Here is a 42595-nt window from a genome sequence, read left to right on the forward strand (position 1 = left end):
GCCCGGGTCTGCTGATCGAGGCGCGCACCCATGGCGGTGAGATCGCGCTCGGCGGCGTCGACGAGGTCGTGATGCTCGTCCGCCGGGATGCGTGCGGCGAGCTGTTCCTCGACGCTGTCACGCTGCGCGCGCACCACGTCCAGCTGCTGCTGCAGGGCCCGGGTCTGCTGATCGAGGCGCGCACCCATGGCGGTGAGATCGCGCTCGGCGGCGTCGACGAGGTCGTGATGCTCATCCGCCGGGATGCGCGTGGCGAGCTGTTCCTTGGCAATGTCTCGTTGCTCGCGCACCACCGCCAACTGTTGCTGCAGCGCCTCGGTACGTTGCGCCAGGCGGGCACCCATGGCGACGAGGTCGCGATCGGCGGCGTCGAGGGCATCGTAATGGGTATCCGCCGGGATATGCGCGGCGAGCTGCGCCTTGGCGGTGTCACGCTGGGCCCGGACGACCTCCAGCTGTTGCTGCAGGGCCTGCGTCTGCTGCGCCAGACGGGCATCCATGGCAGTCAGGTCATGCTCGGCGGCGTCGAGGGCGTCGTAGTACGCATCCGCGGGCACGCGCGAGACCAGCTCGTCTTCGGCGGTGTTGCGCTGGGCCCGGACCACTGCCAGCTGCTGGTGCAGGGCCTGGGTCTGCTGGTGCAGACGCGCCCCCATGGCGGCGAGCTGTGTCTCGGCGGCGTCGAGTGCGGCGTAGTAGTCATCCTCGGGGATACCCATGACCACCGTCGGCTCTGCGGCGACGTCCGTGCCGCCTGCGGCCTGCGCCTGCGCGCTGGCCTGCGCCGCCTGTGCGGTGGCCTGCGCCGCCGCCAGCGACGCTGCGTCGCGCTGGGAGCGCACCACTGCCAGCTGCTGATGCAGGGCCTCGGTCTGCTGTTGCAGACGGGCACCCATGGCCGTCAGCTGACCCTCCACCGCGTCCAGCGCATCGTAGTGCTCGTGTACTGGCACGCTGCCGGCGAGGCGCGCCGCCAGCGCGTCGCGCTGGTCACGGACGACGTCCAGCTGCTGGCGCAGGGCTTCAGTCTGCTGGTCGAGGCGGGCGCCCATGGCAGAGAGCTGGCGCTCGGCGGCGTCGAGGGCCTCGTGGTGCTCATCGGCGGACACCTGGCCAAGGCTCATGGCCACCGCCTCGTCGCGCTGGCCGCGCACCACTTCCAGCTGCTCACCCAGGGCGTGGGTCTGCTGGCTCAGGCGCGCCTCGATGGCGTTGATCTGCCGTTCGGCGGCGGCGAGGGCAGCGGCGTGCTCGGCTTCGGCCACACGTCTCGCCGCCTCGGCGCGCGCAGCATCACGCTGCTGGCGTACCACGTCGAGCTGCTGATCCAGCGCCGTGCGCTGCTGATCGATACGCGCTTGCATGGCCGTGAGGCGGTCCGCAGCGGCATCCATGGCATCGGCATGCTCATCACGCAGTGCCACGGCCACGGCGTCACGCTGCTCGCGGACCACCTGTAACTGCTGCTCGAGCGCCGACGTTTCCTGATCGAGTCGCGCCTGCATGGCAACGATCTGTGCCTCCGCCTCGGCGAGGGCGTCGGCGGTGGTTTCGGCATCGGCCAGGGCCCGGGATTTGCTTGCGAGTTCGGCTCGGAGTGTCTCCACCTCGGCGGCGAGGGCCTCGGCGTGGGCTTCCAGCTCGTCGCTGCGCGCCGCCACGGCGGTGGTCTGCGCCGGCACGGCGGCGCCGTCGGCTGCGGCCGTGGCCGCCGACGCCTGTGGCTGCGTCTCGGTAGCGGCAGTCGTCTCTTGCTCTGCCTCGGCGGCGGGTGCCGCCGCGAGCGCGGTCTCAGCCGTGGCTTCGGTGCCGGCGGCCTCGGCGGCCTCATCGCCGGCGGCTGCTTCGCCACCGACCTCGGCGGCCGCGGTTGCCGTGGGCCCGTCGGTGGCAGGCGTATCGCCGGTGTCCTGCGCTGGTGCCTCCGCCGGGGCTGCAGCCGGTGCCGGGGTGGGCGCGGCCGATGGTCTCGGTGCCATGTCCGCGGGGGCCCTCACCTCCAGGGTCTGAGCCCGGGACTCGGTGGCGTCGAGCTCCACACGCAGGCTCTCGAGCCTGGTGCTCAGGTCGGCGAGCAGGGTCTGGATCTCGGCGACGGACATCGCCTCCAGCGCCAGGGCGTCCGCCGCGGGGCCGCCGTCCGGCTGTTCGCGGCCGGGCAGCAGCCGCCGCCAGCCCTGCCATCTGTCGGCAGCACCAGCGTCCCCGGCGGCACTGGGTGTGGCCGCCCCGGCAAAGACCGAGGCCAGGGCGCGATCCACCCCCAGGGTGGTGTCGATATCGGTGGCTTTGCCGCGTTGTTTGGCCTCCTCGACGCTCAGGCCCGCGGGCGGTTGCCACCAGCGCCACAAACCCTGCCACTTCGGCAGTGCTGTGGTCTCGGCCGTGGTGTCGCGGCTCGGCTGAGCCAGATGCTCCAGTGCTGCGACGACGGTGCCAGCGCGTGGTGCGGTGGTGGGTGCAGCGGCGGGCGCGCCGTCGGCGGCGACTGTCGGCTCGGTGGCATCGGTTGCGGCAGCCGTCTCGGCTGGCGGCGCCTCCGTCGTCGGCGCCGCCGCAGCGGTGGCCGCTTCTGCTTCGGTGGCCGCTTCTGCTTCGGCGGCCGCCGTGAGCATGGCGACGAATGCCTGGCGCTCTTCCATGGATGCGGGGCCGGTGTCCTCAGGGGCCCAGGCGACGTCGATGGTGCCGCCGGCGGTGGGGTCGGGCGACAGGCGCCCGGGCAGCACACCACTCAACGATGGGTAGTCGTCGAGCATGGTTTCGCCGTAGAGCGGCTTGTAGGTGCCCTTGTGGCAGGTGGCGCAGGCGGCCTTGGGGCCATCGCCGGTGTCGCCGAGTCGGTGTGGCGGAAACAGCGAGGCGATGGGACCGAGGTGCTCGCTGTTGATGTCGCGCACCATGCGGATGCCGTGCCAGGCGGTGACGCGCTGGGGCGTGCTCTCTTCCCAGCGTCCCATGGCGCGGGTCTGGTGGCAGTAGGTGCAGTTCACACCCAACGACCGCGACATGTACATCATGAGCGAATAGGTGTATTCCGCCTGCTTGTTGGACTGGCGGTTGCCATGGGGCAATGCCTTCGTGCCCTGCACGCGAATGTCGTTGTCGTCGCTCAGGAATGCGCTCAGCGGGTCGAACGGCAGCGAGGAGTAGCCATTGTTGGACACGCCGGCCAGGTTTTGGTCGCCTTTCCAGCCGCTGATGCCTGCGGAGGGCTGCGTCGGCTCAGGGTGCTCGAACCAGATCTCGGAGGGCACCGGTTGGCCGCGATGACAGGTCCAGCAGGTGACGCCGGTGTCGGCCACATGCGTTTGCCAGTTGGCGTTGATGTCGCGGGTCATTTTCAGCATCTGCCGCGCGACGAGCTTGGTGTACTTGCTGTCTTCGGCCAGGTTCTGCGGGTTGTGGCAGTAGGCACAGCCCTCCTCCGGCGCGATCCAGGTGGTCATGGCATTCATCAGACGCGCGAGCTCGAGTGCGTTGAGGTCGGTGAGGACCTGCACGTTCTCGTGTATCTCACTGGCCATCGGGAAGGTTGGATCGTAGGGATCGCTGGGCTCGGGCTCGGGAATCGCGTTGATGTCCTCGAGGGCAGCGACGTTGGCCGGGTTGTAGACCTGGATCATGGAGTTGCCGCGGTAACCCCATTGCACGCTCTCGGTGGGCTGCTTACAGCTGGTCAGCAGCACCATGCCGCAGGCGAGGCTGGCAAGGAGCAGGCGGTGGGCGATGCCGCGGCGCCGCCATCTGCCGGGGCTGGGTGCCGCGCGGCTGGCGGTCACCACGGGAAATTCGTTGAGGAATGCTGAACGGGCAGTCGGGCCTGCAGGACGCCGCATTGGGGAAGCCTCCGATGGTCATTCGCGCCGGGTGACGCGTGTTCGGCGGGTTGTGTTTCGGTATGGCCGTTGGGCGCCCGCCTACGCCCCAGGTGTCAGCGTATCCTGACATTGACAGATGTCAATCACTGCATGACAGAATGACGGGTGCCAACCTGTGATGCGCTCGTCGTCGCGGCGATGATCGGTGGGGCGGCGCTGGGTGCCGCATCTCACGTCAGGTTGTCGCCGGGTGTCGGTTGCTGAGCATGGGTGAGGGCAGCTGACGCGACGCGCCCGAGCGGGGCGGCCCGGGCGCGTTTGTCGATCAAGCCGCGGCTTTCGGCTTGAAGTTGCGGCACCAGCCGGTGGCCGGCACCTGACGGCCGCCAAAGAAGGAGCAGGGGCCCTTCTCAGCGCCGTCGGCGCCCTGGAACAACTGGCACTTGGAACAGGCCTGATCCGTGGTGTGGTTGGGGAACTTCGCCGAGTCGGCATCGGCGGTGTTGACCACGAAGCCCATGGCCTTGGCGTAGGCGTCGTTGGGATCCAGGTCCGGCTTGGCCTCCTCGGCGCCCACGAAGCGGGCCAGGGTCAGTGCTGAGGCGCCGGCGGCGGCCTGCATCAGGAACTTGCGGCGGTCGATGGGGTTCATGGCTATAGCTCCTCGCTTTGGCTTGTCGTTGGATGCAGCGTTGTCATTGGTTGAGCATCAGACATTGCTGGCGGTTGGTCGGATGTGCCGCCACGGTGGCGGCGCACCCGTTTGGCGCCCGGGACCGACGACGCGTTGCGCGATGGTCGGGCTCAGGCGAGAACTGCTGTCGCTGCTTGTGTTACGCCGCGGTTGTCGCGCCAGACGACGCGGATGGTTCCTCCCGCCGGCGCATTGTCCAGACGGAACTGCAGCAGGGGGTCCCTCGCGACGGCGATGCCGAGCTGCGCCTCCAGCACCACTCGAGCATCGACCGTAATCGTCGCATCGATGATGTAGTGGGCCGGCACCCGCCGACCCTGGTCGTCCGTGCGCAGGCCCGATTCCATCGGGTGCAGCATCAGCACGAGCACGTCGACGCCGTCGGCATGGCGTCTGCTGCGGATCCGGATGTCGTCGCTCGTGCTCATGTGGTCGATCGTGCGTGGCGTCAGCCACAGCCGCCGACGGTGACCTCGGCGTCGGCGGCGGTCCAGTAGAGCCCGCCGGCGGTCCTGACGGCGCCATAGACGCGGCCGCTGCCGGCGAGCTTGATGCGCACCGACAACCGTGGCGCTACGCCACGGCCGAGACGGCAGTGGGTGGCGATGGGCGCAGGATTCATGTCCGCGAGCACGTAGATGTCTTCGATATCCGGCAATGTGCTGGTGACCGTCACCGGCACGGAGGCGCCATCCTCGATGAAATCGGGCAGCGTCAATGTCACCGCATCGGGTGCTGCAACGGCTCCCGTGCGGGTGGCAGCGCCGATGGCTGCCAGGGCCGTGGTTACTGTTTGCCGCGTCAGCCCGTTGGCGTGCAGTCGATCAAAGCCGACGCCGGCGAGTGCGAGCCCGGCCGCAGCCTGAACGAAGGTGCGACGGTCCCGCCGGCGCGGCGGTTGTAAATTGGTGGTGGCGGCCCGGGTCATTGTGCGGTACGCACCAGCCGCAGATAGTGAGCGAGGTCTGGCGCGTGGGGCTCGACCCCCTCGGGTCCGAAGCTCAGTGCGTACATGCGCTGGTCAGCATCGTCGGCGCGTGCGGTGCTGGTCCAGAAGAAATCCGTCGGTGTACCGGGAAACACCGTCAGGTTGATGCGCGGGCTCACGCATCCCCGCTCGATGATCATGGCCAGATCGCGGAGACCGGGCACGCGCCAGTCACTGAAGAACTGCTCGCCGCTGGCATTGATGGCCTCGACCGCGTCCTGTGTGTCGGGCCAGGCATACGTCTGGGCCGTGCCATTGCAGGTGCCGTCTTGCCAATCCTGGCCGAGGGCGCAACGCATCCACATGAGTCCGGACGATTGGTCGGTCACGGTACCGTCACCGTTGTCGGTGAAGCGCTCTGTCGGGGCCGACAGCGGGCGTTGACTCGTGTCACAGCGTTGCTCGGCGAGGGCCGGAGACAGTGCGGCCGTCAGCGTGCTCAGCAACACCGTCAGTAGGGGAATACGCATGGCATCGATCGGAGCGGCGCCTTTCATGGGGGGCAGAGGATGCCGGCAGGTCGGGGTGTTGCCCCGGCCACCGGCGGTTCGAGCTCCCCGCGGGGAGCCTGTGGATCTGCGCTCAGCGACGCTCTGGCGTGTACTCGCGGGTGTCGACGCCGAGGCCAGTGGGCTCGCGCTTGAAGCCCGTGCCAAAGGCCACCGGCACGGCCGCGGTCTGCTCCGAGGCGAGACCCGGCTCGATGGGCAAGCCGCGGTGCAGGTACATGGCATAGGCCTTCATGGCCGTCATCTGGTCAGATTCCGGACTGAGCCGCTCACCGAGCTGCGGGTTTTCGATGCACCAGTTCACCATCTCCTGCCAGGGCACGACCTTGCCGTACATGGTCTGGTACTTGGGGAAGGTCTGTGGGTTGGAGGCGGCGGTGTCTGGGTGGCAGTTGGCGCAGGCGAGTCCATTGCTGGTCATGCTCGGCTCGCTGCCATGCCAGAGATCGTAGCCCGTCTGAATGACACCGTAGAGGGTGTCCATCTGCTGCTGCAGCTCTGCTTCGGTGAAGGGCGCGCGGGCAAAGACGGTGCCTGCAACGACGGTAGCGACGGCGATGCCGCCAATCCCCAGGGCGCGACGGATGGCGATGCGTGTTTTCATAGAGAGTGACTCCTCCAGGTTCGATAGGACTGGGCGCCGTAGGCTGCATGGATACGCTGCATCGGCGACCTCGTGCCAGGCGTATGTCCGTTGGCATTGCTGCACACGGCGTCGCCAGGGCTGTGCCGGCGGCGACGGGGCGCCGCCGGCTTCAGACGACGTGTGCGGCTTAGACCTTGAAGCCGTCCTGCATGAACGGCGTCAGGGAGTCCTCGAACGGCTTGTACTCCACCAGGCCCTCGAAGTTCTCGCTGAGGTTGATGAGCTGGACGCCCTGACCGTCGGTGGCGATGGACGGGTCAGCGCGGTTCATGCGCGTCTCCGGGTAGGCGAGCTCCACCGGCGGATAAGGCCAGGGCCAGGAGGTGCTCATGGCCGCGACCGACGACATGTTGCCGATGCGGTTGTAGAGCGTCTGGTGGACATGACCGTGATAGGACATGACATTGTCGAACTTCGACAGGATCTCGCGAATCTCAGGGGCGTCTGAGGTCTGGAAATTCCAGCGCGGGTAGTAATCCCACAGCGGTGAGTGGGTGAAGACGACGATCGGCGTGCTGGGTGGGAGGTCCTTCACGTCTTTCGCGAGCCACTCCAGCTGCTTCTCGTGGACGCCCCAGGGGCCGGGGATCGGGCTCTCCAGCATCTCCATGACGGTCATACGCTCCTTCGGCGAGAGACCGGCGGGAGTCCAGAAGTCCTCCACGAGGATGGAGTTGAGGCCGATGAAATGCACACCTTTATGGTTGAACGACCAGGTTTCGTCACCGAACAGACCGCGCCAGGCCTCGCCCATGTCGAGATACCAGTCGTGCTCGCCCGGGATGATCTTCATGGGCATTTCGAGCTTGGCCAGAATTTCAGCACCCTTCACCAGTTGGTCTTCGGTGCCGTTCTGGGCAACGTCGCCACCGAACAGCACGAAGTCGGGCTTAGGATTCATGCTGTTGACCTTGTTGACCGCGTCGATCAACTGCTGGTCAAACTTATGGTTATCCATGCTGTAGAGGTGTGCGTCGCTAATGATCGCGAAGCGGAAGGGATCGACTTTGCCGCCGGCCTCCGCTTTGACCACATCAACGATGCCGAGATTGATACCCGCGGCCTGTGCGACCAGCGTGGCCACGCCGGCTTTGCCGCTGAACGCGAGGAAGTCGCGCCTGCTCTTATTCACTTCGGACATTGGCTTCACTCCACCTTTGGTTTGGCTGATGGGCATGCGCAGGGCGCTGCCGTTTTGCGGGACCGCCGCGGGTACTGCCTCAGTGCGGCGCATTGGCGTCAACCGTGCGAGTTGGCACAGTCTCAGGTCGTTGCTGTCGGTTCCAGGCCACTCGGCCATGAGTCGTGGCGAGCGTTCATTGGAACCGTCGCATCCTACTCGGCGCTGGACGGTTGTTGCGTCCATCGGCCCGGTAGATGACAGGCCGGGGTGTCAGCGGGGCGGTAGGCCGACCGGCGGCATCCCCCAACACCGCGCCCTGAACCTCCATGGGCGGCTTGAACAGGTTTTGTCTACTCTGCGACGTCCATCGGATCATGCTGTGTGAGACCGTGGTTACTGGCCGTTGCCTGGGAAAACGGCTCATTGATCCGTGTCATTGTCAGTATTTGTCCAAGCGAGTAGGCCGAGAGAATATATCCGCCACATGGAGAGTCAAGCGAGACCCATGCATTTTTTCCTATCGAAATGATCACTGTTGTCTATCCAGTAAATCCATTAATTAAGTATCTTCTAATTTGCTTTCAGGCTCGTGCCGGGTGGGTCTTCGGCAAAGGCGCGGACGGCTACGCAGAAGCGATGGAGTGATGCGGGAATGTTGTATCAGGCATCCTGATAAACCATAACAATGGCTGGTAATACACCAGAATCTAATATGCTGCTTTAATGAAATGAGGCGTCCCCCGTCATCCGACGAACGGTAGCCTGAGCAGTGGACGGATCAGACGCGCAGCATGCCGCACGAGCGCACGCACAGCGCTGCTCCTCCCGATGGATGGTCGCAATCAGGCGCCGACGGCGACGGCATGGCCGACGGGTGTCAACGGCGGGCTTGTCTGCCCGGCGCACGCAATGATCCGGGCAAACGCCAGCGAGTCGGGCGACGGCCCGCAGGGATCTCTCCACGGCAGAGACGCCGCCGCGACATCAGCGGTGACGTCGGCACGCCATTCCACGCCGGCCACCCGGCCCGGCGCAAGCAGTATGCAAGCCGCCGCTCAGCCTGCGGTGACCACATGTGGTACGCCAAAGGGGTTGGTGAGCGGCTGGCGGGGGACGTGACAGCAGGAATGCTGTCGTGAAGCCTGTGGCGATGTATTCACGGCGTCCGCCCGCTGGCCGCCGGCCGACCCACGGCAACCGCCACAGCGCCAATCAGGCGAACCGGCGCTGCTCGCCGTCGCCGGTCACGTTGTCGACGCAGCGCCCGCACAGCTCGGGGTGCACGGCGTCAGCGCCCACGTCCGCCCGGTGGTGCCAGCAGCGCACGCACTTGGGATGCTCGCTCGCACTCACCGCCACCGCCAGGCCGTCGACGTCGGTGTCGGCGGCGCTCTGCGGGCGCGCCTCGAGGGGGTGCACCCGCGCCTCGGAGGTAATCAGCACGAAGCGCAGCTCATCGCCGAGCCGTGCCAGTGCCTGCGCAATCTCAGGCGCGCAGTAGAGGTCCACCTCGGCGTCCAGCGCGGCACCGATGAGACCCGCCTTGCGCGCCGTCTCCAGCTGCTTGCCGACGGCGGTGCGCGCGGCGAGCACCTGGGCCCAGAGCGCGCGGTCGTAGGGATCTTGCGCATCCAGCGCACACAGGCCCTCGTACCAGGTGGCGGTGAAGACGTGGGCATCGCGCGCACCGGGGATGTGCTGCCAGATCTCGTCGGCGGTGAAGCTCAGGATGGGCGCCAGCCAGCGGCTCATGGCCTCGATGATGTGGTACATGGCCGTCTGGCAGGAGCGCCGCGCGCGGCTGTTGGCCGGCGTGGTGTACTGCCGGTCTTTGATCACGTCCAGGTAGAAGCCGCCCATGTCCAACACGCAGAAGTTGTGCAGGCGGTGGTAGATCTGGTGGAACTGGTAGTCCTGATAGGCCGCCATGACCTGCTGCTGGAGCTGGTGGGCGCGGTCCACGGCCCAGCGGTCCAGCGCAATCATGTCCGCCGCTGCGACGAGATCCGTCGCCGGGTCGAAGCCGTGCAGGTTGGCCAGCAGGAAGCGCGCGGTGTTGCGGATGCGCCGATAGGCGTCGGCGGTGCGCTTGAGGATCTCATCGGAGACGGCCATCTCGGCGCGATAGTCCGTGGCGGCCACCCACAGGCGAATGATGTCCGCCCCCAAGGTCTTCATCACGTCCTGGGGACGCACGACGTTGCCCAACGACTTGGACATCTTGCGCCCCTGCTGATCCACGGTGAAGCCGTGGGTCAGCACTTGCGCGTAGGGCGCGCGCGCGTACATGGCCACCGAGGTGAGCAGGCTCGACTGGAACCAGCCGCGGTGTTGGTCCGAGCCTTCCAGATACAGGTCCGCCGGCGCCGCGAGGCCGGGCCAGCCGCCGTCGGCGTCGTTGCGCTCCAGCACGCAGGCGTGGGTGACACCGGAATCGAACCAGACATCGAGGGTGTCCTGGACCTTGTCGTACTCGGCGCCCTCCGCCTCGCCCAGCAGATCCGCCGGGTGCAGCTCGAACCAGGCGTCCACGCCTTTGTGCTCCATGCGCTCGGCGACGGCCTCCATCAGCGCGTGGCTGCGCGGGTGCGGCGCGCCGGTGTGCTTGTGCACGAGAAGCGGGATGGGCACGCCCCAGGTGCGCTGACGCGAGATGCACCAGTCCGGGCGGTTGCGCACCATGGCGTCGATGCGCGACTGGCCCCAGTCCGGCATCCAGCGCACCCCGGCGATCGCCGCCAGCGCGGCCGCGCGCAGGCCCTGCTGGTCCATGCCGATGAACCACTGGGCCGTGGCGCGGAAGATGATGGGCGTCTTGTGCCGCCAGCAGTGCGGATAGCTATGCCGGAAGCGGGCGCCGAGCAGCAGGGCGCCGCGGGCCTTGAGCGTCTCCACCACCTGCTCGTTGGCGTCCCAGACCGACTCGCCGGCGAACAGCGGCGTGTCCGGCAGGAACCGCCCGTCGCCGCCCACCGGGTTGTCGACGGCGAGGTGATAGCGGCCGCCGACGATGTAGTCATCCAGGCCATGGCCGGGCGCCGTGTGCACGGCCCCCGTGCCGGCCTCCAGTGTCACGTGCTCGCCCAGGATGATGGGCACCTCCCGGTCGTAGAAGGGGTGCTGGAGCTTGAGTCCCTCGAAGGCGTCGCCGCGCCCATAGGCGATGACGCGGTAGTGCTCGATGCCCCAGCGGTCCATGGTGTCGCGCAGCAGGCCTTCGGCCACCAGGAGCCGCTCGCGGCCGTGCTCCGTCGGGCCCTGGCCGTCGGTCTGCACCAGGGCGTATTCCAGCTCCGGGTTCAGCGCCACCGCCTGGTTGGCGGGCAAGGTCCAGGGCGTGGTGGTCCAGATGACCACGGACAGGGGCCCCTCGCCCTGTCCGTCCGGCACCGAGTGGCAGCGGGCGAACAGTGCCTCCTCGTCCAGCACCTGGAAGCGCACGTCGATGGCCATGGAGGTCTTGTCGGCGTACTCCACCTCGGCCTCGGCGAGCGCCGAGCCGCAGTCGATGCACCAGTGCACCGGCTTGCTGCCCTGGTGGATGTGGCCGCGCTCAAAGATGCGCGCGAGCGCGCGCACGATATCCGCCTCGAAGCGGTAATCCATGGTGAGATACGGGTGATCCCAGGCGCCGAGCACGCCCAGGCGCTTGAAGTCGGTGCGCTGGCCGTCCACCTGCCGGGCGGCGTAGTCGCGGCAGGCGTGGCGGAACTGGGTCGCGCTGATCTTCTGTCCGGGCTTGCCCTTTTTGCGCTCCACCTGCAGCTCGATGGGCAGGCCGTGGCAGTCCCAGCCCGGCACATAGGGCGCGTCCAGGCCGTCGAGGGTGCGCGCCTTGACGATGATGTCCTTCAGCACCTTATTGACGGCGTGACCGATGTGGATCTCGCCGTTGGCGTAGGGCGGGCCGTCGTGCAGCACGAAGCGCCCGGCGCCGGCGCGGGCGGCGCGCACCTGGCCGTAGACATCGTCCGCCTCCCAACGCTTGAGCATTTCCGGTTCTCGCTGGGCCAGGTTGGCCTTCATCGGGAAGCCGGTCTTCGGCAGGTTCAGGGTGTGTTTGTAGTCGGTCACGGCGATACTTCCTGCGGGGCCGCCGAGGCTCGGATCGGCCCCGGGGACAGGGTGCCGGCGACGCGCGCCGGGAAAACATCTAACGATAACAGACAAGGCCGCGGCGCTGACGCAACCGATCGTCATCAGCAACCGCAACCACGTCTGTGCTCCCCCGGTTGGAGCATCACCGAAGCCGCGAGAAGCCGGCCCTGGCGACGTCGACCGCCGGCCGTACCTGCGCGCGAGGCAGGCCTTCAGTGCCCACAGTACGCAGGAGGTCGGACGGCCCCGGCATATGCATGCTTGCAGCGCGCGCGGGGAGTGGATCAATACACGTCGACGCCTCGACCAAGCTTACCGGAGCCAGTCTGATGATCCCAGAGTGTCGCAATCCCTGTGGCCCGCGCGGGTGCGGACACTGTGCCGGACGGACAAGTCCGTTGCCATCGCTCATGGGCTGGAAAATCTCTGTGAAGGCTGAGTCTCGACCCCCTTGCTGCGGTGCGTGAAACTGCATCCCGCGGCCGAGACAGCCGGCCTCACCCCGCCGCCTCCGCCTCCGCCGCCGCGCCGCCCCCGGCATCCCCACCACGCCGCGCCCAGATGCGCAGCCCGATGAAGACCGCCACCAGCACCGCGAACATGCCGCCGAGCCACAAGGACGCCGCGATCGGGTCCCGCGAGAAGGTCGCAGCCTGGTAGAACGCCGTGGCGGTGATGAAGGCGATCCCGGTGGTCCAGGCGGCGACGAAGGTGGCCCAGGCGGCGCCGGTCTCGCGCACGATGGCCGCCACCGTGGCCACGCAGGGGAAGTACAGCAGCACGAACAGCAGGTACGCGAAGGCGCCGGCGCGCCCGTCGAAACGGGCCTCCATGGCGCCGAAGGTGCCCGCCTGCCCGCCCTGCTCGGCGCCGACGCCGGCGCGGTCGCTGAGGTCGCCGACGCCGAGCCCGAGGGGGTCGGTCAGGCCGCGGGCCACGTCGGCGAGGTTGGCGGGCACCGTGGCCGCAGCGGCGGCCAGGGCCGCGCCAAGGTCGTAGCGATCAGCCGCTGCCGGCGCCGCGCCGTCGGCCGGCGCCGCGCCCGCCGCACGCAGGTCCGCGGCCCGTTCGTCCGCCGCGATGCGCCCGTACATGGCGTCCAGGGTGCCGACGATGACCTCCTTGGCCAGCACGCCGGAGAAGATGCCGAGCACCGCCGGCCAGTTGTCCTGTTCGATCCCCATGGGTGCGAACAACGGCGTCGCCGTGCGGCTGGCGGCGGCGAGAATGGACGCGTCGCTGTCGGTCTCGCCGATGCTGCCGTCGGTGCCGATGGAGCCCAGCAGGTTCAGCGCCAGCACCATGACGACGATGACCCGGCCGGCGTCGCGCAGGAACAGCTTGACCCGGTCCCAGCTGCGCAGCAGCACGCCGCGCAGGGTGGGCCGGTGATAGGGCGGCAGTTCCATCATGAAGCCGGTGCTGGTGCCCGACAGCAGGGTGCGCTTCATCACCAGGCCGGTCAGCAGGGCCACGCCGATGCCCGTGAGGTAGAGCGCGAAGACGACGTTCTGGCCCTGGTGCGGGAAGAAGGCGGCCGCGAACAGCACGTACACCGGCAGCCGCGCGCCGCATGACATGAAGGGATTCATCAGGATGGTGAGCTTGCGCTCACGCTCGCGCTCCAGGGTGCGGGTGGCCATGACCGCCGGCACATTGCAGCCGAAGCCGACGATGAGTGGCACGAAGGCCTTGCCGGGCAGGCCGATGGCGCGCATGGCGCGATCCATCACGAAGGCGGCGCGGGCCATGTAGCCCGAGTCCTCCAGCGCCGACAGAAAGATATACAGACTCGCGATGATGGGAATGAAGGTTGCCACCACCGTCAGGCCGCCGCCGATGCCGTCGGCGAGCACCAGTCGCAGCACCCGCGGGGCGCCCAGGCTGGTGAGCACGGCGCCCAGCCCGTCGACGAAGAACGCCCGGGCGGCGCCGTCGAAGAAATCGATGAAGGCGCCGCCGACATTGATGGTGAAGACGAACATCAGATACATCACCGCGAGGAACAGCGGGATGCCCCAGAGCCGGCTCAGCACTACCCGATCGATGGCGTCCGACAGGTTGCGGCCCGCGCCGCCGTGCTGGCGCAGGGCGCCTTGCGCCAGCGCATGGGCGTGGCCGAAGCGGGTCTCGGCGATATAGGCGTCGGCGTCCTCGCCGGTGCGCTCGGCGATGGCGCTGCGCCAGTGCGCGGCCTGCGCCAGCAGGCGGTCATCGGCCAGCGCGCGGGCGGCGTCGTCTTCCTCCAGCAGTTTGAGCCCGAGCCAGCGGGCGTTGCCGTCGGCTCCGGTGGCCGTGTAGCCCGTTGCGAGCGCGCCCACGGCCTGGTCGACGACGTCCTCGTGCCCGAGGGGGAAGCCAGCCCGCTCGCGCCCGTCCACCACCGCGAGCGCGCGGGCGCTCAGCTCCGTGATGCCCCGTTTGGACACGGCCACCACCGGTACCACCGGGCAGCCCAGGCGCTCGCTGAGCATTGCGGTGTCGATGGCGATGCCGCGCTTGCTGGCCACGTCCATCATGTTGAGCGCCACCACCACCGGCACGCCCATCTCCAGCAGCTGGACCGTGAAGTAGAGGTGGCGCTCCAGGTTGGTGGCGTCGAGCACGTTGACGATCAGATCCGCCTGCCGGGAGAGCAGGTAGTCTCGGGTGACACGCTCGTCCAGCGAGCCCGCGTCCAGGGAGTAGATGCCCGGCAGGTCCACCACCCGCACCGGGCGGCCGTCCAGCTCGGCCCGGCCCTCGCGGCGCTCCACGGTGACGCCGGGCCAGTTGCCGGTGGTCTGGCGGATGCCGGTGAGGGCGTTGAACAGCGCGGATTTGCCGCAGTTGGGATTACCGGCGAGGGCGAAGGTGAGCGGGCGCCGGGGTGCTCCGTTGCGGAGGTCAGAAGCTGCGGGGCGTGCCGGCATGGTGGGAGGCCTCCGGGGCTTGCGATCTCAGGTCTGGCTCGCGCGGCGCCTGACGGGGGTGTCCGACGGCAAGCGGGGCCGGGAATCGGGGCTCGGCGCGACCGCCGTCAGCCGGCGGGCGGCGCCGCATGGCCGCGCTCGGGCGCCGGCGGCAGCGGGACCACCACCAGCTTGTCGACGATGCCGCTGCCCAGCGCCACGCGGCTGGCGCCGGCGGCCACGACGAGACCGCGTCCGCGGCGGTGCTCCACGCGCAGCTCGCTGCCCACACGCAGTCCGAGCGCGCTCAGTTTGCGCTGCAGGTGCCGGCCGCCCTGGATGGCTTCGAGCCTGGCGGTGACCCCCGGTGGCAGGCGGCCAAGGTCCACCGCGTCCGGGCGCAGTACGCTGTTGATGGTGGGGGAGACGGGCTGCTGCATGGCGGTGGGCTCCGAAATCGAATACGAACGCTTCTTAGTCATCTTAATACGCAGCGCGAGCGCCGTCGCCGGCAACGATGCAAATGCTGCGCTGCGTCAACACAAGTGCCGGCGGCGCGGGCTGTGCAGCGCGCATCCGGACACCGGCTGTTACGCGGGCTGCTGTTCGGCGCCGGGGTGTCGGCCTGCCGAGCGGGTCCGCTCGCCCCTCGTTGCATGCGGTGACGGCCCGGGCAATCGGCTGGGCGGATCGGCCTGGGCGGATCGGGCTGGGCGGATCAGCCTGGGCGCCGTGCGCACGGCCGCCGAGCGCCCCGAGTGCTAGTGCACCGCTTCTTCGGCGCCCTGGCGCATGGTGGCGGAGACCTCGGCATAGACCTGCGCCCAGGCGCTGCGCACTTGCGGGGTGAAGCGCTCCCCCAGGGCAGCGGCGAAGCTGTCCAGCAGCACGGCGGCGAACTTGTGATAGTCCGCATCGCCGACGCCGTAATCCGCATGGCGGGCGCCGACGGTCTTGATGAGCGGCACCACCGGCTCGGGGTTGTCCAGCGCGCTGACGACGGTGTTGAGCATGGTGACGAAGAGCGCCGTCTGCCGGTCGATGTCGCCCTTGAACAGCGGGCGCAGCTCCGGGTGGCAGGCGAACAGGCGCTGGTAGAAGTCAGCGCAGACCTGCTTGCGTATGGGGGTGATCTCAGCCCAGGAATCGCGCACCAGCGCGGCGGTTTGCGGATTCATCGCGTGCGTACCAGTGTTTGGTGACGAGCGGGCTCCGGCGCGATGTGCCACCGCCTGCTGTGGCTGCGGCTGGCCGCCCCGGCCCTTGGCTGGATACTAGGCGAGGGCCTGCGAGGGTTCAACGCCGGGCGCTCGTCGTCGCGCCATCGCGTGGGCCTGGCACGGCGCGCAAGCGCGCACTTCGCTCGGGCAGTCGCCCGCGGGCGACGGATCATCAGCGGCGGCTTCAGTTAAACTGCCGCGCTTTCGGGCAGGCGGCGGTGGCGCCGCCACGGGGCCCGGCGCAGGCTTGTGCCCGAGCGCGGCCGAAGCCGAGCCCGGGCGTGGGCCGCCGGCGCGCGCGGACGCGCCGGCGTGCGCCACGCCCGCTGCCCGCGCGTCCATCAGCCTGCAGTACGACGAACGAGGTCAGTCCATGTCCATACTCTTCCGGCACCTGACGGTACAGGATGTCGCCGCCGCCGTTTTTGCGCTGTTCGCGATCTGGATGGCAGGGCAGGTGCCCTCGGTGGAGATGGCGTGGGTGGTGGCCATCCTGACTTTGACGATCTACCTCTTCGCCTTCGAGGTGGTGGGTGTGGACGTCGCCGCCGTCACGGTCATGGTCGTGCTGGGGCTGACGACGCTGTTGGCGCCGCTGATGGGTCTGGACGCCGGCCTGGTGCCGGTGCAGAGCCTGTTCGACGGCTTCGCGTCCAATGCGGTCATCTCCATCATTGCGGTAATGATCATCGGCGCCGGCCTGGACAAGACCGGCATCATGTCGCAGGTGGCGCGCTTCATCATGCGCGTCGGCGGCAGTACCGAGGCGCGCATCATCCCGCTCATCTCCGGCACCGTCGGCGTGATCTCATCGTTCATGCAGAACGTCGGCGCGGCGGCGCTCTTCCTGCCGGTGGTGAGCCGCATCTCCGCGCGCACCCGCCTGCCCATGAGCCGGCTGCTGATGCCCATGGGCTTCTGCGCCATCCTCGGCGGCACCATCACCATGGTGGGCTCGAGTCCCCTCATCCTGCTGAACGACCTGATTCGCACCTCCAACGAGGCACTGCCGGCGGGCGTCGCGCCCATGCCCACCTTTCAGCTGTTCGACGTCACGCCCATCGGGCTGGCGCTGCTGGGGGCGGGCATCGTCTACTTCGTGGTGTTCGGGCGCCTGGTGCTGCCGTCGCGGGGCACGGAGCTGATCCAGGCCAGCGATCCGAGTCAGTACTACGGCGAAACCTACGGCTTCAGCGACTTCAACGTGCGCGAAGTCCGCGTGCCCGGCGAGAGCCCACTGGTGGGCACCAGCGTCGACGAGATGGAGCGGCGCTGGCACGTGCGGGTGGCGGCGGTGGAGAAGGGCGACGGCGTGCGCCTGGGCTCGGCGGGTGTGGACCGCAGCCTGGGGATCGAGGCGGGCACCTTCCTGGGGCTGCTCGGCGGGCAGGCGCAGTTCGATGCCTTCGTCGCCGACACCGGCGTCGAGGTGAAGCCGGAGGCCGAGGTCTTCGCCGAGGCCCTCTCGGCCACCAAGGCCGGCATTGCGGAGATCGTCATCCCGCCCGGCTCCAGCCTCATCGGCAAGTCCGCCCGGGATATGTGGATGCGCAAGGTCTACGGCCTGTCCGTGCTGGTCATTCACCGTGGCGACGACACCCTGACCTTCGACAAGGGCGGCGTGCGCGACATGCCGTTCAAGCCCGGCGATACCCTGGTGGTGCATACCACCTGGACGGATCTCGCGCGCCTGGAGCAGGACCGGGACTTCGTCGTCGTCACCACCGAGTATCCGCACGAGGAGCTGCGCCCGCACAAAGTGCCCATGGCGCTGCTGTTCTTCGCCATCACCCTGAGCCTGGTGCTGTTTACGGACCTGATGCTCTCCGTGGCCCTGCTCACCGGCGCCGTCGGTATGATCCTCACGGGCGTGCTCTCCATCGATGAGGCCTACGAGGCGGTGAGCTGGAAGACGGTCTTCCTGCTCGCCTCGCTGATCCCCCTCGGCATGGCCGTGGAAGGCACGGGCACTGCGGCCTGGATCGCCGACCAGACCCTGGCGGCCCTCGGCGATGTGCCCATCTGGGTCATCCAGGCGGCGCTGGCGGTGCTGGCGACCTTTTTCACGCTGGTGATGTCCAACGTCGGCGCCACCGTGCTGCTGGTGCCGCTGGCGGTGAACATGGCCCTGGGTGCCGGCGCCAATCCGGCCGTCTTCGCGCTCACGGTGGCCATCGCCACCTCCAACTCCTTCCTCATCCCCACCCACCAGGTCAATGCGCTCATCATGGGCCCCGGCGGCTATCGGGTGCCGGATTACATGAAGGCCGGCGGGATCATGACGGTGCTGTTCCTGGCCGTCTCGCTGCTGATGCTGAACCTGGTCTTCTAACACCCAACAACGGGATCAGCGCCTGAGGTATGCCCGGCGGACATCAATGTCCGGCGCAGGCGTCGGCGGGCGGGGTGGCGGCGGGCGGGGGACGCCGTGAATACGTCCCTGTAGGCTTCACGACCGCATCCCTGCGGTCGAGACCCCCGCCCGCCGCCACCCCGCCCGCCGACACTGAGAATCCGGGTGTGACGGGTCGACCTTGTTATTGGTGCGCGACCAGAGTCCTCAGCTCGGCGTCGGTGAGTCTGCGGCCGTCGCTCTCTTTCGGCACCCGATAGTCGCAGCCCTCGCGCCAGCGGTTGCAGCCGAAGGCGTGGCGGCCCTCGATGATGCGGCCCCGGCCGCATCGGGGGCAGGTGAGCGGGTTGCGTCGCAGTGACTCGGCATTCGGCGGCGCGTGCGCGTCCGCGTCCGGCGGATCGACCTCGTCGCGGCCGCGGGGCTCGTCGTCGCTCGGCGCCGGCGCGTCGAAGTCCAGGCGCACCTTGCCGGCGTCGTCGAGCCGCAGCCGGGCGGCAAAGGTCTTGCCGGCCTTGGATCTGAAGTCGTCGACCTGCGCCGTGTGGCGCCGCTCGATCAGTTGGCGGATCTCCGCCAGCGAGAGCCTGTGGCCGGCGACGGTCTTCCAGATGGTGAAGCCGCAACCGTCGCGCCACCGTGCGCAGCCGTAGGCCTTGGTGTTCTCGATGATCTCGCCCTCCTTGCAGACGGGGCAGGTGCCGAGGTTGGCGGACTTGGGCTCGCCGGCATCGCCGGCCGCCGGGCCTCGGGCACCGCCGGAGCGGCTGCGGCCTGTGCCGCGTTGTGCGCCGACGCGACCGCCGCCACGCTTGCCGCCGCGCCCTGCGCCCCCGCCGCGCTGCGGCGCTGCGGCCCGTGCCGCGGCCACCTGCTCCGCCGTCATCGCCGGACCGCTGGCCACCTGCGGGATCAGCGCCCGCACCTGCCCGCAGATGTCGCGGTAGAAGGCGTCGGCGTCGGCGGCGCCCTGCTCGATGTCCTTGAGGCGCTGCTCCCAGGCGGCGGTGAGCTCGACGCTGCGCAGCGGCTCGGCCACCAGCGCGATGAGCGCCTTGCCCTTGTCGGTGGCGCGCAGTTGCTTGCGCTGGCGCTCGATGTAGCCGGTGCGCAGCAGCTTTTCGATGATCTCGGCGCGGGTGGCGGGGGTGCCGAGCCCCGACGACTTCATCGCCGCCGCCAGGGCGTCGTCGTCGATCTCTCGGCCCGCGTGCTTCATGGCATTGAGCAGGGTCGCGTCGTCGAAGGGCCGCGGCGGCTTGGTCTCGCGCTCCACCACGTCGAGTGCGTCCACATGCACCGTTTGGCCCTGCGCCAGCGGCGGCAGGGGGCGGTGCTCCGACGCGGCGGCGTCGGCCCGGGCGTGCTTGCCGCCGGTGCCCGCCTCCCCCGCGTCACCGGTCCCACTCGCCTGCTCGACAGCGGCCCGCCGCCGCGGCTCCACCCGCTTCCAGCCCGGCTCCAGCTCCCGGGAGCCCTTGGCGATGAAGGTCTCGGCGCCGATGTCGAGGGTCACCCGGGTCTCCTCCACGCGCTGATCCGGCAGGAAGACGGCGACGAAGCGCGCCGCCACCAGGTCGTAGATCCTGCGCAGCGGCTCCGGCAGGTTGGCCGGCGGGCGCCGGGCGGTGGGCAGGATGGCGTGGTGGTCGGTGAGCTTGGTCTTGTCCACATAAGCCTTGCCGAGGCGGTGGCCGGCGTCCAGGCGGGCACGGGCCTCGGCGGCCAGCGGATGGTCCGTCTGCTCCAGAATCCCCGGCAGCTGCGCCACCATGTCCTCGCCGATGTGGCGGCTCTCGGTGCGCGGATAGCTGATGAGCTTGTGGGTCTCGTACAGGGTCTGCGCCAGCTCCAGCACCCGGGCGGCGGTGAAGCCGAAGCGGCGGTTGGCGTCGCGCTGCAGCGTGGTGAGGTCGTAGAGCGGCGGCGGGCGGTTGTGGCGGACCTTCTTGTCGACGGCGGTGACGGTGCCGGTGCGGTGCGGCTCGATGGCGGCGCTGATCTGCCGTTGCAGCCGCTCGGCGTGCTCTTTGCGCTCGATGCGGGTCTCGCCGTCCTTGCTGTACTTGGCCTCGAAGCCCTCCGCCAGGCGCGCCACCAGCTCGTAGAAATAGGCCTTGGTGAAGTTGGCGATGGCCGTATCCCGGGCGACGATCATCGCCAGCGCCGGCGTCTGCACCCGGCCGATGGTACACAGCACCCGGTTGTGCACGGTGTAGGCACGGGTCAGGTTCATGCCCACCAGCCAGTCCGCCTGCGCCCTGGCACGGGCGGCGGCGGCCAGCGGCGCGTAATCCTCGGCGGGGCGCAGGGAATCGAAGCCGGCGCGGATGGCCTCCGGCGTCAGGCTGGAGATCCAGAGCCGCTCGATGGGCTTGCGGCTGCGGGCGTGCTCGACGATGAGGCGGAAGATCAGCTCGCCCTCGCGCCCGGCATCCGTGGCACAGACCACGCGCTCGGTGTCCGCGGCCGTGAGCAGCGCCTTGACGATCTTGAACTGCGCGCTGGTCTTTTTGTCGGTGCGCAGCCGCCAGCGCTCCGGGATCATCGGCAGCTGGTCCGACGACCAACGCCCGGCCCAATCCGCGCCATAGTCGTCCGGCTCGGCGAAGTGCACCAGGTGACCGAGGGCCCAGGTGACGCACCAGCCCCGGCCGCGCAGGCAGCCCTCGGCGCGACTGGAGGCACCCAGCACCGCGGCGATGTCGCGGGCGACGCTCGGCTTTTCGGCAACGACGACGGTGGTCATGCCGGGAGCTTAGCCGACATCGTGCGAAGACGTTGCGGCGGGTCCACGGCGGCGGTCGGGCTTGGCATGGCTGTGCGAGGCGTCGTGCCGATGGCGCGCCCTGATGACCAGAACCCGGCTTGGCGCGTCGTTGGATGCGCTGGTTGCGCCGCGCGGCGCGGGGGCGTGTCGTCCGTCTGCGACCCGGGGCCGCCCGCAAGCCGGCGACCCCGGGCCATGAAGGGGCTGAATCAGCCCAGCAAGCTGTTGCCCAACAGGGGCGCGATGACCAGGCTGACGATGGCCATGACATTGATGAGGATGTTCATGGACGGCCCGGAGGTGTCCTTGAAGGGATCGCCGACGGTGTCGCCGACCACCGTGGCCTTGTGGGTGTCCGAGCCCTTGCCGCCGTGGTTGCCCTGCTCGACGTATTTCTTGGCGTTGTCCCAGGCGCCGCCGGCATTGGCCATGGTCAGCGCCAGCAGCACGCAGCCGAGCAGTGCGCCGCCGAGCATACCGCCGAGGGCGGCGGGACCCAGGCCGAAGCCCACCACCCAGGGTGCGGCGATGGCGATGACCCCCGGCAGGACCATTTTCTTCAGCGCCGCGGTGGTGGCGATATCCACGCAGCGGGCCGTGTCCGGCTCCGCCTCGCCATCCAGCAGGCCCTTGATCTCGCGGAACTGGCGGCGGATCTCATTGATCATGGCAAAGGCGGCGTCCCCCACCGCGGTCATGGTGATGGAGGCGATGGCGAAGGGCAGGATGCCGCCGATGAACATGCCGATGATCACCAGCGGATCGCTCAGCAGCAGTTCGAAGTCCGGCACGTGCAGCGCCACGCTCTCGATGTAGGCGGTGATGATGGCCAGCGCCGCCAGCGCCGCCGCGCCGATGGCGAAGCCCTTGCCGATGGCGGCGGTGGTGTTGCCGAGCTCGTCGAGGGAGTCGGTGATACGCCGGGTCTCCACGCCGAGACCGGCCATCTCGGCGATGCCGCCGGCGTTGTCCGCCACCGGCCCGTAGGCGTCGATGGCCATGGTGATGCCGACGGTGGCGAGCATGCCGACGGCGGCGATGCCAACGCCATAGAGACCCGCGAGCGCGTTGGAGACGAAGATGATGACGCTGATGGTGAGCAGCGGGATGATGACCGAGCGCATGCCCACCGCAAAGCCTGTGATGATGACGGTGGCGGCGCCGGTCTCACCGGCCATGGCGATGTGCCGCACCGGCTTGGCCGAGGTGTAGTACTCGGTGACCAGGCCGATGACGATGCCGCCGAGCGCGCCGATGAGCACCGCACCCCAGACGGCGCTGGTGACGCCGGTGGCGATAATGACCACGAAGGCGACGAGCATGAAGAGCGCACTCGCGCCGATGGTGCCGATGCGCAGTGCCCGTTCCGGGGCTTGGCTGGAGAAGCGCCGCACCAGCCAGATACCGGCGATGGAGCAGAGCAGACCCGCGGAGGCCAGGCCCAGGGGCAGGAACATCAGCGCCTGGCGCTCGCCCAGCGGGTCCATGATGTCCGCGGCGAGGGTGGAGGCGATGGCAATGGTGGCGATGATGGCGCCGCAGTAGGACTCGAAGATGTCCGAGCCCATGCCGGCGACATCGCCGACGTTGTCCCCGACGTTGTCGGCGATGACACCCGGATTGCGGGGGTCGTCCTCGGGGATGCCGGCTTCCACCTTGCCCACCAGATCGGCGCCGACATCGGCGCTCTTGGTGTAGATGCCGCCGCCGACGCGGGAGAACAGCGCCACGCTGGAGGCGCCCATGCCGAAGCCGTGGATGGCGTGGGCCGTTTCCGGGTCGCCGCCGAACAGCAGGTACAGGGTGCCCAGGCCGAGCAGCCCTAGGGAGGCCACCGCCAGGCCCATGATGGAGCCGCCGAAGAAGGCGACGGTCAGTGCCTCCGCCGGTCCCTTGGTGTGCGCCGCCACCGTGGTGCGCACATTGGCCTGGGTCGCCGTGCTCATGCCGATGAAGCCCGCCAGGGCCGAGGCCACGGCGCCGATGAGAAAGGCGAGTGCCGTCTTCCAGCCGAGGAAGATGTACAGCACCACCAGCAGCACGGCGGCGAAGAGGCCGAGCATGGTGTATTCCCGGCGCATGAACACCATGGCGCCGAGGTGGATGGCATCACCGATGGCGGCAACCTTCGCCTCGCCTTTGGGATATGCCTTGACGGTTTGATAGACGACATAGGCCGTCGCCAGACCGATGACCCCGAAAAACAGAGGAATAAGCGCATTCAGGCTCATGAGTGGATAACTCCCCGTGTGGCTCGAATCAGTGTTGTTGTCTGTGGGAAGGCCGGGCGGCGGTGGTTAGCCGCCGCTGGGATGCGAGCTGGAAGGCCATTGACGGCACACGAGCCCGCCGCGGTGCGACCGGCCGTTGCGCCGAGGGCCGGCATGGTTGCCGTCACATGGCGCGCCAGAAGTGATAGTTGGTGGCTTCGATCTCTGCGGGGGCAGGCATCGGAAAGAAGCGGGTCGTGTCCTGCGAGGCGAACATGAAGCCGTGGCGAATGAGCTTGTAGGGGATGTTGTCGAAGCCGCTGTCCAGCCGCAGCCCCTTGGTATCCTTGCCCGGGTTCTCGCGCAGTTCCATGATCGCCGCCCGCAGGTTGGATGGGTGCAAGCCGGGAATCGGCGGATGCATGGTCGGGCGCTCTTCGAACTCCCGCAGGAAATGCGCGATGTCCAGCTCGATCTGGGTGTAGAACTGCTTGGGGGCCCCTTTTGGAAAGCCCGGTTCGGTGACGTATTTGCCGAAAGCCGGAAAGTCCAGCCGCGACATCACCAGCATGCGCAGCGGTGCGATCTCGGCGTAGATCCTGAGGAAACCCTCTTCGTGGGTCTTGTCGTAGGGGGCGGACTGCAACTCCAGCACATAACCCTCGGGGGTGCCCAGGATGACGCGCGAAATGGCGTTGAGATCGATGTGCTCCAGGATCCGGTAGGTGGAGATGAACTTGGTCGCCTTGGGGCGACCGTCGTCGTGCGGCTTGAGCGCAGCCAGCGCCTCGTCGATTTTGAAATAGGGGTGGCGGTAGCTCAGATCGATTTCCGCGAACACCACCTTGCCGGCGTAGTAGCGCACGGAGCCCGATGTGTAGTGCTTGGCGAACGCCTCCGGCTCCAACTGCGAGGCCACCAACGCCGGGTTCGGCGCCAGAATCTGGTACAGGTGACTGTCGTATTGCATGCTCAACTCCCTCAGGTTGGCTTTGACCGTGGCGCCGGGCGCAGCGGAGCACTCGCCCCAGCGGCGACCCCGCGGGTACTGCGGTAAACCCCGATATTATGCAGTGTTGCAGCGGGTGTGAAACCCCGTCTGCACCAATTGACAGCATTGGCCCACGACGTGCTACGCGGGCTCGGGCATCGGCTGGCGGCGGTGTTCAGAGGGTTGCCGCCGCCGCTGCGTCCCAGCAGCGGCGATGGAAGTCGCGCGATGCATCGGCGTCGATGCTCACTTCCAGCAGCGGCCGGCACGCCGGCGCCATCGCCTCGCCGGTGCCGGCGGCGTCCAGCGCCGCCTCGAACTGCTCGGCGCCGGTGATGCGGCGATGGACGAGGCCGAAGGTCGCCGCCAGGCGCGCGAAATCCGGCGCCACCGGCGTGCGCCAGAGCCGGGCGAGCTCCGGCAGCCCGCGCTGGGGCAGATAATCGAAGATGCGTCCGCCGCCGTTGTTGATGACCACCACCGGCCGGCGCAGGTGCGCCGTCAGCAGCCAGCCGCTGAGATCGTGCACGGCGGAGAGGTCGCCGAGCAGCGCCCAGCAGGGCGAGCACGCATCCCCGATTGCCGCGTGATTGAGCCCGGCGAGGGTGGACAGTTGACCGTCGATACCGCTGGCCCCGCGGTTGCCGTGCAGCCGCAGCGGCGCCGTGCGGGTGCCGGACCAGGTATCCAACTGGCGGATGGGCAGTGAGTTGGCGCCGAGCAGGGCCTCGCCGGCGGGGATACGCCGCATCAGGGCGCGCACCAGGTGGGCCTCGCACCACGGTGAGGCATCGAGCTGCGCTTGCATGAGCCCGCCGATACAGGCGTCCGCCCGCCGCCAACGGGCGGCCCAGTCGGGATCAGGCGCTGTGCCCGGCGTGAGCGCCGCACACACGGCGGCGGGCTCGGCGACCAGGCGCCGCAGCACGCAATGCTCCGGGTCCCGCCATCCCCCGGCGGGGTCCACCAGCAGGGCCGGCAGACCGGCGAGCCACTGGCCGAGCACCTTCGACACCGGTGCGCCGCCGATGCGCAAGACCCAGTCCGGGCGCAGCGCACGGGCGGCGTCGGTGTTGCGCAGCAGGGTGTCGTAATGGCTGATGACGGTGTCGGCGGCGGCGCCGAAGCGCAGCCCGGACAGCGGGTCTGCCAGCACCGGCAGCGCGAGCCGTCGCGCCGCATCCCGCAGCGCGGCGGCGAAGTCGGCCCGGAACAGCCCGGGACCCACCACCACCAAGCCGCGCCCGGGCGGCGCGGTCAGCGGCGCCAGGCTGGCGTTGAGTGCCGCTGGATCGGGCCAGCCCTGCGGCGCCGCGGACGTCGTCACCGCCGCGGGCAGGTGGTCTGCGCAATCGGCCGTCGGCACCAGCGGCTCATCGAAGGGCAGATTGATCTGCACCGGTCCCGGTCGTGGGCCCGCGGCGACGGCGGTGGCGCGGCGCCCGAGGGCGGCGATGGCGGCCAGCGCGGCGACGCCGGCCCGCGGCGGGCCCGGATCATGGGCCTCGCGGGTAAAGGTGCCGAAGAGCCGGGTCTGATCGATGGTCTGATTGGCGCCGAAGCCGCGCAGCGTCGGCGGGCGGTCGGCGCTGAGCAGCACCAGCGGCACGCCCGACTCGCTGGCCTCGACCACGGCGGGATACCAGTGCGCCGGGGCCGAGCCGGAGGTGGCGAGCAGGGCCACCGGCCGCTGGGCGACACGCGCCGCCCCCAGCGCGAAAAAAGCCGCGCTACGCTCGTCGAGGATGGGGATGAGCTCGAAATCCGGTGCGCGCTGGCCGGCGATGACGACGGGCGTGGAGCGCGAGCCCGGCGAAAGCACCAGGGTGCGCACGCCGCCGGCGCCGAGGCCCGCCAGCAGCGCCGACGCCCAACGCAGGTTGAGACAGGCCGTGTCAGGCGCGGGCATGGCGGCAGACGGCGGGTTGGCGGGCGAACATGGTGGGCGGTTGCGGCGGCCTCAGGCGTAGCGCAGCGCCGAGAGCATGGCGGCGAGCTTGGCCTCGGTCTCGCGCCACTCGGCGGCGGGGTCCGAGCCGGCGACGATGCCGGCGCCGGCGAAGAGCTCCGCCTCGGCGCCGCTGACTTCGGCGCAGCGCAGCAGCACCCACAGCTCGCCGTCGCCCGTCGGGCGCAGGATGCCCGCGGCCCCGGTATACCAGCCGCGCAGGAAGGGCTCCGCCCTGCGCAGCCAGGCCCGGGCTGCCGCCCGCGGCTGGCCGTTGGTGGCGGGTGTGGGATGCAGCCGTGCGGCGAGCTCGAACAGGCTGCATCCCGGCCGCGACCGTGCCTCGATAGGGCTCCACAGATGCTGTGCATTGCTGAGCGCCAGCACCCGCGGCGTCGCCGGCACCCGGAAGTCGTCGCAGCAGTCGGCCAGTGCGGCGCGCACGGCGTCGATGACGAAGCGATGCTCGCGACGATTCTTGTCGCAGCCGAGCAGGCCGGCGCGCAGGCGGGCGTCCTCGGCCAGGGACTCGCCGCGGCTGGCGGTGCCGGCGATGGCGTCCACCTGCAACTGATCGCCGCTGAGGCCGAGCAGCCGCTCCGGCGTTGCGGCGACGAAGCTCCGGCCCCGCCGGCGCAGGCTCACCGTCTGACAGGACGGGAAGAGGCAGCCGAGGGCATTCAGCAGCCGTGCCATATCGAACTCGCGCGGGCCCCGGACCATGAGCCGGCGCGAGAGCACCGCCTTGGCCATGGGACCGGTGGCGATCTGCGCCAGCGTGTCACGCACCAGGGAGTTCCAGCCCGCGGCGTCCGGTTCTTCACGAGTACGCCGCAGCCGCGCGGTGGGGCGCGGCCCCGGGGAGGGCTCGTAGAGGGCGGGAATCAGCACCCGCAGCAGGCGTCGCCAGCGTGCCAGCACCCGCGCCGGCGCTGCCGGGAGGGGCGTGGAGAACACCAGTGCCGCCGCGTGGTCGTGACAGATCAGGCCGATCTCGGGAACCCAGAGCAGGGCGTTGGGCAGCGCATCGGCTGCCCCGGCGGTGGGTGCCGCCGCGGCGGGCGGCGCCGGCGTATCGGTGGCGGCGAAGCCGAGCATCGCGAAGGCATCGAAGCCTGTGGCATCCGCATCCGCCCGTCGCCAGTCTGCGTTGGGCAGTGCCGAGGACAGGGTGCTGAGGCGCCCGGACCCCGCCGTCTGCCAGGCCGCCGCCTCGCCGTAGCCGGCGTAGAGCTCGCCACGCTGGGCATGGCGGAACTGGAACTGACACCCCGCCAGCTGCGGTGCCGTCGCCGGCGCGCGGGGCAGCGCCAGCAACACCGATTGCAGGCCGTCGCCGTGGCTCAGCGCCAGTCCCGCCAGCACCTCGGCCAGGCGCGCCTCCAGGTGCTGCTGAATGGCGCGGGGGGCGAGCATGTCCATGGCGGGCGACGGGACGGACATCTTGGGTGACAACGACGCTGGCGACGACGGCGGGTTGGCTCGACGCGCTTGTCTGCGCGCTTTGGCGGCGGACGGACGGCGCGACCTGACGCGGCATTTGATGCGGCGCCCATGGTTGGCGATGGCGGCGATCATAGCCCTTGTGTGCTGTCGGAATCATCCGATGGGTGCGCCGCCGCGGGCTCCGGGCGGCGCTGTGGATCTGTCCTGGGGCGCCGCCGTTGTGCGCAATGTGCGGCATACGCAGCGAGCCGGCGGCGGCCGTGGCGTCAGCGCCCTTACGCTGCGGTGCCAGACCCGGCGCTGCGCCAAAACTCGTTCAGTGCGGCGATGGTGCGGGTCGGGCGCTCCCATTGCGGGACCCCGAGGGTGGGCTCCACCTTGGTGGCACGCCAGTTGGCGTGCGACTCCAGCAGCTCGGGGAGCCGGTCGAACGTGACATTGGCGTCCTTGTCGTAGACCACCAGCACCGGCAGCGCCAGCTTGGCGTACAGCGTGTCCACGGCATTGCGGGTGAAGAGCTGCCCGGAGAGGAATCGATAGGGCGCGTGCATGGCGCCCGGCTGATGTGAGGTCGCATAGGCATAGTCGATGAGCTCGTCCGGCGGCTCGCCGACAAAGCTCTGGCGCAGGAAGAAACGAATCCCGCCGCGCCTGGTGAGCAGGCTGTAGAGTCCCGGACCGAGACCCGGCAGGGTGAATACGCGATGCAGCGCCTTGCCGACATCGCCCGAGGGCAGGCGCCGGTTGCTGAAGCCGGTGGGGGAGAGCAGTGCGAGGGTCGCGAAGCGATCAGGCGCCGCCAGGCAGGCGCGGGCGGCGAGCTCGGCGCTGAGGGAGAAGGCGACGACGTCCGCCGGCGCCTTCACCACATCGGTGAGAAAGGCGGTGATGGCCTCGGCATAGAGCGCCGGCGAGTAGGGGCGGTCGCTGCGGTCGGAGAAGCCGAAGCCCGGCAGGTCCGGTGCGAAGACCCGCCGTTCGGCCCGGTAGTGCTCGAACAGGGGCTTCATCTCGAACACGCTGGGGGCGGCGTTGATGCTGTGCAGCAGCACCAGCGGGCGCGTGCCCTCGGGGCCGTCGGCGTACCAGCTGATCTCTTTCAGCGCGGGCGTGGCGTAGACCTCGCGCGGGGCGTCCACCGCCGGTGGCAGCGACACCTGCTCGCTGTGGTGTCGCCCGGCGCCGGGGGCTGAGCGCGCGGGCGTGGGATCTGTGCCACTCGGGATCGCGGGTGCTTGCATGGACATCGGGCGCTCCTGTTGCCGGCGATGGACTCGCCTCGTTGCGGTTGCCGGATTGCGAGTTGTTGGGTTGCAAATTGCCGGATTGCGAGTTGTTGGGTTGCAAATTGCCGGGTTGCAAGTGCTGGGTTGCAAGTGCTGGGTTGCAACTGTTGGGGGGCCGCGGCGGCGCTGGTGGGCGCTCAGCGCTCGACCGGGAGCATGACTTCGTTGCGGCGCAGGACGCCGGGCACGAATGCCGCATTGTAGCGCGCAAAGATGGGCTCACCGATGGGCGCAAGGCCCGCCTGCACGACGGCGTCCATGAGCCCCTCGGCATCCTGCCTCCAGCGCGCCGGGTCCCAGTCGCCGCCGGAGCGGCGCACCGCCAGCAGGCGCTGCGGCAACTCGCGGACGGTTACCGCCGGATGGGTCGGTTGGGGCAGCATCGACAGTGGATATTCCTGGGCCATCACAAACTGCACGAGCCAGGCATGCTCGCCGGTGCGCTGTGCCAGCGCCGGCGCCAGGATGGGCATCTTGCGGGCGCCGCCGTTCTCGCCGCGGATGTAGCCCAGCAGATGCGGATAGGCGCGCTCATCGACCACGGCGAAGTCCCCTTCCACCCGGGTTTCGGCCACCCGCAGCGGCCCATAAGCGCGCAGCTCGAAGCCGTCCCCGCGCTCCACGACCTGATAGTCCGGGCCATTCGGCCGTACCAGCGCCAGCACGATCAGCGCCAACGGCAGCAGCATGCCGATGAGGATCCAATACTTGAGCTTGAACAGCGGCATGACGTGGCCTGGGATTAGCGCTTGGGCTGCGGATGGCTCATCATTGAAACATCGGCGACGCTGGCGGGCTTTGTCGGAAGTCAAGCCAGCACCGGCCGCCGTCTTGGGGCCGAGCCGGGCTCGACGGGTCTTCGCCCCGGCGGCCATGCCCGGGCTGCCATGTCGGCCCGGTCGCGGCGGGCGCCATGGCCCCCGGAGCAATGCTTGTGCGCCTGCGCCGAGCGCTGTGCTCCTGGACGCGCCGGGCAGAAGCGGGCTTGGGCCGCTATCATGCAGAGAGCGTCGCAAGTCGGCGTCGGGCAGCCCGCCGCCGTCACAGGAACGCCGAGCCGCCGTCTGACGCCCTGCATCTGCGCACCGTGGCCGCCGAGCGCCGATACCGCCGCCGCCCGCCCGGGGGCGTTTACGCGGCCGGCGCCAGCCATTGATGCGCAGCCGCTGCGGCGCCATCCGAGCCCGCCGACAACACAACCACGAGTCCTCATGCCCGAAGCCCCCCCCGAGTTCAGACCCGGCCAGCGTTGGCTGTCCGAGACCCAGGCCGAGCTTGGCCTGGGCATCGTCGAGGCCAGTGACGAGCGCACCGTCACCATGCGCTTCCCCGCCACCGGCGAGCAGCGCATCTACGCCCGCCGCACTGCGCCCCTGTGGCGGGCGGTGTTCGGCGTCGGCGATTTGATCCGCGACATCGATGGGCTCGAGGTCACCATCGTCGCCGTGGACGAGCAGTCCAACCTGTTGGTCTACAGCGGGGAGGATGTGGATGGCACTGTGCACAAGGTGCCGGAGCAGCTGTTGGCGGCGGATCTGCATTTGAACCGTCCGCAGCAGAAGCTCCTCGCGGGACGCTTGGACCGCGACACCTGGTTTCGGTTGCGCCAACGCACCTGGCGCCACCGCGGTGGCTGGCCGGCGGAGCCGGTGCGTGGCCTGGTGGGGGCGCGCATCGCGCCCATCCCGCACCAGCTCTATATCGCCGCCGAGGTGGCGGAGCGCTTTGCCCCGCGGGTCCTGCTGGCGGATGAGGTGGGCCTTGGCAAGACCATCGAGGCCGGACTCGTCCTGCATCGGATGTTGCTCGACGGTCGTGCCAGGCGCGTGCTGGTGCTGGTGCCGGAACCGCTGCTGCACCAATGGCTGGTGGAGCTGCTGCGGCGGTTCAATCTGCACTTTGCGCTGTTCGACCGTGAGCGTCTGGAGGCCCGCGGTGACGCCAATGCCTTCGAAAGCGAGCAGCGCGTGCTCTGCTCTCTGGATCTGCTCACGGCGACGCCGGCACATGCCGCCGCGGTGCTCGGCGCCGACTGGGACCTGCTCATCGTCGATGAGGCCCATCACCTGGCCTGGACGCCCGAGGACAGCGGGCTCGACTACGACATCGTCGAGGCCCTGGCGGACCAGACGCCGGCGGTGCTGCTGCTGACGGCGACGCCCGAGCAGCTCGGGCGCATGGGCCATTTTGGCCGCCTGCGATTGCTCGACCCCGAGCGCTTCTCGGATTACCAGGCCTTTCTCGCCGAGGAAGACGACTACGCCGCCATCGCCGCCATCGCCGCCCGGCTGCTCGCCGGCGCAGCCCTGGATGTCGAGCAGCAGGCGCGGCTGACAGCACTGCTCGGTGATACCAACGAGCTGGAGACGGAAACCGTCGTCGAGCGCCTGCTGGACCGCCACGGCACCTCGCGGCTGCTGTTTCGCAACACCCGTGCGGCGGTGCCGGGGTTTCCGGGACGGCGCCCGCATGCCAGCCCGCTGACCCCGGCGGTGGGTGATGGCGGCCCGCGGGGCGAGCATGACCAGGCAGAGCCGATCCACCCCGAAGTCGGTGCCGGTCCCGCCTGGCCGGCGCAAGACCCACGCGTGCCCTGGCTGCTGGACCTGCTGCAGGGCGTGCACCCCGCCAAGGTACTGCTCATCGCCGCCCGGGCGCAGACGGTGCTGGCCCTGCGCGCGCACCTGCACGAGCGCCACGGCGTGCATGCCGCGGTTTTTCACGAGGGCATGGAGATCGTCGAGCGCGATCGCGCGGCGGCCTACTTCGCCGATCCCGAGGAGGGCACACGGCTGCTGCTGTGCTCGGAGATCGGCAGCGAAGGGCGCAACTTCCAGTTTGCGCATCACTTGGTGCTCTTCGATCTGCCGCTGGACCCGGAGCTGCTGGAGCAGCGCATCGGTCGACTCGATCGGATCGGCCAGAGCAGCGCCGTGGAGATCCACGTGCCCTATCTCGCCGGCACTGGCATGGAGACCCTGTACCGCTGGTACGCCGAGGGGCTGGATGCCTTTGCACAGCACTGCCCCGCCGCCTCGGCGGTGTACGAGCGCCTGGGTGGGCGCCTGCGGGAGGCCCTGGCCGCAAACAAGGACCCGGCGGGCGCGGACGTCAACGCCCTGGTGCAGGAGGCGGCGTCGCTGCGCGAGGCGCTCAACGCCTCCCTCGCCGCCGGCCGCGACCGGCTGCTGGAGCTCGGTTCCCATCGGCCCGAGGTCTCCGCGGAACTGGTGCAGCGCCTGGAGGACGTGGATCGCGACCCCGCCCTGTTCGAGTATTTGAACGCCTTCTGGGATGCCTTCGGCGTCGACCAGGAGCCCGGTGCCGGTGGCGCCCTGGTGCTGCACCCGGGCCGGCACATGCTCCAGGAGCATTTCCCGGGATTGCCGGAGGACGGTCTCACCGTCACGTTCGACCGCAACCATGCGCTGGCACATGAGGATCGCGCCTTCATGACCTGGGAGCACCCGCTGACGCTGGCGGCCATGGACCAGCTCACGGGCTCGGATCTCGGCAGCGCGGCGGTGATCCTGACCCGCACGCCGGGCTTTAGCGCCGGCACGCTGTTGCTCGAGATGCTCTATGTGGCCGAGTGCCCGGCGCCGCCGACGCTACAGGTGCAGCGCTTTCTGCCGCGGCTGGGACTGCGGCTGCTGCTGGACGAGCGCGGCCGCGACCATGCCGCGGCCATCGCCACCGAGACCCTGAGCGGTAAGTGCCTCACGGGTAATCGTAAGCTCGCCTCGGCGCTGCTCGCCGCCAAGACGCAATCGCTGGAGCGCATGCTCGCGGCCGGCGAAGCGCGCGCCGAGACCGCCGTCGACGCGATGCGCCAGGCGGCGGTGGCGCGCATGCAGCGGCTGCTGGACGCGGAGATCGAGCGCCTGACGGCGCTCGCCAAGGTCAACGCCAGCATCCGGGACGAGGAGATCGGACAACTGCAGCTGCGCCGGGAGCGGCTCGCGCAAGTGCTCTCCCGGGCCCATCTGCGACTGGATGCGCTGCGGCTCGTGGCCCACGGATGATGCGCCAGCAGCGCCGCGGGCGTGCACACAGGACGCAGGCGCGGGCGCCGTCGCGCGCTGATCGCATCGGGCGGCGGTGAATCCTGACATGGACCCGGTTCAGCCGCGCCATTGCGGAACAGGGGCCGGTGCACACCTGTCGAAACGCACATGTCCCAGCCCCCGCGGAGTCCACGCATGCCAGGCTTCGATCCCAACCGCCGCCGGCTGCTGCACGCGGCCGGCGGCCTGCTCGCCGGGCGTGTCATGCCCGGTGTCGTGGCCGCCGCGCCGGCCGTTGCCGGTGCGTCGGCTCGCGGGCCGCTGACCAAGCCCATTCCGTCCTCCGGCGAGCCGCTGCCCGCCATCGGCATGGGTACCTGGATCACCTTCAACGTCGGCGATGATGCGGCGGCGCTCGCCGCCCGCCGGGATGTGCTCGCCGCCTTCTTCGGCGCCGGCGGCGGCATGATCGACGCCTCCCCCATGTATGGCTCCGCCGAGGCGGTGCTCGGCGCGACCCTGCCGGCGGATGCGACGCAGCGGGGGCTGTTCGCGGCCACCAAGGTGTGGACCGGCGACGGTGATGCCGGGCCCGCCGACATCGCGCAATCCCGGCGGCTGTGGCAACTGCCGCGCTTCGATTTACTGCAGGTGCACAATCTGCTGGCCTGGGAGGCGCATCTGGAAACCCTCAAGGCCATGCGCGCCGCGGGCCAGGTGCGCTATATCGGCGTGACCACCTCCCACGGCCGCCGTCATCGGTTGCTCGAGCGGGTGATGGCGCACGAGCCCATCGACTTTGTCCAGCTCACTTACAACATCGCCGACCGCGCGGCGGAGACGCGCCTGCTGCCGCTGGCACGCGAGCGCGGTATCGCCGTCATCGCCAACCGACCCTATCGCCGTGGTGCGCTGCCGGAGCGCGCCGCCGGCAAGCCGCTGCCGGGCTGGGCCAAGGAGATCGGTTGCGAGACCTGGCCGCAGGCACTGCTGACCTTCATCGTCTCCCACCCCGCGGTCACCTGCGCCATTCCGGCCACCAGCCGCGCCGATCACATGCTTGAGAACATGGCCGCCGCCCGTGGACCGCTGCCGGACGCGGCTTTACGCCGGCGCATGGCGGCGGACTTCGCAAAGCTCTGAAGGCCTTGCGGCACTGCTAAAGCCCATCGGCTTCTCCCTGCCCGAAGGCCCTCTTGACCGGCGAGCGACGACCATCCATGGACTGGCTCAGCTATGCTCCCGCCGATCTGGTGCCCTTCTCCCGGGAGACCTGGCTGGCGTTGCTCGCCGCCTACAATCGCCAGCATCTGCCGGCGCTGCCCGCCGGCATAGGCGTCGCCCTGGCGGTGCTGTGGCTCACCCGGGTCGGGGGGTCGCGGCGGCTGCGCCTGGCATTGGTGCTGCTTGGCGGGTGTTGGCTGTGGATCGCCTGGGCCTTTCTGTACCAGGCATTGGGTACGCTGTTGTGGGCGGCCCCCTGGCTGGCCTGGGGCTTTGCGGCGCAGGGCCTGTTGCTGGTGCTCGCCGCCGCCCTGCTGCCGCTGTCCGCCCCGGTCGCCGTGGCGTCGTGGCGGATGCCCGGCTGGTGGCTGCTCGTCGCGGCGGTGGTGGTGTGGCCCGCGCTGGCCTGGGCCGCGGGACGCGATTGGCTCGCCGTCGGCTGGTTCGGCAGTGCGCCTGATGCCACCGCCGTGGGAACACTCGGCGTGCTCGCGCATATGCCGGGGCGCAGCGCCTGGCTCCTGCTGGCGTTGCCGGTGCTGTGGTGTGCCCTGGCCGCGGTGCTGCTGCAGGTGTTGCAGAGCCCGCTGTGGTGCCTGCCGCTGCTGGCCGCGGCGGTTGCGCTCTGGACGCGATGGCGTCACGGGTGCGCAGCCACCGCCGTCGCCGCGGGGGCTCGATCCCGGCGCATTGGTGGTTGAGTGCGTGCCGCTCGCGGGCCGTGGTGGCGGTCTGGTGCGGTGTGCACGCACTCACCGACGATAAAAATTTGTCGCCGCCGGGCCGCTGCGTTAAGTTTCAGCCAATAATCGGCGGCGCCTTCACCCGGGCGCAGCCATACAACGATCACCACTGCTAGGGGAGAGATCATGAGGGGGAATGCAGGCGATCGCGCGGTCCCGCATGCGGGCGCTTGGCAGGCGGCGCATACGCGCTCGCTGGCCGAGCCGGAAGGCTTCTGGGGCGAGGCGGCGGCGGCGGTGGACTGGCATCGGCCCTGGGCGCGCGTGCTCGATGACAGCCATCCGCCGTTCTATCGTTGGTTCGCCGGGGCGGAGCTGAACACCTGCTACAACGCCGTGGACAGGCATGTGGCTGCGGGCCGGGGCGAACAACCGGCGATCATCCACGACAGCCCCGTGACGGGCACGCTGACCACCATCACCTATGCCGACTTGCAGCGGCGGACGGCGCGCTTTGCGGGGATGCTGCTGGAGCTCGGCGTCGAGCGGGGCGACCGGGTCGTCGTTTACATGCCGATGGTCCCGGAGGCGGCCATTGCCATGCTGGCCTGCGCCCGCATCGGCGCCGTGCACTCGGTGGTCTTCGGCGGCTTCTCGGCACGGGAGCTCGCCACGCGCATCGACGATGCGAAGCCCAAGGTCGTCGTCGCCGCCTCCTGCGGCATCGAGCCGAACCGCATCGTGCCCTATAAGCCGCTGCTGGACGACGCCATCGCCCAGGCCCGGCACAAGCCCGAGCGTTGCGTCATCTTCCAGCGCGAGCAGCAGCCCGCGGCGCTCAGCCCCGGTCGCGATCTGGACTGGGCGGAGCACATGGCCACCGCCACGCCCGCCGAGTGCGTGCCCGTGGCGGCCACCGATCCGCTCTACATCCTCTACACGTCCGGCACCACCGGCCAGCCCAAGGGCGTGGTGCGCGACAACGGCGGCCATGCGGTGGCCTTGACCTGGTCCATGCGCCACGTCTATGACGTCGAGCCGGGAGAGGTGTTCTGGTCGGCATCGGACGTGGGTTGGGTCGTCGGCCACTCCTACATCGTCTACGCACCGCTGCTGTATGGCTGCACGACCGTGTTCTACGAGGGCAAGCCCGTGGGCACGCCCGACGCCGGGGCCTTTTGGCGGGTCATTGAGCAGCACAAGGTGTCGGTGCTGTTCACCGCCCCCACGGCCCTGCGCGCCATCAAGCGCGACGACCCGGCGGCCAAGCACCTGGCCCGCTACGACACGTCGAGCTTGCGGGCGCTGTTCCTCGCCGGCGAGCGCTGCGATCCCAACACCCTGGACTGGGCCGGCGAGATCCTGGATGTGCCGGTGGTGGACCACTGGTGGCAGACCGAGACCGGCTGGGCCATCGCCGCCAATTGCCTGGGCCTCGAGCAGCTGCCCATCAAGTCCGGCTCGCCCACCAAGCCCGTGCCCGGCTATGACGTGCAGGTGCTGGGGGACGACGGCCTGCCCGTGGCCGCCGGCGGCATCGGCCGCATCATGATCAAGCTGCCGCTGCCGCCGGGCTGCCTGCCGACGTTGTGGGGCGACGACGCGCGCTTTCAGGCTTCATATCTGTCCGCCGAGCCCGGCTACTATCTGAGCGGGGATGCGGGCTATCTGGACGAGGATGGCTATCTCTTCGTCATGAGTCGCATCGACGACATCATCAATGTCGCCGGCCATCGGCTCTCCACCGGGGGTATGGAAGCGGTGCTGGCGGGCCATCCGGACGTCGCCGAATGCGCCGTCATCGGCGTGGCCGATACGCTCAAGGGTGAGCTGCCCCTGGGGCTGGTGGTGCTGAAGAGTGGCGTCGACCGCGACGGGGCCGACATCAGCCGCGAGCTGGTGGCCAAAGTCCGCGAGGAGATCGGCCCCGTCGCCGCCTTCAAGCGTGTGCTGGTGGTGCCGCGGCTGCCCAAGACCCGCTCCGGCAAGATCCTCCGGGGCACCATGAAGCACATCGCCGACGGCACCGAGTATCGCCCGCCCGCCACCATCGACGACCCACTGATCCTGGAGGAGATCCAGGGAGCCCTGGCGGCGGCGGGGTTCGGCGGCAGCGATTGATGGCGGTCATTTGAGCGGCATGAACTGCACCGGCTGCTGCTTGATGTAGTCTTCTTCGAAGTCGAGCTCGATGGCAAAGCCCTCGTCTTCACGGCGGATCTTGACTTGTTTCAGCGCCGGCAGCCGCACGGCCAGGTAGGTGGTGAAGGCGGCGGCTTGGCTCTCGTTGTCTGAGACGATGGCATGGGCGAGGTTGGCGGCGATGAACTGGGCCTTTTGGGCCGCAGTCGGGGCTGGCACGTGTGTGCCGTCGAGGGCGATGCCCTCTATATCCATGCGCTTGTCCATCTTCTCCAGATAGGCGCCTTGATAGGCCGGCAGTTGCTTACCGCGGTCGAACTCAATCTGGGCGATTTCATCCAGCAGTACGGCCATCGCTCTCGACATGTCTTCAGCTTCCGTCTCTTGTCTGTGGCGCCGGGCGCCGCCGGCGGGCCGGCATGCGATCGGAGCCGCCCACCGCATCAGTGGGTGTGGGCCTCAATCGCCAAACACAATGGGCAAATCGGCTGCCTGCGGTTGCAGGAGCCCGGCCCCGGAGCCGCTGGACCCGCGCCGATCAACAATCGGCAACCGTTGGTGCCAACCGGGTCGGCGTGGCCCGCTGCCGGCACGGCGGGGGCGTGGGGGCGGGTCTGCATCGGTGCCCGCAGACGATGGTCCCGCCTGCCCGGCGAGGGTTGACGCGCACGCGATACCCAACCGCCGACTGGCGCGTGCGCGGCAGCGGTGACGGGGACGCCGCCGCCGGTGCAGGCGGTCCGGTGCAGGCGCGTTTGGATTGACAATTTCGCACGGATAGGCCATGCTGATCGGCTTAGTCATGAATTCCATGCCATCGTATTGACTGCGCCCGCAGGCGCTCGCCGGGCGCTGCCGTTATCATTCTGAGCCCAGGAAGCATCAATGGCCAACACTGCACAAGCCCGCAAGCGGGCACGTCAGGCGGAGACGCACCGCCAGCGCAATGCCGCACAGCGCAGCACCCTGCGCACGGCGATGAAAAAGGTTCTCAGGGCAATTCGTGCCGGCGACAAGTCCGCCGCCGCAGAGGCTTACAAGGCCGCCGTGCCCGTGATCGACCGCGCCGCCGGCAAGGGCCTGATCCATGCCAACAAGGCCGCGCGCCACAAGAGCCGGCTCAACGCGCACCTCAGGGCCCTCGCCTAAGTCCTCCCCGGAATCCTCCCCGGAATCTTTCCCTAACGCGGCGCGCTGGCAGTGTGTGCTGACGGGGCACCTCCTGCGTCGCCCGAGGCGGAGCCGCCGGGGCCTAACGCGACCCCAATGCAATTCGAGGCATCCTCAACGCCGCCTGCAGGGCAGGCGCTGAAGATCTTGTCGTGACCGTCTCGTCGCAGCGGGTGCCGGCCCACCGCGAGCGTCCCATGGCCCGCCATCGTCCGGCGCACCTGGTCATTGCGGCAACCGCCCACGGCTACGGCCATGTGACACAAGTGGCGGCCGTCGCCCACGGTCTGCGCCGTCGTGACCCGCACTTGCGCATCACACTCGCCGCCAGCGTGGACCCCGGCTTCGCGCGCGAGCGCATGCCGCCGGGCACCACATGGCTGGACCGCGCCCTCGACGTGGCGCTGCCCATGGACGGGCCGCTCAAGGTCGAATGGGAGGCGGGACTCACGACCTATGCCGCATTCGACGCCGATCATGCGGCGCACCTCGCCGCCCAGCGCGCCTGGCTCGCCGGCTTGGCGCCGGATTTGGTGCTCGCCGACATCCCGTGGCTGCCGTTGGCCGCAGCCCGGGCGCTCGGCATACCCGCCGTCGCACTCTGCTCCCTGAGCTGGCTCGATATTCTGGCGGAGAGTCCGGTGGGCGCGAAGCTGCCGGCGTCTTTGGTGCGGCACATGCGCGATGCCTATGGCGGTGCCGAGCTGTTCCTGCGCCCCGCGCCCTCCATGCCCATGTCGTGGCTGCCGAACGGCCGGGACGTTGGCCCCATCGCCGATGTGCGCCCGCGGGATCCGGCCGCATTGCGCCAGCGTCTCGGCGTTGCTGCAGACACCCGGCTGGTGCTGGTGCAGTTCGGGGGCGCCGGCTCCGTCATGCCGTCCGCGGATCTGTCCCTGCCGCCGAAGACGCTGCTGTTGACGCCGGTGCCACAGCTCGCCGAGCGCCTGGGTGCGGTGCTGATCGGCCCCACCGCGGGCCCGGGCGGTTTGGCGGTGGCGGATGTGCTCGCCTGCTCTGACGCCGTCATCACCAAGCCCGGCTACGGGACTTTCGCCGAGGCGGCCTGCCATGGCGTGCCGGTGCTCTCGGTGCCGCGTGGCGATTGGCCGGAGGAGCCCCACTTGGATGTCTGGCTGGCGCGTCAGGTGCCGTATCGAAGCGTGCCGCCGGCGACACTCGCCGCGGGGCACATCGCCGAGCCGCTGAGCGAGCTGTTCGCCGCCGGCCCGGTGGCGCCGGTGCCCGCCACGGGTATCGCCGAGACGGTGGAACTGCTCTGGCCCTGGCTGGCGCGCGGCGCCTGAGGCCGCCCCGGGCGGCGAAGCGCAGGGGCACCCCACGGCGCTGTTGCGCAGTGCCGCCACAAGGCCGGGGCCTCGGCTGCCGGCACGGCACACACCGACCCGCGTGCGGGCGCCGAGACCGAGCGCGTCGGCGCGGCGCGCAACCGCCGCCAGTGGCTGCAGACACACGATGATCCGAGCCGACCGATGACCGACGATCTCCACATCACGCGCCTCTCGGGCTCAGCGCTCGAGGGCGTGATCGCGGACCTCGCGCAGCTGCGCATCCGCGTCTTTCGCGACTATCCCTACCTCTACGACGGCGACGCCGACTACGAGGCCAAGTACCTCGCCACCTACGCCCGCGCCCGCGGCGGCGTCGTGGTGCTGGTGCGCGACGGCGGACGCATCGTCGGCGCCTCCACCGCCCTGCCGTTGACGGAGGAGACCGATGAAGTCCGGGCGCCCTTCATCACCGCCGGTTACGATCCGGCGCGGGTGTTCTATCTCGGCGAGTCCGTGCTCCTGCCGGAGTACCGCGGCCGCGGCATCGGCGTGCGCTTCTTCGATGAGCGCGAGGCGCATGCGCGTGGGCTCGCTGCAGACCCGGCGAGCGGGTTCGGCCCCTTCGACTGGCTCACGTTCTGCGCCGTGGAGCGCGCGGCGGATCACCCGCGCCGACCGCCCGGCTACCAGCCGCTGGATCGCTTTTGGGCGCACCGCGGCTACACCCGGCAACCGGCGCTGCGCACCGAATTCAGCTGGCGGGAGCTCGGTGAGACCGAGGAATCGCCGAAGCCGATGGTGTTTTGGCTGAAGGCGGTTTGAGCGCCCGTTGGCGCCGGTGCCGGACCTTGGCGTGCGCGCCGGGTGTAGCATCGACGCGTTAGCATCGGCGCTTGTCAGCCGCCGCGGGCGAGCGCCGCCCGCGGTACCCAGCACCCATGAAAGCCAATGGGCACCGCATGCGGCAGCGCTACCTCGGCCTCGATGTCCAGGGTCGCGGCACGTAGCACCACCAGGTCCGTGCGGTGTTGGTCGGCGCGGATCACCAGCGACAGCAGCCAGCCTTCATCATCGCCGTCGCCGGGCACCAGCATGGGCTCACCGGTGAGGTCCAGGCCGAAGTCCCGGGTGGTGAGCCGGCCCGTGTCGGTGTCCAGACGCTGGATGGCCGTGAGATAGGGCGCCCGGCGCCCGGGCGGCGCGCCAACGCCGTAGAGGATGCGCTGGGGCGTGCCGAGGGGGGCCGGGGCACTGATGGGCAGCTCAAAGCCCTGGGCGTCCACATCGGCGCCCAGGCTCAGGCGTTCGCAGCGCTGCGCGGCCGGGTCCAGCACCAGGCGTTCCAGCCGTGGCATGGCGCCGTTCGGCGGGCTGCGGAACAGGTCCTCGAAGGCGTCGAAATCCGGGTAGAGCCCGTAGCGAATCACGTCCAGCACAACCCGGCCCGCGGCGTCATCGAAGGCCTGTGCGACGTGGAAGACGAAGCCGGGCGGTCCCGTGAGCACCAACGGCCGGCGGGCGCCCGGCTCCCGCGGCAGCAGCAGCGCCTGCATGGGCCGTTCGGTGGCGATCTTGAGCGATCCCACCGCGGTCTTCAGGCCGAACACCGTCTTCGGCACGTCGAAGTCCGCATGCGGCAGCAGGAAGCACAGCCATTCGCGGGTGACGGCGAAATCGTGCACGAAACTGAAGCGCCCCAGCGCGTGCTCGCGCGGCGGGTGCATGCGGCCCTGCGGGTCGATCCGGTAGAGCATGAGCCGGTTCGGCGAGCCGGAAACGAGACCGAAGTTGTAGAGATCGCCGCGCTCGTCATCCAGATGCGGATGGGCCGAGAAGGGCAGCAGCGGCGTCAGCCGGTGGGACAGGCCGCCGAAGGGATTCTTGAGCCGGCCGTCGAAGTCCTCGGGCCCGATGGTGGCGAGGGTGTGCGGGTCCAGCCGGTGCGGCGGTCCGCCCTCCCAGAGCGCCAGCAGGCGACCGCCGTGCCAGCGCACACTGGTGTTGGCGGCGTTCTTGAAGCGCATCTGGAAGCAGTTCCCCAGGATACCGCCCGGTAGGTTGGTGCCGAAGGCCCGATGCCGCATGCGCCCGGCGCGGGCTTCGTCCTGGTACTCACGGGTGCGCACGAAGCGGTTGCTGTAGCGCACGGCGCCGCGGTGGATATCCAGCTTGGTAACATGACCGTCGCCGTCGAAGGGATGGCGATAGCGCCGGCCGCCGCGCTCGAAGCGGCCCGGGCCGTTGCGCAGCAGCAAGCCATCCAGCGCCGCGGGCAGTGTGCCGTCCACGGGCAGCGTCAGGTCGGTGTGCTCGGCTGTCACCGTGGTGGTGGCCTGCGCCAGCACGCGCAGCATGTCGGCGGTGGTGAGGTCCTGGGGCATAGCGGTTTCCATCTGGCGGGCATGCGGGATGCACCGGAGTCGGTCGGACGATGGTCGCGTCTGCTCCTGTCTGCCTCAGTCCTTGTTCAGCAGATCCGCCAGGGCGCCGAAGGGGCGATGCGTCGTGCTGCCCGCATTCGACGTCGAGCCGCCGGCGGTGTGCCCGTCCGGGTCGCGGCCCGCCGCGATGGCGGCGATGCGCTCTTCGAACTTCTGGTGCTCGTTGTCATGGCAATACAGGCACAGCAGCTCCCAATTGCTGCCGTCGGGTGGGTTGTTGTCATGGTCCATGTCCTTGTGGTGGACCGTGAGCTCGCGCAGATTACTGCGCTCGAAGCCGCGCCCGCAGCGCCCGCATACCCAGGGGTAGAGCTTCAGCGCTTGTTCGCGATAGCCGGCGGCTCGCTCGTCGCTGGCGCGGCGGGCGGAGGCCACGATGCGATCCAGCTTGGCGGTGTCGATGGCGCGGCCGGTCTTGCCATGCCGGGGGGGATTGGCGTCACTCATGGAAGCAGTCGCGGGGTTAGGATTGGGGGTCTTGAACCTGAAGTCCGGCGTCTAGGAGCCTGTCCGACTTAGGCTCAGGATTCGGTCTCATCCGTGTGCTACTGCCAAAAAATATACGAATCGGTTTATTTGGGGCGAAAATTCGGGCTTTTTTCGCGAAAACGCGCGCTTTTCCCCCTCTTTCCTATCCTTTAA

General features: G+C 69.5%; 29 protein-coding genes. 8 read left to right on the plus strand and 21 right to left on the minus strand.

All coding sequences use genetic code 11. The annotated features are described in order from the left end of the window. The 11 genes from pufC to QZ588_RS11620 all read right to left on the minus strand — a co-directional run. On the minus strand, positions 1 to 3785 hold a 3785-nt coding region (pufC, locus tag QZ588_RS11570; RefSeq protein WP_295542874.1), incomplete at its 3' end, for a photosynthetic reaction center cytochrome PufC. Positions 3786 to 4146: 361 nt separating this feature from the next. After that, entirely contained in the window at positions 4147 to 4473 is a 327-nt protein-coding gene (locus tag QZ588_RS11575) for a high-potential iron-sulfur protein (protein ID WP_295542876.1), read from the minus strand. 152 nt (positions 4474 to 4625) lie between these two features. Beyond that, positions 4626 to 4943 carry a thiosulfate oxidation carrier complex protein SoxZ gene (gene soxZ / locus QZ588_RS11580; RefSeq protein WP_295542877.1) on the minus strand — a complete coding sequence of 106 codons (318 nt, stop codon included), beginning with the start codon at positions 4941 to 4943 and terminating at the stop codon, positions 4626 to 4628. 20 nt (positions 4944 to 4963) lie between these two features. After that, complete coding sequence (locus tag QZ588_RS11585; protein WP_295542878.1) at positions 4964 to 5443, minus strand: thiosulfate oxidation carrier protein SoxY; 480 nt, start codon at positions 5441 to 5443, stop codon at positions 4964 to 4966. After that, positions 5440 to 5973, minus strand: coding sequence for a DUF1566 domain-containing protein (locus QZ588_RS11590; RefSeq protein WP_295542880.1), 534 nt, complete (start codon positions 5971 to 5973; stop codon positions 5440 to 5442). The genes QZ588_RS11585 and QZ588_RS11590 overlap by 4 nt, the downstream gene beginning before the upstream one ends. Positions 5974 to 6085: 112 nt before the next feature. After that, positions 6086 to 6616 carry a hypothetical protein gene (locus QZ588_RS11595; protein WP_295542881.1) on the minus strand — a complete coding sequence of 177 codons (531 nt, stop codon included), beginning with the start codon at positions 6614 to 6616 and terminating at the stop codon, positions 6086 to 6088. 169 nt (positions 6617 to 6785) lie between these two features. Beyond that, a complete protein-coding gene (locus QZ588_RS11600; RefSeq protein ID WP_295542883.1) occupies positions 6786 to 7799 on the minus strand; it encodes a metallophosphoesterase in 1014 nt (337 codons plus the stop codon). Positions 7800 to 8993: 1194 nt separating this feature from the next. Next, positions 8994 to 11855 carry an isoleucine--tRNA ligase gene (gene ileS, locus QZ588_RS11605; RefSeq protein ID WP_295542885.1) on the minus strand — a complete coding sequence of 954 codons (2862 nt, stop codon included), beginning with the start codon at positions 11853 to 11855 and terminating at the stop codon, positions 8994 to 8996. Positions 11856 to 12376: 521 nt separating this feature from the next. Continuing rightward, complete coding sequence (feoB, locus tag QZ588_RS11610) at positions 12377 to 14791, minus strand: Fe(2+) transporter permease subunit FeoB (RefSeq protein WP_295542887.1); 2415 nt, start codon at positions 14789 to 14791, stop codon at positions 12377 to 12379. A 107-nt stretch (positions 14792 to 14898) separates the two neighbouring features. After that, a complete protein-coding gene (locus tag QZ588_RS11615; protein ID WP_295542889.1) occupies positions 14899 to 15210 on the minus strand; it encodes a FeoA family protein in 312 nt (103 codons plus the stop codon). Between the two features lie 321 nt (positions 15211 to 15531). Next, positions 15532 to 15948: a globin domain-containing protein gene (locus QZ588_RS11620; protein WP_295542891.1), complete on the minus strand. Its 417-nt coding sequence runs from the start codon at positions 15946 to 15948 to the stop codon at positions 15532 to 15534. 415 nt (positions 15949 to 16363) lie between these two features. Between QZ588_RS11620 and QZ588_RS11625 the strand changes: the two genes are divergently transcribed. Next, on the plus strand, positions 16364 to 18322 hold the full coding sequence (locus tag QZ588_RS11625) for an SLC13 family permease (RefSeq protein WP_295542893.1): 1959 nt from the start codon (positions 16364 to 16366) through the stop codon (positions 18320 to 18322). A gap of 205 nt (positions 18323 to 18527) precedes the next feature. Here the strand turns inward: QZ588_RS11625 and QZ588_RS11630 are convergent, their stop codons facing one another. The 7 genes from QZ588_RS11630 to QZ588_RS11660 all read right to left on the minus strand — a co-directional run bounded on the left by QZ588_RS11630 (position 18528) and on the right by QZ588_RS11660 (position 29722). Next, a complete protein-coding gene (locus QZ588_RS11630; protein WP_295542895.1) occupies positions 18528 to 21092 on the minus strand; it encodes a type IA DNA topoisomerase in 2565 nt (854 codons plus the stop codon). Positions 21093 to 21322: 230 nt separating this feature from the next. Further along, positions 21323 to 23344 carry a sodium-translocating pyrophosphatase gene (locus tag QZ588_RS11635; protein ID WP_295542897.1) on the minus strand — a complete coding sequence of 674 codons (2022 nt, stop codon included), beginning with the start codon at positions 23342 to 23344 and terminating at the stop codon, positions 21323 to 21325. Between the two features lie 163 nt (positions 23345 to 23507). Continuing rightward, on the minus strand, positions 23508 to 24293 hold the full coding sequence (locus QZ588_RS11640; protein ID WP_295542899.1) for a hypothetical protein: 786 nt from the start codon (positions 24291 to 24293) through the stop codon (positions 23508 to 23510). A gap of 196 nt (positions 24294 to 24489) precedes the next feature. Further along, on the minus strand, positions 24490 to 26223 hold the full coding sequence (gene menD / locus QZ588_RS11645; protein WP_295542901.1) for a 2-succinyl-5-enolpyruvyl-6-hydroxy-3-cyclohexene-1-carboxylic-acid synthase: 1734 nt from the start codon (positions 26221 to 26223) through the stop codon (positions 24490 to 24492). Positions 26224 to 26274: 51 nt separating this feature from the next. Continuing rightward, complete coding sequence (locus QZ588_RS11650; protein ID WP_295542903.1) at positions 26275 to 27705, minus strand: isochorismate synthase MenF; 1431 nt, start codon at positions 27703 to 27705, stop codon at positions 26275 to 26277. Between the two features lie 278 nt (positions 27706 to 27983). Continuing rightward, a complete protein-coding gene (locus QZ588_RS11655; RefSeq protein ID WP_295542905.1) occupies positions 27984 to 28955 on the minus strand; it encodes an alpha/beta hydrolase in 972 nt (323 codons plus the stop codon). Between the two features lie 176 nt (positions 28956 to 29131). Next, a complete protein-coding gene (locus tag QZ588_RS11660; RefSeq protein ID WP_295542907.1) occupies positions 29132 to 29722 on the minus strand; it encodes a heme-binding protein in 591 nt (196 codons plus the stop codon). Between the two features lie 483 nt (positions 29723 to 30205). Between QZ588_RS11660 and rapA the strand changes: the two genes are divergently transcribed. The 4 genes from rapA to QZ588_RS11680 all read left to right on the plus strand — a co-directional run bounded on the left by rapA (position 30206) and on the right by QZ588_RS11680 (position 37029). Beyond that, entirely contained in the window at positions 30206 to 33019 is a 2814-nt protein-coding gene (gene rapA / locus QZ588_RS11665; protein ID WP_295542909.1) for an RNA polymerase-associated protein RapA, read from the plus strand. 246 nt (positions 33020 to 33265) lie between these two features. Then, complete coding sequence (locus QZ588_RS11670) at positions 33266 to 34144, plus strand: aldo/keto reductase (RefSeq protein WP_295542927.1); 879 nt, start codon at positions 33266 to 33268, stop codon at positions 34142 to 34144. Between the two features lie 77 nt (positions 34145 to 34221). Beyond that, complete coding sequence (locus QZ588_RS11675; RefSeq protein WP_295542911.1) at positions 34222 to 34926, plus strand: DUF6064 family protein; 705 nt, start codon at positions 34222 to 34224, stop codon at positions 34924 to 34926. A gap of 168 nt (positions 34927 to 35094) precedes the next feature. Then, positions 35095 to 37029 (plus strand): propionyl-CoA synthetase, encoded by a 1935-nt coding sequence (locus tag QZ588_RS11680; protein WP_295542913.1) that lies wholly within the window; start codon positions 35095 to 35097, stop codon positions 37027 to 37029. Between the two features lie 6 nt (positions 37030 to 37035). Here QZ588_RS11680 and QZ588_RS11685 read toward each other — a convergent pair whose 3' ends face one another. Continuing rightward, positions 37036 to 37416: a hypothetical protein gene (locus QZ588_RS11685; protein WP_295542915.1), complete on the minus strand. Its 381-nt coding sequence runs from the start codon at positions 37414 to 37416 to the stop codon at positions 37036 to 37038. A 519-nt stretch (positions 37417 to 37935) separates the two neighbouring features. Here QZ588_RS11685 and rpsT point away from each other — a divergent pair. The 3 genes from rpsT (at position 37936) to QZ588_RS11700 (ending at position 40334) form a co-directional block, all read left to right on the plus strand. Beyond that, positions 37936 to 38199 (plus strand): 30S ribosomal protein S20, encoded by a 264-nt coding sequence (gene rpsT / locus QZ588_RS11690; RefSeq protein WP_295542917.1) that lies wholly within the window; start codon positions 37936 to 37938, stop codon positions 38197 to 38199. A gap of 173 nt (positions 38200 to 38372) precedes the next feature. Further along, positions 38373 to 39527 carry a hypothetical protein gene (locus QZ588_RS11695; RefSeq protein WP_295542919.1) on the plus strand — a complete coding sequence of 385 codons (1155 nt, stop codon included), beginning with the start codon at positions 38373 to 38375 and terminating at the stop codon, positions 39525 to 39527. A gap of 186 nt (positions 39528 to 39713) precedes the next feature. Next, on the plus strand, positions 39714 to 40334 hold the full coding sequence (locus QZ588_RS11700; RefSeq protein ID WP_295542922.1) for a GNAT family N-acetyltransferase: 621 nt from the start codon (positions 39714 to 39716) through the stop codon (positions 40332 to 40334). Positions 40335 to 40408: 74 nt separating this feature from the next. On the opposite strand, the gene QZ588_RS11705 is transcribed toward QZ588_RS11700, so the two are convergent. Together QZ588_RS11705 and QZ588_RS11710 are read right to left on the minus strand one after the other, a co-directional pair. Next, complete coding sequence (locus QZ588_RS11705; protein ID WP_295542924.1) at positions 40409 to 41893, minus strand: carotenoid oxygenase family protein; 1485 nt, start codon at positions 41891 to 41893, stop codon at positions 40409 to 40411. A 75-nt stretch (positions 41894 to 41968) separates the two neighbouring features. Continuing rightward, positions 41969 to 42400, minus strand: coding sequence for a YajD family HNH nuclease (locus QZ588_RS11710; RefSeq protein WP_295542925.1), 432 nt, complete (start codon positions 42398 to 42400; stop codon positions 41969 to 41971). Positions 42401 to 42595: the final 195 nt, after the last annotated feature.

Origin of the sequence: uncultured Thiohalocapsa sp. (assembly GCF_913062725.1) — a bacterium.
Lineage (GTDB): Bacteria > Pseudomonadota > Gammaproteobacteria > Chromatiales > Chromatiaceae > Thiohalocapsa.

Excerpts from the sequence above, each read along its gene's own strand:
- QZ588_RS11575 (WP_295542876.1), bottom strand. The coding sequence starts at position 4,473 with ATGAACCCCATCGACCGCCGCAAGTTCCTGATGCAGGCCGCCGCCGGC.
- soxZ (WP_295542877.1), bottom strand. The coding sequence starts at position 4,943 with ATGAGCACGAGCGACGACATCCGGATCCGCAGCAGACGCCATGCCGAC.
- QZ588_RS11585 (WP_295542878.1), bottom strand. The coding sequence starts at position 5,443 with ATGACCCGGGCCGCCACCACCAATTTACAACCGCCGCGCCGGCGGGAC.
- QZ588_RS11590 (WP_295542880.1), bottom strand. The coding sequence starts at position 5,973 with ATGCGTATTCCCCTACTGACGGTGTTGCTGAGCACGCTGACGGCCGCA.
- QZ588_RS11595 (WP_295542881.1), bottom strand. The coding sequence starts at position 6,616 with ATGAAAACACGCATCGCCATCCGTCGCGCCCTGGGGATTGGCGGCATC.
- QZ588_RS11600 (WP_295542883.1), bottom strand. The coding sequence starts at position 7,799 with ATGTCCGAAGTGAATAAGAGCAGGCGCGACTTCCTCGCGTTCAGCGGC.
- feoB (WP_295542887.1), bottom strand. The coding sequence starts at position 14,791 with ATGCCGGCACGCCCCGCAGCTTCTGACCTCCGCAACGGAGCACCCCGG.
- QZ588_RS11615 (WP_295542889.1), bottom strand. The coding sequence starts at position 15,210 with ATGCAGCAGCCCGTCTCCCCCACCATCAACAGCGTACTGCGCCCGGAC.
- QZ588_RS11620 (WP_295542891.1), bottom strand. The coding sequence starts at position 15,948 with ATGAATCCGCAAACCGCCGCGCTGGTGCGCGATTCCTGGGCTGAGATC.
- QZ588_RS11625 (WP_295542893.1), top strand. The coding sequence starts at position 16,364 with ATGTCCATACTCTTCCGGCACCTGACGGTACAGGATGTCGCCGCCGCC.
- QZ588_RS11630 (WP_295542895.1), bottom strand. The coding sequence starts at position 21,092 with ATGACCACCGTCGTCGTTGCCGAAAAGCCGAGCGTCGCCCGCGACATC.
- QZ588_RS11635 (WP_295542897.1), bottom strand. The coding sequence starts at position 23,344 with ATGAGCCTGAATGCGCTTATTCCTCTGTTTTTCGGGGTCATCGGTCTG.
- QZ588_RS11640 (WP_295542899.1), bottom strand. The coding sequence starts at position 24,293 with ATGCAATACGACAGTCACCTGTACCAGATTCTGGCGCCGAACCCGGCG.
- menD (WP_295542901.1), bottom strand. The coding sequence starts at position 26,223 with ATGCCCGCGCCTGACACGGCCTGTCTCAACCTGCGTTGGGCGTCGGCG.
- QZ588_RS11650 (WP_295542903.1), bottom strand. The coding sequence starts at position 27,705 with ATGTCCGTCCCGTCGCCCGCCATGGACATGCTCGCCCCCCGCGCCATT.
- QZ588_RS11655 (WP_295542905.1), bottom strand. The coding sequence starts at position 28,955 with ATGTCCATGCAAGCACCCGCGATCCCGAGTGGCACAGATCCCACGCCC.
- QZ588_RS11660 (WP_295542907.1), bottom strand. The coding sequence starts at position 29,722 with ATGCCGCTGTTCAAGCTCAAGTATTGGATCCTCATCGGCATGCTGCTG.
- rapA (WP_295542909.1), top strand. The coding sequence starts at position 30,206 with ATGCCCGAAGCCCCCCCCGAGTTCAGACCCGGCCAGCGTTGGCTGTCC.
- QZ588_RS11670 (WP_295542927.1), top strand. The coding sequence starts at position 33,266 with ATGCCCGGTGTCGTGGCCGCCGCGCCGGCCGTTGCCGGTGCGTCGGCT.
- QZ588_RS11675 (WP_295542911.1), top strand. The coding sequence starts at position 34,222 with ATGGACTGGCTCAGCTATGCTCCCGCCGATCTGGTGCCCTTCTCCCGG.
- QZ588_RS11680 (WP_295542913.1), top strand. The coding sequence starts at position 35,095 with ATGAGGGGGAATGCAGGCGATCGCGCGGTCCCGCATGCGGGCGCTTGG.
- QZ588_RS11685 (WP_295542915.1), bottom strand. The coding sequence starts at position 37,416 with ATGTCGAGAGCGATGGCCGTACTGCTGGATGAAATCGCCCAGATTGAG.
- rpsT (WP_295542917.1), top strand. The coding sequence starts at position 37,936 with ATGGCCAACACTGCACAAGCCCGCAAGCGGGCACGTCAGGCGGAGACG.
- QZ588_RS11700 (WP_295542922.1), top strand. The coding sequence starts at position 39,714 with ATGACCGACGATCTCCACATCACGCGCCTCTCGGGCTCAGCGCTCGAG.
- QZ588_RS11705 (WP_295542924.1), bottom strand. The coding sequence starts at position 41,893 with ATGCCCCAGGACCTCACCACCGCCGACATGCTGCGCGTGCTGGCGCAG.
- QZ588_RS11710 (WP_295542925.1), bottom strand. The coding sequence starts at position 42,400 with ATGAGTGACGCCAATCCCCCCCGGCATGGCAAGACCGGCCGCGCCATC.